The organism is Mycobacterium sp. NGS63 (genome assembly GCF_059812295.1).
Genome location: NZ_JCALCJ010000009.1, coordinates 221354 through 262371, shown reverse-complemented (window position 1 = coordinate 262371; position 41018 = coordinate 221354). Strand labels below are relative to the sequence as shown.

Genomic DNA, 41018 nt, shown 5'->3' with positions numbered 1-41018 from the left:
GGTGTCGCCCTCATACCTGGTGGAAGCCATGTTTTACCCCTGTTCGGATCTAGCCAATCTAATATTTAGCCGATATAACAAGCTTCCCCCACTGTACGCTTCCCGCGATTCGCGGCAACCTTGACGGATGGCGTACGAGGCGGCGGGTAAACGGGTGCTGATCACGGGGGCGTCGTCGGGCCTGGGGGCGGCCCTGGCCAGGCAGCTGGCGGGGCGGCACGCGGTGGTGGGGCTGGTCGCCCGCCGGCGGGAGCGCCTGGGTGAGGTTCTGGCCGACTGCCGGCGGGCCTCGCCGGAATCGGCGATGTGGGTGGCCGACCTCGGCGACACCGCGGCGCTGGACGAACTGGCGCGGCGGGCTTGGAACGAGCTCGGCGGCATCGACGTCCTGGTCAACAACGCCGCGATCCCGAAGCGCCGGCCCGTCACGGCCCTGCAACCCGACGAGGTCGAAAACGTCATGCGCGTCAACTTCTTCGCCCCGATGCGGCTGACGCTGGCCCTGTTGCCGCGGCTGCTGGCGCGCGGGACGGGTTTGATCGTCAACGTGTCGAGCGTGGGCGGGCGGCTCGGGATCATCCACGAGAGCGCCTACTGCGCAAGCAAGTTCGCGCTGTGCGGGTGGAGCGAGGCGATGGCCGTGGACCTGCACGGCAGCGGGGTCTCGGTGAAGCTGATCGAACCGGGGCCGGTCGACACCGAGATCTGGGACCAGCCCGGCAGCGAGGAGCCGCTCTACCAGGGCCCCAAGGTTTCTGCCGACGTGGTGGCCGAGGGGGTGATCGACGCGCTGGGCGGTGAGAAGTTCGAGCACTATGTCCCCGACATGAAGGCCGTGATCGATGCCAAGAACGCCGACCTGGACGCGTTCATCGCGGGTGCGGCGGGGATGGCGCGATGAAGGCGCTTGTGTACGGCGTGCCGCCGGAGCCCTTCGACGTTCCCGACGACGCCAACACGCTGACCCAGAACCTGGCCAAGACCCCGACCGCAATGCGGCAGGTGCCCGATCCGCCACTGCCGCACGAGGACTGGGTCATCACGCGCCCGCGGCTGACCGGCATCTGCGGGTCGGACTCTAAGCAGATCCTGATGGATTTCGGAGAGGCCGACGCCGACAACGCCATGTCCGCGTTCTGTTCGTTCCCGCAAGTCATGGGCCACGAGGTGGTCGCCGACGTGGTGGCGCTGGGGCCCAAGGCGCGCGGGCTCGAGGTGGGGCAGCGGGTGGTGCTCAACCCGTGGCTGTCCTGCGGGCCGCGCGGCATCGAACCGCCTTGTCCCGCTTGCGAAACCGGCGACTACAGCCTGTGCTGGAGCTTCACCGACGGCGACATCAAGCCCGGCATCCACACCGGGGTGTCGGCCGACGTGACGGGCGGCTACGCCGAACTGATGCCGGCGCACGACAGCATGCTCTTTCCGGTTCCGGACTCGGTGCCCGACGAGCTGGCGGTCTTCGCCGACCCGTTTTCGGTGTCCCTGCACGCGATCACTCGTCACCCGCCCCCGCGTCAGGGCCACGTGCTGGTGTACGGGTCCGGCTCGCTGGGGCTGTGCGCGGTCGCGATCATGCGGGCGCTGTATCCCGACGTGTCCGTCGCGGTGGTGGCGCGGTTCGCGGCGCAGGCCGAGCTGGCCCGCCGGTTCGGCGCCGCGCTGGTGTTGGATCATGAGCCGCGCCTGGCGGTCATCGAGGAACTGGTCGCGTGGGGCGGCGGCCGGCTGCGCCAGCCGCTTCTGGGCCTGCCGATGGCCTACCCCGGCGCGGTCGACGTCGTCTACGACACCATCGGCAAGCCGGAGACCTTCGAGGTCGGGGTGCGGGTGCTGCGCTCGCGCGGGACGCTGGTGAAGGCCGGCGTGCACGCTCCCGGCCGGTGGGAGTGGAGTCCGTTGTATTTCAAGGAGATCAGCTGGGTGGGGTCGAACGCCTTCGGGGTCGAGGAGGTCGAGGGCCGGCGCCAGCACGCCATCGCGCACTACCTCGACCTGGCCGCCGACGGCCGGGTCGACCTGCGCCCCATGCTGACCCACACCTTCGGTCTCGACCAGTGGCGCGAGGCGTTTCTGGCGATCGCCAACCAGGGCGACACCGGCGCCGTCAAGGTGGCGTTCGACCAGCGCTAGACCCCAACGGCGAGTGTGAATTTCACGACGGTTTCGCCGCGTGTCGCGTCGTGAAATTCACACTCGCGCAGGGCGCTGGTGTCGGGCGCTAAGACGGACGCGTGGCGCGATAGTACGTGAGCCGCCCCACCACGCGTTGGCGGTGCGTGGCCACTTGGGCGCAGTCGAAGCCGGCCGCACGCAGCAGGCGCGGGATCGCGTCGCCGAGGTTGCCCGCCGCGTGCGGGCTGCGCCTGACGAGTCGGGCCGCCACGCCGCCGTCGCCGGACACGTCCCCGCCGATATCGACCAGGTGCAGCCGGCCACCGGGGCGCAGAACCCGGAAGATCTCCTCCGCCGCAGCGGTTTTCGCGTCGTCGCCGATGTGGTGCAGCATCATCGACGACAGCACCCGGTCGAATTCGCCGTCGGGGTAGGGCAGCCGCTGGGCGTAACCGTGCTCGAACCGGACGCCGGTCAGCCGGCGGGCCTTTCGCCGCGCCCGGTCGAGCGCCCGCGGGTCCGGGTCGCACCCGACCGCCTCCAGCTGGGGATAGTCGCGCTTGGCCCGAATGATGAGATTGCCGGTGCCGCTGCCGATTTCCAAGATTCGACGACATTCGGCGAGTTCGGCCTGCGCGATGAGGGTCTGGTGAACCCGCTTCATGCCCAGCAGGCGCGACATCACGTCGTAGCAGGGCAGCAGCGCGTCGTGGCCGGCCGCGGGCAGGTAGTCATGTGGATGATGTTTGACCATGGGAACCATAGTGCGCCGTTGTACGGAGGCATAATTGGGTCATACACGGTTAAAGTTGGATAATTTTCAGCGCAACGACGGGAAAGGCATGACGCAGGCGGCCCGGATTGTCAGCCAACGCAATGGTGTGCCCGTCTACCAGTACCGGGCCGGCCCGGATGTTCCGCCGATATCGGTGCATCGGCACGACCCCGACTCCCCCGACGGCTTCGGCGAGCGGGGTCGCCACATTCATGACTTCCCGGCGCTGTTGTACGTTCCCACGGCCGGCGTGGTGTGCGTGGTGGCCGCGGGTGAGGTGCTCGACCCGGGACAGCTGGAGGATGTGAACGAGGCGATTGCCGTGTTTTTCGATCCCGCCGCGCTCGGCGAGGATGCGCGTTCCCCATGGCCGGCCTGGCGCGCGCACCCGCTGCTGTTTCCGTTCCTGCACGGGCGCTCGGGCGGTGTGCTGCGGCTCGATGTGCCCGAGGGCCGACGCTCGGCGTGGGAGACCGCGATCGGGGCGATCGAAACGGAACTGCTTGAGCGGCAGGACGGCTACCGGCAGGCGGCCCTGGCGCACCTGACCTTGTTGCTGATCGACCTCGCGCGGCTGGCCGGCCCGGCTGTGGCGGAACTGCGGCGCAGCGGCGAGCCGCTGCTGGCGCAGGTGTTCGAGGTCATCGACAGGCGCCACGCCGAGGCGTTGTCGCTGCGCGACGTCGCCAGTGAGCTGGGCATCACCCCCGGACACCTGACGACCGTGGTGCGGCGTCGCACGGGGCGCACCGTCGGCGAGTGGATCACCGAGCGGCGCATGGCCGCGGCCCGCGGGCTGCTGACCGAGACGGACCTGCCGGTCGCCGAGATAGCGAGACGGGTCGGGGTGCCCGATGCCGGGTACTTCAGCCGGCTGTTCAGCCGGGCGCACGGCACCTCGCCGCGCGCGTGGCGCGACCGCTCCAACCCTCGAGTGTGAATTTCACGACGCGTCAGCGGCGTGTCGCGTCGTGAAATGCACACTCGGGCAGGGCGTTAGAGGGAGTCGATGTCCAGCCACTGGTCGACGTCGAACCGGTCGGCCACGGCGCGGATCGTGGCACCGCCGTGGCCGGGGTAGTGCGCGGGTATCACCGCGGCCCTGGCCGCGGCGGCTTCGGTGAATATTCGGCGGCGGGTTACCGCGGCGGCGTCGGCGTCCACGTCGAAGGCGCAGGCGTCGGCGGGGCGGCGCAACTGCAGCGGGCTGTGCGTCAGGTCGCCGACGAAGACCGCCGGCCGGCCGGCGTCCAGCCATAGCACGCAGGAGCCCGGGGTGTGTCCGGGGGCGGGCCGCAGCCGCAGCGACGGGCTGAGCTGATAGTCGTCGGACCACTGGACGAGCTGGCCGGCCGCATCCACCGGCGCGACGCTGTCTTCGAACACCAGCGCTTCACCGGGGTGCTCGCCCGCGGGCCCGTCCGGTGCGAAGTGGCGGTAGTCGGCGGCCGGCACCAGGTATCGGGCGTTGGGAAACGTCGGCACCCAACTGCCGTTCTCGCGCGTGGTGTTCCAGCCGACGTGGTCGGCGTGGATGTGGGTGTTGACCACCACGTCCACCGCGGCCGGGTCGATGCCCGCCGAGCGCAGCGCCGCCAGGAACCCGGTGCTCAGGCGGTCCAGGGCCGGCAGGTGCGGGCGCGCGCGGTCGTTGCCGACGCCGGTGTCCACGACGACGGTCAGCCCGTCGACCTCGACGACCCAGCTCTGGATGGCGACGTGCCACTTCTCGGTGCCCGGGTCGAAGAAGTCCGGGACCAACAGGTCCGCGTTGTCGCTCCATCCTGACGGCGGGGTGTGGGCGAAGGCCTGGGCCGGCACGTCGAAGCGCGTTTCCAACACCCGCGTCACGCTGGCGCGGCCCAGTTGCGTCTTCACGAATTCGCGCGCAGGTAGCCGTACACGCCGGCGAAGTTGCGGTTCACGTCCTCGGGTATGGGTACGGGTCCGCCGAGGGCCCTTGCGCCCCAGACGATTTGGGCGGTCCGCTCGACCAGCGCGGTGATGTGCAGGACCTTGTCGGGCCGCGGACCCACGGCCACCAGCCCGTGGTTGGCGATCAACGCGGCACCGCGGCCCTCGAGCGCCTTGACCGCATTGGCGCCGACCTCGGGCGTGCCGGACGCGGCATAGTCGGTGCACCGCACGTCGCCCCCGCAGTACACGGCGAACTCGTCGATGCAGGCCGGAATCGCCTGGTGCGCAATGGCGAACATGGTCGCCCACACGGGGTGGGAGTGGATGACGCTGCCGATGTCGTCGAACGCCTGATAGCACGCCAGGTGCAGCTTGGCCTCCGTCGACGGCATCCGGCCCCCGGCGGCGTGCAGCACGGCGCCCTCGGGGTCGACCAGCACCAGGTCGTCGAGTTGCATGTCGCGATAGTCGACCGACGACGGCGTGATGACGATGTTGCCGTCGGGGCGCCGCGCCGAGATGTTGCCGGCCGTGCCCTCCACCAGGCCCCGCCGCAGCATGTCCTTGGCCGCATCCAGCACCGCGGTTTCAGCATTATCAACGGATTTCATGAGGCCAGCACCTCCGGGTTGACGATGTGGGCGGGCGCCTTTCCCGACAGCAGTGCCTCCAGGTCGTCGGCCACCATCTGCGCCTGCCGAGCCTCAGTGTCCCATGTGGCCCCGCCGATGTGGGGCGTCAGCACGACATTGGGCATGCCCACCAGCGGATGGTCGGTGGGCAGCCATTCGCCCACGAAGTGGTCCAGGCCGGCTGCGGCCACCTTGCCGCCGCGCAGCGCGTCGACGAGCGCGTCGGTGTCGTGCAGCTGGGCCCGGGCGGTGTTGAGGAAGACCACGCCGTCGCGCATGTCCGCGAACTGTTGCGCGCCGATCATGCCGACGGTGTCGTCGGTGACCGGCGCGTGCAGCGACACCACGTCGGCTTCGGCCAGCAGTTCGTCGAGGCCGTGTTGGGCTTCGTCGTGGTAGGGGTCGTAGGCGATGACCCGCATGCCCAACCCGGACAGCCGCCAGCGCAGGGCCCGGCCCACGGCGCCGAGGCCCACCAGCCCGGCCGTGCGCCCGGCGATCTCCCACCCGCGGAACCGCTGATACGGGATGATGCCGTCGCGGAAGATGTTGCCGCCGCGCACATCCGCGTCGGCGGCCAGCAGGTGGCGGGTGGCGGCCAGCAGCAGCGCCACCGCCATCTCGGCGACCGCGTCGGCGTTGCGGGCCGGGGTGTTCAGCACGGGGATGCCGGCCGCCGTGGCGCCGTCGATGTCGACGTTGTTCGGGTCGCCGCGGGTGGACGCGATCGCGCGCAGGCCGCGCTCGAACACGGGGCCGCTTACCGAGTCGCTTTCCACCACAACGACATCGGCGGCCTCGGCCGCGATCCGCTCGGCCAGTTGCTCGCCACTGTAGATCCGCAGCGGGGTCTGCTCGATCCAGGGGTCGTACACCACGTCGGCCAGTTGCCGCAGTTTGGCGAACCCCGGCCCCCGCAGCGGGGCGGTCACCAACGCGCGCGGTCTCGATGTCATGAGCCCCAATGCTGGCGTACGGTGACGCCCGTGTCACGTGATGACGTCACAATCGGCATCGACATCGGCAGCACGGCGGTCAAGGCCGTGGCCGCCGACGCCGACGGCCGCGTGACGGCGCGGGTACGCATCCCGCACCAGCTGCGGGTCCCGGTCCCCGATCGGCTGGAGCACGACGCCGACGAGGCGTGGCGTCGGGGTCCGGTAGCCGCGCTGCAGAGCCTGGCCCCCGGCCCGGACGTCAAGGCGGTGGCCGTCTCGGCGATGGTGCCCTCGCTGACCGCCGTCGACGCCGAGGGCCGGCCGCTGACGCCGGGCCTGCTGTACGGCGACGCCCGGGGGCGGGTGCCGGGTGAGGACACCCAGCCGCTCCCGGCGCTGGGCGAGGCCGCGGAATTCCTGCGCTGGACGGCCGCCGAGGCGCCCGGCGCCGCGGGCTACTGGCCCGCGCCCGCCGTCGCCAACCACGCCCTGGCCGGCCAGGCGGTGATGGACGTGGCCACCGCCGCCACCGCCTTCCCGTTGTTCGACGGGACCGGCTGGAGCCCGGCGGCGTGCGCCGATCGCGGCGCCACCGTCGAGCAGATGCCGCGGGTGGCCACGATCGGGACGGCCGCCGGCCAGATCCCAGGAACCGGGGCCGTGCTGGGGATCGGCGCCATCGACGCGCTGTGCGAACAGATCGTGGCCGGCGCCGACCGCGACGGCGACGTCCTGGTGCTGTGCGGCACCACGCTGATCGTGTGGACCACGATCCCCGAAGCCCGGCAGGTGCCCGGCCTGTGGACCATCCCGCACACCGCCGGAGGCAAGAGCCAGATCGGCGGCGCCAGCAACGCGGGCGGACTTTTCCTCGGCTGGGTGGATCGCGTTGTGGCGCAAGGTGATCCCACGGCCGTCGACCCGCACCGCGTGCCCGTATGGTCGCCGTACATCCGCGGGGAGCGCACGCCGTTCCACGACCCGGACCGCCGCGCCGTCCTGGACGCGCTGGACCTCACCCACGACGCCGCCTCGCTGCGGCGGGCGGCCTACGAGGCGTCGGCGTTCGTCGTCCGCCAGATCATCGAGCTGAGCGGGGCGCCGGTCGCGCGCATCGTGGCCGCCGGCGGCGGCACCCGGCTCGCGCCGTGGATGCGAGCCATCGCCGATGCCACCGGGCGACCGGTGGAGGTGTCCGCGGTGGCCGAGGGCGCGGCGCTGGGTGCGGCCTTCCTGGGGCGCATGGCGGCCGGCCTGGAAACGTCGATCGCCGACGCCGCCCGGTGGGCCGCGACCGAACGCGTCGTCGAGCCCGATCCCGCGTGGGCGGCGGCGACCGCCGAGCGCTACCAACGATTCCTGGAGCTGGGCAACCAAAGATCTGGCGCCATCCCTCCACCGGCGAACTAGGCTGGTGCCATGACTAACCGGGGGACAGACCACGACCGCAAAGCCGCCCGCCGGGAGATCGCGGACGCGCTCTTGAAGGCCCTCGAACGCCGGCATGAAATCGCCGATCTCGTGGTGGAGTCTGAGAACAACGCGGCCGCGGTGGAGGCGATCGTCCGGCTGCTCGACACGTCTCATGTGGCCGCCGAGGCCGTGATGAGCATGTCCTTCGCCCAACTCACCATCGACTCGCGCCGCAAGATCCTGGCCGAGCTCGAGGACCTCAACAAGCAGCTGAGCTTCACCCTCGGGGAGCGCCCGGCGAGCTTGGGGGAGACCCTCGAGCTGCGGCCCTTCTCGGCCACCGACGACCGGGACATCTTCGGCGTGCGCACCGCGGACGTGGGCGCCGCCGGCGACGGATCCGGCGGTCCGGCCGGCGAGCTTGACGACGAGATCCGCGCGGCGCTGGCGCGCCTCGACGACGAGGAAGCCGCGTGGTTCGTGGCCGTCGACTCGGGCCAAAAGGTCGGCATGGTCTTCGGCGAGCTGCACCACGGCGAGGTCAACGTGCGGATCTGGATTCACCCCGATCACCGCAAGAAGGGTTACGGCACCGCCGCGCTGCGCAAGAGCCGCACCGAGATGGCGTGGTGCTTCCCCGCGGTGCCGATGGTCGTGCGTGCGCCGGCCGCCAAGCCCGTCTAGCCCGATCGCGCCTTAGGTCCGCGTGGCGGTGAGGCTGACGATGTTGCGCAGCTGGGATTCGTCGTCGGTGGGGAACGTCCGGCCGTAGTCGGCGAAGAACTCCCGCCGTGGCCGGGTGGTCACCTGCCAGCCCAGGCCGGCCAGGTAGTCGACGACGTTGCTGCGCTCGCCGTCGAAGAACAGCCCCGACAGGTCGATGTCGCAGCCCAGGTTGGCCCAGCGCTGGTTGAACTGCTGCGCACGTTCGGACATAGTGCGGTTGGGATCGTCGCCGTGGTATTCGGTGGCCACCTTGCTTCCGGGGGCGCTCAGCTCGGTGATGTTGTCGAAGAGCCGGTCCTGCGCGTCGGGCGGAAGGTACATCAGCAGGCCCTCGGCGCTCCAGGCCGTCGGGCGGGAGGGGTCAAACCCGCTGCGGCGCAACGCCGCCGGCCAGTCGTCGCGCAGGTCGACGGCGACCGTTCGGCGCTCGGCGGTGGGCGCGGCGCCCAGATTGGCCATCGCGGCGGTCTTGAACTCGACGACCTTGGGCTGGTCGACCTCGTAGACCACGCTGCCCGGCGGCCACGCCAGCCGGTAGGCGCGCGCGTCGAGCCCGGCGGCCAAAATCACCGACTGGGTGACGCCGTCGCGGGCGGCGTTGAGGAAGAAATCGTCGAAGAACCGCGTGCGGACGGCGATCGAATCGGTCTCCAGCCGCAGGTCGCGCTCGCCCGTCTGGGACTCCGACGGCACGACCCGGCCGTCGATCAGGCGGGTGAAGAAGTCCAGGCCGACCGCCTGCACCAGCGGCGCGGCGAACGGGTCGTTCATGATCGCGTCGTTCTCCGCGCTGGCCAGCGCGCGGGCCGCGGCGACCATCGTGGCCGTGGCGCCCACGCTGGAGGCCAGATCCCAGGTGTCTTGCTCGGTGCGCGACATGGTGCTCCCACTTATTTAGCCAATGCAATGAGCCACCAGCACTCTACGCCTTACCGCCGCCCCAAGTGGGCCTTGACCGGGGCCGCCCGGCTCAGCTGTTAGTCTCGTACACGGTTTGACGCGCGGCGCCGTACGTCCTGGCCTGCGGGTGTTGGGCGCGAGACGCAGGACGCAGGAGGAAGAGTGCTTTCGGCTTTCATCTCATCGCTGCGGACAGTCGATCTGAGACGGAAGATCCTCTTCACGCTTGGCATCGTCGTCCTGTATCGGGTCGGCGCGGCTTTGCCGTCCCCGGGTGTGAACTACCCGAACGTGCAGCAGTGCATCAAGGAAGCCAGCGGCGGCGAGGCCGGGCAGATCTATTCGCTGATCAACCTGTTCTCGGGCGGGGCGCTGCTCAAGCTCACGGTGTTTGCAGTCGGCGTGATGCCCTACATCACCGCCAGCATCATCGTGCAGTTGCTGACCGTGGTCATCCCGCGGTTCGAGGAGTTGCGCAAAGAGGGCCAGTCCGGCCAGGCGAAGATGACGCAGTACACCCGCTATCTGGCCATCGCGCTGGCCGTGCTGCAGGCCACCAGCATCGTGGCGCTGGCGGCCAACGGCGGGCTGCTGCAGGGCTGCTCGCTGGACATCATCGCCGACCAATCCATCTTCACCCTGGTCGTCATCGTGCTGGTGATGACCGGCGGCGCGGCGCTGGTGATGTGGATGGGCGAGCTGATCACCGAGCGCGGCATCGGCAACGGCATGTCGCTGCTGATCTTCGTCGGCATCGCGGCGCGCATTCCGGCCGAAGGCAAAACCATCCTGGACAGCCGCGGCGGGGTGATCTTCGCCGCGGTGTGCGCCGCCGCGCTGGTCATCATCGTCGGCGTGGTCTTCGTCGAGCAGGGCCAGCGCCGCATCCCGGTGCAATACGCCAAGCGGATGGTGGGCCGGCGCATGTACGGCGGCACGTCGACGTACCTGCCGCTGAAGGTCAACCAGGCCGGCGTCATCCCGGTCATCTTCGCGTCGTCGCTGATCTACATCCCGCACCTGATCACCCAGCTGGTGCGCAGCGGCAGCGGCGGCGTGGGCAACAGCTGGTGGGACAAGTTCGTCGGCAGCTACCTGTCGGACCCCAGCGACCCGGTCTACATCGGCATCTATTTCGGCCTCATCATCTTCTTCACGTACTTCTACGTCTCGATCACGTTCAACCCCGACGAGCGTGCCGACGAGATGAAGAAATTCGGCGGCTTCATTCCGGGCATTCGCCCGGGCAAGCCCACCGCCGACTATCTGCGTTTCGTGCTGAGCCGGATCACGCTGCCCGGCTCGATCTATCTGGGCGCGATCTCGGTGCTGCCCAACCTGTTCCTGCAGATCGGCAATGGCGGGGCGGTGCAAAATTTGCCGTTCGGGGGTACCGCGGTTTTGATCATGATTGGCGTCGGTTTGGATACGGTCAAACAAATCGAGAGTCAGCTCATGCAGCGTAACTACGAAGGATTCCTCAAGTGAGAGTCGTTTTGCTTGGACCGCCGGGGGCGGGCAAAGGGACGCAGGCCCAAAAGCTCGCCGAGAAGCTTGGGATCCCGCAAATCTCCACCGGGGAGCTTTTCCGGGACAACATCGAAAACGGGACCAAGCTCGGGCTGGAGGCCAAGCGCTACCTGGACGCCGGTGACCTGGTGCCCTCCGAGCTGACCAACCAGCTCGTCGACGACCGGCTCAACGACGCCGATGCCGCCGACGGCTTCATCCTCGATGGCTACCCGCGCTCGCTGCAGCAGGCCAAGGCGCTGCACGAGATGCTCGAACGCCGCGGCACCGACATCGACGCCGTGGTCGAATTCCGGGTCACGCAGGACGAATTGCTGCAACGGCTCAAGGGTCGCGGCCGCGCCGACGACACCGACGACGTCATCCTCAACCGCATGAAGATCTACCGCGACGAGACCGCGCCGCTACTCGAGTACTACGGGGCTCAACTGAAAGACGGACTGAAGACCGTCGACGCGATCGGCACGGTCGACGAGGTGTTCGCCCGCGCGCTGCACGCGCTGGGCAAATAACCATGAGCGCGTTGGCGCGGCTGCGCAGTCGCAGGGTCGTGCCGCAGCGCAGCCCCGGTGAACTGGACGCGATGGCCGCTGCCGGCGCGGTGGTGGCCGCCGCCCTGAAGGCCGTCCGCGCCGCCGCCGTCGCGGGGGCGTCGACGTTGAGCCTGGACGAGATCGCCGAGTCGGTGATCCGACAGGCCGGGGCCATCCCGTCGTTCCTGGGCTACCACGGCTACCCGGCGTCGATCTGCGCTTCGGTCAACGACCGGGTCGTGCACGGCATCCCTTCCGCCGCGGAAATCCTGGCGCCGGGGGACCTGGTCTCCATCGACTGCGGCGCGGTGCTGGACGGCTGGCACGGCGACGCCGCGGTCACCTTCGGGATCGGGTCGCTGGACGCGGCCGACGAAGCGCTGTGCGAGGCGACGCGGGAGTCGCTGCAGGCCGGCATCGCGGCGATGGTCGCGGGCAACCGGCTGACCGACGTCGCGCACGCCATCGAAACGGGCACCCGCGGCGCCGAGGCCCGTCACGGGCGCGCGTTCGGCATCGTGGAGGGCTACGGCGGCCACGGCATCGGCCGGCAGATGCACATGGACCCGTTCCTGCCCAACGAGGGCGCCCCCGGGCGCGGCCCGCTGCTGGCCCCGGGCTCGGTGCTGGCCATCGAACCGATGCTGACGCTGGGAACCAGCAAGACGATGGTGCTCGACGACGAATGGACCGTCACCACCGCCGATGGGTCGCGCGCGGCGCATTGGGAGCACACCGTCGCGGTGACCGACACCGGCCCGCGCATCCTGACCGTGGGGTGAGTTCCTGAACTAAACACCGACTCGACTCGTGTCATGTGGCGGGAGGTGATCGGGTGGCTCGGGTTACCGGCACTTGGGGCGCGTCCAGGGCAGCCGAAGCCGCCCTGATGACGGCGCTCTACGACGAGCACGCCGCGGTGTTATGGCGTTATGCGATGCGGTTGACGGGCGACGCAAGCCAGGCCGAGGACGTCGTCCAGGAGACGCTGCTGCGCGCGTGGCAGCATCCGGAGGTCATCGGCGACACCGAGCGCTCGGCGCGGGCGTGGCTGTTCACGGTCGCCCGCAACATGATCATCGACGACCGGCGCAGCGCGAGGCACCGCAACGTGGTCGGTTCGCTGGACGAGTCGGGAGCGCCCGAGCAGTCGACGCCGGACGAGGTGAACGCGGCCCTGGACCGGCTGCTGATCGCCGAGGCCATGACGCAATTGTCGGCCGAACACCGCGCCGTGATCGAACGGTCCTACTACCGCGGCTGGACCACCGCGCAGATTGCTGCCGACCTTCAGATCGCCGAGGGAACAGTGAAGTCGCGACTACACTATGCGGTGCGGGCATTGCGACTCACTCTGCAGGAACTAGGAGTCACCCGATGACGGCGCGAGGGTACAGACAGGTGCCCACCCGCACGGTCATCGGCTCCGAATACTTGAGGGGTGACAGGAGATGGACGAGATGAGTACGCCGTTACGAGGCATCGGCCCGCCCGGTGACGACTACGCGATGTGGGATGCCGCATACGTGTTGGGATCGCTGTCGGCCTCCGATCGCCGCGAATTCGAGGCGCACATGGCCGAGTGCCTGGCATGCCGGGACGCCGTCGCCGGGCTGAGTGGTGTGCCGGCCCTGCTTTCACAGCTCGACCACGCCGAGGTGGCCGCGATGGACGAGCCGGACCGCGGTCCGGCCGCCACGCCGGAGATGTCGCCACAGTTGTTGCCGTCGCTGCTGGCAACGGTGCGCTGGCGCCGGCGCCGCACCCGGATGGTGACCTGGGCGGCCTCCTCGGCCGCGGCCGCGGTGCTGGGGGTCGGCGTGCTCGTCGGCGTCCAGGGCTACTCCGCCGCGCCCGCGCACCAGCCGGCCACCGCCTCGCAGCCGATGGCACAGGTCGGTACCACGCTGCTGACCTCGACGGTGCAGGTGAGCAGCCAGCACTGGGGGACGTCGATCAACCTCAAGTGCGTGTGCCTGGCGCCGCTGAACGCCCACCACGACACGCTGGCGATGGTCGTCGTCGGTCGCGACGGCAGCCAGACCCGGCTGGCGACGTGGGTGGCCGAACCCGGTCACACCGCCACGCCCGCGGCCAGCATCTCCACGCCGGTCGACCAGATCGCCGCCGTGCAAGTGGTTTCCGCTGACAGCGGCCAGGTGCTGCTGCAGCGTTCGCTGTAAAACCGAACCCGCGGTGAACTGAGGGTAGCCGCGGGTCGTGTTACTGGCATGCCCAGGAAGCAGCGGGTGGTCGACCACATCGTCGAGTGCCTCGCATCGGTCGGCATCGACCACATCTTCGGCGTCGACGGCGCCAACATCGAAGACCTCTTCGACGCCGCGCACTTCCGGTCGGACATCACCGCGGTGCTGGCCAAGCACGAATTCTCCGCGGCCACCATGGCCGACGGGTACAGTCGCAGCGGGGCGGGGCTGGGAGTGGTGGCCGCCACCTCGGGTGGCGGGGCGCTGAATCTCGTAGCGGCCCTTGGGGAATCGCTGGCGAGCCGGGTCCCGGTGCTGGCCCTCGTCGGGCAGACACCCACCACGCTGGACGGGCGGGGGAGCTTCCAGGACACCAGCGGCAACAACGGATCGCTCGACGCGCGCGCGTTGTTCGCCGCGGTGTCGGTGTCCTGCGAGCGGGTGCTGCACCCGGCCGACGCCGCACCGGCGCTGTCGCGGGCGATCGCCGCGGCACGCACCGGCGGGCCGGCGGTGTTGTTGCTGCCCAAGGACATTCAGCAGGGATACGTGGACTGCGCGCGCAACGGGCACGCCGCGGCCGACCCACGACCCATCGCGCAGGTTTTCAGCCCGCAGCCCGTCGCCGCGATTCTGCGCGGCGCGAACGGCCCGGTCACCATCATCGTCGGGGAGCAGGTGGCCCGCGACGACGCCCGCGCCGAACTCGAGGCGCTGCGCGCGGTGTTGCGGGCACGGGTGGCGACGGTGCCCGACGCCAAGGACGTCGCCGGCACACCGGGTCTCGGGTCGTCGTCGGCGCTCGGGGTAACGGGTGTGATGGGCCACCCGAATGTGGCCGAGGCGGTGGCCGCCAGCGCGGTCTGCCTGGTGGTCGGCACCCGGCTGGCGGTCACCGCGCGCGCCGGGCTGGACGACGCGCTGGCCGCGGTGCGCACGGTCTCGATCGGCGCGGCGCAGCCGTATGTGGCGTGCACCCACGTGCACACCGACGACCTGCGCGGCTCGCTGCGCATGCTGACCCAGGCGCTGTCCGGACCGGGCCGGGCGACCGGCGTTCGGGTGCCCAACCTGGTGCGGCGAACCGAACTGTCGCCGCCGCCGTGGGCGGGACCCGGTGTGCGCTATCGGGATGCCATGGCGGTACTGGACGGCTGCGTGCCCGACGGCGCGGACATCGTCGTCGACGCCGGCAACTCGGGCGCGGCGGCGATCCACTACCTGCCGGCGCGGCGGGGCGGCAGGTTCGCGGTCGCCCTGGGCATGGGCGGAATGGGCTACAGCTTCGGCGCGGGCATGGGGATGGCCTTCGGGCGCGCGAACAGCGGACGACCCGGCGGGCGCACCGTGGTGATCGCGGGCGACGGCGCATTCTTCATGCACGGCATGGAGATTCACACCGCGGTGCAGTACCGGCTGCCGGTGACGTTCGTGCTGTTCAACAACAACGCCCACGCCATGTGCGTGACGCGCGAACAGCTGTTCTACGACGACCTGTACAGCTACAACCGGTTTCGTCCCAGCCGGCTGGGCGCCGGAGTGGCGGCGATGTTCCCCGGGCTGACGTCGGTCGACGTTGCCGACCTCGACGGCCTGGCCGCGGCGATGCGGACGGCGCTGAGCGTCGACGGCCCGGCCGTCGTCAGCGTCGAATGCTCGGCCGACGAGATTCCGCCGTTCGCACCATTCCTCGGCGCCGTCGCAACCAATGGCGCCACCGCACACAAGATTTCGACCGCAAAGGAGAACCGGACCGATGTCGCTGCCAGCGCTTGAGGACGTCCCCGTCATCGACGGGGTGACCCGCATCGAAACCAGCCCCCGGGAGCAGGCCACCCCGATCATCATGGACATGATGCGCTCGGTGTACCCGCACGACCAGGTCTTCGGGCAGTACTGCACCGTCAACGAATACGTCGACTGTCCACCCGACGAGCTGTACGAGTACATGGCCGACACCCGCAGCCTCGAGGAGTGGACGTACAGCCTGCGCGGGTTCACCACCACCGACGAACCGGGGTTGTGGCTGGCCTACGACCGGCTCGGTGCGGAGACCAAGATCTACACCCGAACCGTCGCCAACGACGAGGCCCGCACCGTCGACTACCACTGCGCGTGGGACCAGGGCAAGCACTTGTGGATGATCTACCTGATGCGCGTCGTCGACGCGCAGGTGGTCCTCGACAAGCCCGGTTCCGTTGTGCTGTGGACCAATTGCCATCACCCGTTCTACGACCGCAACCCGTACCCGGAGACGGCGCCGACCGAGCGGCCGGTGTGGGTCGGCGACTTCTGGGACATGTTCGGCGCCGGTCATCTGCTGGAGATGAAGAACCTGAAGGCCATCGCCGAGTACCGGCACCGCAATGGGCTCCCGGTGACCCCGAAGTGGATGAGATGAGAGTGCCATGACCAAACCAACCGTCAGCCTGATCGACGTCGCCACCTATCTGCCGGGCGAGCCGATCGGTGCCGACTACTACGCGCAATTCGCCGAATCCGATGACCTGCGCGACAATCTCATGTTCCGCGCGCCGAGGTTTCGCCATCACGTCGCGGCGGGCGAGACCGCGGTCGACATGGTCGAGCGCGCCGCGCAGGGCCTCATCGAGCGGCACGGTGAGGACGTCGTCGCGGGCGCGGACGTGCTGATCACCCACACCCAGGCGCCCGACTTGCCGTTCTACGGCGCGGGCGGCGGGATCGCGCACCGGCTGGGCATGCGCCCGTCGTGGGTCCTCGACCTGCACAACGGGGGGTGCGCGGTGTTCGTGTTGGCGCTCAACGTGGCCCGCAAGCTGCTGTCGTCCGGCGAAGCGAACACCGCGCTGATCGCCGTCGCGCAAAACGCCGGCGGTCAGGTTTTCGACCAGCCCGGGGTGCGGCGCAAGGCGCAGGCCGCGGTGCCCGGCGACGGCGCCGCGGTGGGCCTGGTCAGGGTGGGCGACGAGTCGCCCATTCTGGATGTCGAGTGCCGCACCTACGGCGAATACCACGGCGAGATGACGCTGTCGCCCGACCCGCCCCGCAAGTGGTGGCAGCCCGGAACCGGCGAGCTATGCATCGGTTTCACCGAAAGCAAGATCACCAAGGTGCTGGCCCGCGGCAACCGGCAGGTGCCGGAGGTGGCGCTGGCGGTCTGCGACCGAATCGGCATGTCCGCCAAGGATATCGGCCTGCTGGTCACCAACCAGCCCAACCGGGCGTTCCTGCGCAACTGGCGCGACGCGCTGGAACTGCCCGCGTCCAGGCACCGCGACACCTTCGACGAATGCGGCAATCTGTTCGGCGCCGGGATCCCGATCAACCTCGACCGGGCGATCGCCGACGGCCAGGTGCAGGCCGGTGACGTGGTCATGATGGCGGGGTTCGCGCACGCCGGCGACTTCGCCGGCGCGGCGGCGGTGCGCTGGGGCGGTCGGGGCTGATGCCACCGGTTTCCCTCACCGCCGAGGTCGACGAAGCGTTCCCCACGGCGATCGATCCGCTTGCGTTGTCGCTCAACGAGAATCCGTTCCCGCCGCTGCCGGCGGTGCGGTCGGCGCTGATCCGCTCGATCGACGCGGTCAACCGGTATCCGGAATTTTTGCCCGAGCGGCTGCGCCGCGTGATCGCCGCCCGCGTCGGGATGCCCGCCGACCGGGTGGTGCTGGGCGCCGGGGCGACCGGTGTGGCGTTGCAGGCCCTGCACGCGCTGACCGCTCCGGGCGATGCGGTCGCGATGGCGTCGCCGACCTTCGACGGGTATCCGATCATCGCGAAGATGGCGCGGCTGAAGTCGTTGACGGTTCCGCTCGACCGGGACGGCCATAACGACCTCGACGGGCTGGCCGACGCCGCCGCGCACGCCCGAGTGGTGGTGGTGTGCCGCCCGCACAACCCGACCGGCACGCTGGAACCAGCGGCCGAGCTGGCGCGGTTTTTGGCGCGGGTGCCGCGGGACACCGTCGTGCTGCTCGACGAGGCCTACATCGAATTCGCCGCCCCCGAGCACCGCATCGACGTCCCGGCGCTGCTCGCGCGCTTTCCCAACGTGGTGGTGGTGCGGACGTTCTCCAAGGCGTACGGGCTGGCGGGCTTGCGGATCGGCTACGCGCTGGCGGCGCCGGACCTGGCCGCGACGCTGTGGTCTCAGCAGCTGCCGTTCGGCGTGGCGCTCACCGGCCTGCTTGCGGTGACGGCCTCCTACCGGGCCGAAGACCAACTGCTGCAACGGATCCAGTCGATCAACGCCGAACGCCACTATCTCCGGATGCGCCTGAGCGCGTTGGGGATCTACACCACCGACGCGCATGCGAATTTCATGTACCTGCCTTCGAGGGGTGGGCAGGGCCGGCCGTGGCATGAGGTGTTCGCCGGCAGCGGGCTGCTGGTGCGCCACTACGCGGACGGCGGCACCCGGATCACCGTCGGCAACCGCGCGTCGACGGTGGCGGTGCTGGCGACGATAGGCAAGGGGACGGCCCGGCCGCGGATGCGGTAAGAAGGGGCGTGGCCGCATCAAGCCCCAAACGCGATCCGATCGCCGCGGCGCGGGCCAACTGGGAGCGCGCCGGGTGGGGCGACGTGTCGCACGGCATGGTCGCCGTCACCTCGGTGATGCGCGCACACCAGATTCTGCTGGCCCGCGTCGAGAACGCGCTGCGCCCCTACGACCTGAGCTTCTCCCGCTTCGAGTTGCTGCGGCTGCTGGCGTTCAGCCGGACCGGGGCGCTGCCGATCACCAAGGCGTCCGACCGCCTGCAGGTGCACGTCACCAGCGTCACCCACGCCATCCGGCGGCTGGAGGCCGACGGGCTGGTGCAGCGGGTGCCGCACCCCACCGACGGGCGGACCACGCTGGTGCGCATCACCGACCTCGGCCGGTCCACGGTCGAGGACGCCACCGTCACGCTCAACGAGCAGGTGTTCGCCGACATCGGCATGGGCACAGCCGAATCCGAGGCGCTGGTGTCGTCGATCGAGACGCTGCGGCGCAACGCGGGCGACTTCTAGAGCGCCGCTGACCCTCCTTGCGGTGTACCACCTAGTCTGCCGGTGGTACACTCGGCCGCATGCCAACGATCCGCCCGCGCTACCAGGTGACCGAAACGCCGCAGGTGGCTGACGCGTTGGATCGGGCTGCCAAGCGATGGCCGGATGAGCCCCGCTCGAAGTTGCTTCTGCGGCTGGTCGAGGCGGGCGCCGGGGTCCTCGAGGACGACGAGCGCGTCGAGCACGAAGCCCACCGCGCCGCCGTGTTGGCGAGCAGCGGCCGCTACGCCGAGGCGTTCGGACCCGGCTACCTGGCCCAGCTGCGGGCGGACTGGCCCGCGTGATCGTTCTGGACACGAGCGTCCTGATCGCGCATCTGAACCCCACCGGCCCGCACCATGAAGCGGCTACCGCAATCCTCTTGGCCGGCAAGCCCGCTCAGATGTTGGTCCACTCGCTGACGCTGGCGGAGGTCCTTGTCGGGGGGGTGCGCATCGGACAGGGAGCGTCGATGCGCGACGACCTGCGCGCCGCCGGCATTGCGGTCGCCCCGCACGACGATGGCGAGCCGCTGCGCCTCGCCGAGCTGCGCGCCAGTAGCGGACTGAAACTTCCTGATTGCTGCGTACTTGATGTCGCGATCCGCCAGCACGCCGGTCTGGCAACCTTCGACAATGCCCTGGCCGACGAGGCCCGAAGGCGCGGCGTCCCGGTCGAAAGATGAGGCCTTCGTCCGCTATGTCCCCACCGATCTCGACGCGGAGTTGGCGACCGAGCAGCTGGCGGCCGTCCGTGCATATGTGGGACCCGAATTCCGCGGACCCGGCAGGCCCTTCGGCCCCGAACAGCCGTGCGCGCCCGAGCGGGCGCCGGCCGATCAACTGGCCGCGTTTCTCGGGCGCAAGGTGAAGTGATACAACGTATCTCAGGCTAAGCCGCTGCGCAGCGGCTGGCGTAGCTGGCAGCTGCAAGCCGCTAGTTGTTGGGGCGCCCGTCGACCCCGGTCGCGAGTTTTCGAGTGTGAGCTCAGGGCTTTCGCCGTGTACCCAGGGCGCAGGTTCGACCGGAATTTCAGCCCTGCGTTCACACCCGACGCCCTGGGTTCACAATCGGCGTCAAGGACGGCAGTGATCGGCGAATACCCTTGTGCGGCAACGGGTCAGCGCAGCGCTTCGATGACCGCGCTGAAGTCCCGGTCGGCGTGTTCGACAGCGAAGTCCGCGTAGATCTGCGCGGCGTGGGTGCCCAGCGGGGCCACCGAACCGGTGGAGGCCACCGCGTCCATCGCCAGGCCCAGGTCCTTGTTCATCAACGCGGTCGCGAAGCCGGGCTGGAAGCCGTTGTTGGCCGGCGACGTCGGCACCGGGCCCGGCACCGGGCAGTTGGTGTGCACGGCCCAGCAATTGCCCGTCGCGCCGGTGATGACGTCGAACAGGGACTGCGCCGACAGCCCCAGCTTCTCGGCCAGCACGAACGCCTCGCCGATCACGATCTGCTGCACCGCCAGCACCATGTTGTTGCACACCTTGGCGGCCTGGCCCGCGCCCGCCGCGCCACAGTGAATGATCTTGCCCGCCATGGGTTCCAGCACCGGCCGGGCGCGCTCCAGGCTTTCCGAGTCACCGCCGACCATGAACGCCAGCGTCCCGGCGACGGCGCCCTTCACCCCGCCGGACACCGGCGCGTCCAGCTGCGGCATGCCGTGCGATTCCGCCAGCGCGTGCACCTCGCGGGCGTCGTCGACCGAGATCGTGGAGCTGTCGATGAACAGCGCGCCCGCCCGGGCGGCGGGCAGCACGTCGGCGTAGCAGCGCTTGACCAAAGCGCCGTTGGGCAGCATGGTGACCACGACATCGGCATCACACACCGCGGCCGCGGCGTTGTCGAACAGTGTGGCGCCCTGCTCGGCCGCGGCGGCCGCCGCGGCGGGGGCGGGATCGAACCCGCGCACGGCGTGGCCGGCGGCGACGAGGTTGGCCGACATCGGCGCGCCCATGTGGCCAAGCCCCAAAAAGGCGATCGTGAGATGCTCCGTCATGGCTCTCTTTCTCGGGCGTTGGTCAAGAAGCGCGGAACCGCGCGGCCTCGGCCCGGCCGATGACCACCCGCATGATTTCGTTGGCGCCTTCCAGGATCCGGTGGACCCGCAGATCGCGGACGATCTTTTCCAGGCCATACTCGCGTAGGTAGCCGTAGCCGCCGTGCAGCTGCAGCGCCTTGTCGGCGACCTCGAAGCAGGTGTCGGTGACATAGCGCTTGGCCATCGCGCACAGCTCGACCTTGTCGGGGTCGTCGGCGTCCAGCGCACTTGCGGCGCGCCACAACATCATTCGCGAGGTCTGCAGCCCGGTGGCCATGTCGGCCAGGGCGAACCGGATGGTCGGCTCGTCGAGCAGGGCGGAGCCGAACGCCTGGCGCTCGCGCACGTAGGCCCCGGCCTTGTCGAAGGCGGCCTGCGCGCCGCCCAGCGAGCAGGCCGCGATGTTGAGGCGCCCGCCGTTCAGCCCGTTCATCGCGATGCCGAACCCGGCGCCCTCGCCGTCGGAGCCGCCCAGCATGGCCTCGGCGGGCACCCGCACCCCCTCCAGGATCACCTGGGCGGTGGGCTGGGCGTGCCAGCCCATCTTCTCCTCGAGCGCGCCGAAACTCAGTCCGTCGGTGCCCTTTTCGACGACGAACGCCGAGATGCCGCGGGGACCCTCACCGCCCGTCCTGGCCATCACCACGTACACGTCCGAGGCTCCCGCCCCGGAGATGAACTGCTTGACGCCGTCGAGCACGTAGTCGCCGCCCCGCTTGACGGCGCGGGTGCTCAGCGCGCCGGCGTCGGAACCGGCGCCCGGCTCGGTCAGGCAGTAGCTGGCGATGACGTCCATCGCGGCCAGCCGCGGCACCCAGGCCTTGCGCTGTTCCTCGGTGCCGAAGCTGTCGATCATCCACGCGCACATGTTGTGGATGGACAGGAAGGCGGCGGTGACCGGATCGGCGACGGCGAGCTGTTCGAAGATGCGCACGCCGTCGAGGCGGCGCAGCCCGCTGCCGCCCACGTCGTCGCGGCAGTAGATCGCCGCCATGCCGAGCCCGGCGGCCTCGCGCAGCACATCGGTCGGGAAATGCTTGGTGGCGTCCCAGTCCAGCGCGTGCGGGGCCATCCGCTTCTCGGCGAAGGCGGCCGCCGTCTCGGTGATCACCCGTTCTTCGTCGTTGAGGGTAAACATGCCGCTAATTCATTGTGGGGATGACGAATTCGGCGCCGTCCTTGATGCCCGACGGCCAGCGCGACGTGACGGTCTTGACCTTGGTGTAGAACTGGATCGACGCCGGGCCGTGCTGGTTGAGGTCGCCGAAGCCGGAGCGTTTCCAGCCGCCGAAGGTGTGGTAGGCCACCGGGACCGGGATCGGCACGTTGACACCGACCATGCCCACCTGCACGCGCGAGACGAAATCGCGGGCGGTGTCGCCGTCGCGGGTGAAGACCGCCACGCCGTTGCCGTACTCGTGCTCGGACGGCAGCCGCAGGGCCTCCTCGTAGTCGTGGGCGCGCACGATGCAGAGCACGGGTCCGAAGATCTCGTCGGTGTAGATCGACATCTCGGGGGTGACGTGGTCGAACAGGGTGGGGCCGATGAAGAAGCCACCCTCGAGGTTCGCGTCACCGAATGCCAGGTCGTCGCTGGTGCGTTCGCGCCCGTCGATGACCAGTTCGGCGCCCGCGTCCACCCCCTGGCCGATGTAGTCGCGCACCCGCGCCACGGCGGCCTCGGTGACCAGCGGACCGTAGTCGGCCTTGGGGTCCAGGCTGTGGCCCACGCGCAGGTTGTTGATCCGCTCGATCAGCCTGGCGCGCAACCGGTCCGCGGTCTGCTCGCCGACCGGCACGGCGACGCTGATCGCCATGCAACGCTCGCCGGCGCTGCCGTAGCCCGCGCCGATCAGCGCGTCGACGGCCTGGTCGAGGTCGGCGTCGGGCATCACGATCATGTGGTTCTTGGCGCCGCCGAAGCATTGCGACCGCTTGTCGGTGGCCGCGGCCGTGGCGTAGATGTAGTGCGCGATGTCGGAGCTGCCGACGAAGCCGACCGCCTGGATGTCGGGGTGGTGCAGGATGGCGTCGACGGCCTCCTTGTCGCCGTGCACCACCTGGAACACGCCGGGCGGCAGGCCGGCCTCGAGGAACAGCTCGGCCAGTCGCACGGGAACCGACGGGTCGCGCTCGCTGGGCTTGAGCAGGAAGGCGTTGCCGCACGCGAGCGCCGGTCCGGCCTTCCACAGGGGGATCATCGCCGGGAAGTTGAACGGGGTGATGCCGGCGACCACGCCCAGGGGCTGGCGCAAGGAGTAGACGTCGATGCCCGGGCCGGCGCCCTCGCTGTAGTCGCCCTTGAGCAGGTGCGGGATGCCGACGCAGAACTCGATCACCTCGATGCCGCGCTGGATGTCGCCGCGCGCGTCGGCCAGGGTCTTGCCGTGCTCGAGGGACAGCAGCTCGGCGAGCTCGTCGGTGTGCTGGTTGACCAGGTCGATGAACCGCATCATCACGCGGGCGCGGCGCTGCGGATTGGTTGCCGCCCAGCCCTTTTGGGCCTCGGCGGCCGAGGCGACCGCCGCGTCGATGTCGGCCTTGCCCGCCATGTGCACTTTCGCCTGCACCTCGCCGGTGCTGGGGTTGAAGACGTCGGCGGTGCGGGTGGCCTGGCCGGCGGTGCGCTTCCCGTCGATGAAGTGCGGGATCTGAGTGGTCATGGTGTCCTCGGAGTCGGTTGCGCGCGATTACTTGCATATCCTAGTAACCTGGCCTGGGTGTCGCAAGGTGGGGGTTCTTCCGCCAGAGTGCAACTAGTGACGGCGTTACTCGGCCGATGTGTTGCCAGTCGCACTTTCGCGGCGTTGGGTGAGGGCATGCGCACCATCGACGCCGACTACCTGGTGGTCGGCGCGGGCGCGATGGGCATGGCGTTCGTCGACACCCTGGTGACCGAGACGGACGCGCGCGTGGTGCTGGTGGACCGCCACCACCAGCCGGGCGGGCACTGGACCGCGGCCTACCCGTTCGTGCGGCTGCACCAGCCCTCGGCGTTCTACGGGGTCAACTCGCTGCCGCTGGGCACCGGCGCCATCGACGAAACCGGCTGGAACAAAGGCCTTTACGAACTGGCGACCGCCGGCGAGGTGTGCGCGTACTACGACCACGTCCTGCGCCAGCGGTTCCTGCCCAGCGGGCGGGTCTCCTACTTCCCGATGAGCGAATACCGCGGCGACGGTCGCTTCACCACGCTGGCCGGGACCGACTACACCGTGGACGTGACGCGCCGCATCGTCGACGCCACCTACATGCGCGTCGTGGTTCCCGCGATGCGCCCGCCGCCCTACGCGGTGGCGCCCGGCATCGCGTGCGTCCCGCCCAACGACCTGCCCGGCGCCGGTGCCCACGAGCGCTACGTCGTCGTCGGGGCCGGCAAGACCGGCATCGACGCCTGCCTGTGGCTGCTGGGCCACGGCATCGCGCCGGACCGGCTGACCTGGATCATGCCCCGCGACGCGTGGTTGCTGGATCGCGCGACGATCCAGCCCGGGACGCTGTTCGCCGATCGGATCAAGGGCGCGTTCGCCGCGCAACTGCAGGCGGTGCGGGACGCGGCGTCGGTCGACGACCTGTTCTCGCGCCTCGAGGACGCCGGCGCCCTGTTGCGGATCGACCCGGCCGTCCGGCCCACCATGTACCGCTGCGCGACCGTCACCTGCGCCGAACTCGAGCAGCTGCGGCGCATCGCCGACGTCGTGCGCATGGGCCACCTGCTGCGCATCGACGCCGACGCGATGGTCCTCGACGGCGGCACCGTCGGCGCTCGCGGCCCGGCGCTGTACGTCGACTGCACCGCCGACGGCGCCGAAAAGCGCCCCGCCACGCCCATTTTCGAGCCGGGCCGGATCACCCTGCAGAGCGTGCGCGGGTGCCAGCAGATCTTCAGCGCGGCGCTGATCGCCCACGTCGAGTCCGCCTACCCGGACGACGCGGTGAAAAACAAAATCTGCGTGCCGCTGCCGCATCCCGACACCGACGTCGACTGGCTGCGCATCGCGCGGGCCGACTACGGCAACCAGCTGCGCTGGCTCGACGACCCGGACCTGACCGCCTGGCTCTCCGGCGCGCGGCTGGACCTCTTCGGTCACCTGATGGGCCACCTGCTGGCGCCGGCGGCGGCGGCGAAGCCCCGGGTGGCCGACCGGATCCTGCGCATCGCCCGCTCGGCGCTGTCGGCGACGGCCGCGAAGCTCGACCAGCTGATGGTCGAGGAAGCCTCGTGTAACCCCGGCCGATATTGATCGGTGAAGGAGGCACGTGGCGGCACACAACGAACCGATCGGCCCGCGGCCGCTGCGCGCGGTCCCCGCGGACGGCTACCCCGACTGGGAGGCGGTGTACTCCGACAACGCGTCCTGGGTGTATCGCACGCTGTTCGCCCGGGTGGGCAACCGGGCCGACGCCGAGGACCTGACCGCCGAGGTCTTCCTGGCCGCGCTGCGGCCGCTGCGCCTGACCGCCAGCGTCGGAGAGGTGCGCGCCTACCTGCGGGCCACGGCCCGGACCGTGCTGGCCGCGCACTGGCGCGAGGCCATGGGCCGGGAGATAACCTCGATCGACGACATCGAACAACCGCCCGAGAGCGAGGAAGCGATCAGCACCGCGCCCCAGCGCGTCGCCCAGGTGCTCGACAACCTGCCCGACCGGTACCGCCGGATCCTGGAAATGCGGTTCCTGCAGGGCAATTCGATCAAGGAGTCCGCCGCCGAACTTGGTATCAGCGTCGCCAACGCCAAGGTGCTGCAGCACCGCGCCCTGCGGCTGGCGGCACAGGTCAACGAGAAAGGCCTGCCATGAACGCGCGCGGCTTGCGGCGCTACGTCGACGACCTGCTGCGCGGGCGGCGGCCCAAGCCGTTCGCGCCCGACGACTTCGAGGCCGCGCAAATCCGCACCGCGATCGAATTGCGCGCCGCCCGCCCCGGCGCCGACGATGCGCCGCGGGAGGAATTCCTCACCGACCTGCACCGCCGCCTGGCCGAGCAGATGGGCGGGGTGCCCGAGCAAGCCGAGACCACCCACAGCACCACGCGCCGCCACGTCATCGTGGGCACGTCGGCCGCCGCGGCCGCCGCGGCCGCCGCGGTGTCCATCGACCGGGCCGTGGTCGGGGGGCGCAGGGAGCCGCTCGCCCCCGAGGTCGCCTCCGGGCAGCTCACGCCCAACGACGGAAGCTGGCAGCGCGTCGCGTCCAGCTCCGACGTGCCCGACGGCGTCATGCGGCCGTTCGATCTCGGCACGGTCGCCGGGTTCGTCCGTCGCGTCGACGGCAAGCCGCAGGCCATCTCCGGCGTCTGCACCCATCAGGGCTGCCGGCTGTGGTTCGACGCGCCGCAGGACACGCTGCGCTGCCCGTGCCACACGACGTCGTTCTCGCCCAGCGGGCAGGTGCTCACCCACCAGCTGCCGATCGCGCCGAAGCCGCTGCCCACGCTCATGGTGCGCGAGGTCGACGGCGCCATCGAGGTGTTCGCCCCCGTCAAGGCGGTGTAACCCGCCGCCCTATCCCTTGGCATGAAGCTACGAAGATTTCCGGTCGCGGCGCTTGCCCTCGGCGCGGTGCTGGCCGGCTGCTCGTCTCCGCGGCCCGCCGCGGACAGCGGCACCGGCATGCCGATGGCGACCATGTCGGTCACCGCGCCACCGGCCGCGGTGAGCGGAACCCAGGTCGACATCGACGGGTTTGCCTTTGCGCCAACCACATTGAGCGTCCGCGCGGGGACCACCGTCACCTGGACCAACCGCGACGAAGAGCCGCACACGGTGGCCGCGAGCGACGGGTCGTTCCACTCGCCCGGGATGGGGACGGGAGCCAGCTTCTCGCACACCTTTCCCACGGTGGGAAGGTTCGACTACGTCTGCTCGATCCACCCGATGATGCACGGCACCGTGGTGGTGACCCCGTGACGGCCGACCCGGCCGGCATGACCCGACGCCAGCTGTTGCGGCATTCGGCGTGGTTCGGCGCGGCGGTCGGGTTCGCCGTGGTCGGCGGCGAGGTCATCTCCCACGTCGCCGGCACGGCGGCGGCCGAGCGCTCCCACGCCCGCCCCACCCTGCGGTTCGCCCAAGTCAGCGACAGCCACCTGGGCTTCACCGGCCGGCCCAACCCGGACGTCACCGCCACGTTCGGCCACGCGATCGACCAGATCAACGGCCTTGGCTACACACCGGATTTCGTCATTCACACCGGCGACCTCACCCACCTGTCCAGCTCTGAGCAGTTCGACCAGGCCAAGCAGATGCTGAGCGGGCTGAAGACCCCCCACGTGTTCACGGTGCCCGGCGAACACGATTCGGTCGACGACGCGGGACAGAAGTACCGCAACGCGTTCGGCGCGGGATCCCAGGGGGACGGGTGGTACAGCTTCGACATCGCCGGCGTGCATGTGATCGCCCTGGTGAACACGTTGAACCTGAAGAAACTCGGCCATCTTGGCGCCGACCAGCTGGACTTCGTCCGCAAGGACGTCGCGGGGTTGCCGAGCGACACGCCCATCATCGTGTTCAGCCACATCCCGCTGTTCGCGATGTACCCGGACTGGGGCTGGGGCACCGACGACGCCGCCCAGGTGTTGAGTCAGCTGAGTCGCTTCTCGTCGGTCACCTGCCTCAACGGGCATGTGCACCAACTGTTTTCCAAGACCGAGGGCAACGTGACGTTCTACAGCGGCACGACCACGGCCTACCCGCTGCCGCATCCCGGCGACGGGCCGGCGCCCAAGCCCGTCACGCTGCCGCCGGGCAAGCTGCGCGACGCGCTGGGGATTCGGGAGGTCAACTACACCAAGGGCCGGACCGCCCTGGCGCTGAAAGAAACCGCGCTGCAATGAAGATCGCGCTTCGGCTCGCGCTCGCGGCGTCGCTGGCCGCCGCCGCCACCAGCCACGCCTACCTCTATGTGCATGGCTATCACCACATTCCGATGATCGGTGCGGCGTTTCTGGTGCAGGCGAGCGTGTCGTTCGCGCTGGCGCTGCTGATCGTCGCGGACGGCCCGGGGTGGCTGTGGTGGGCCGCCGCTGCGGTGGCGGGCGGTTCCCTTGCCGCGTTCGTCCTGTCGAGGACCGTTGGGCTGCTCGGGTTTTCCGAGCGGGGCTGGGAACCGTCGCCGCACGCCGCGATCAGCGTGGCCGCGGAGGCGCTGACCGTGCTGTTGTGGGCGGGCTACGTCAGGAAGTGGCGCGCAGCCCCGCGATGAAGCGCTGGGTGTCCTCCCAGGTGGGCAGGAGCCCGGCGGCGCGCACCTCGTCGAAGCTGGGCGCCGCGGCGTCGCGGTCGGACAGGCTGAGTGCGGCGCCGTCGACCAACGGCCAGTCGATCCCCAGCGCCGGGTCCGTCGGGCAGATGGTGTGCTCGCGTTGCGGGTTGTACTCCGCGGAGCACAGATACATCACCGTCGAATTGTCTTGTAGCGCAAGGAAGGCGTGTCCCAGGCCTTCGGAGATGTACATCGTCCGGCGGTCCTTGTCGTCGAGCAGCACCGAGTCCCACTGACCGAACGTCGGTGAGCCGACGCGGATGTCGACGACCACGTCGAACACCGAGCCCGACACGCACGTCACGTACTTGGCCTGGCTCGGCGGCAGCTGGGCGAAGTGCAGGCCGCGCAGCACGCCGGCCGACGACACCGAGCAGTTGGCCTGCCGAACGTCCAACCGGTGGCCGGCGAAATCGGTGAACCCGCGGTCGGTGAGCCATTCGAAGAACATGCCGCGGGAATCGCCGTGGATGGCCGGCGTGATCTCCCAGGCGCCGGGGACTTTCAGCTCGCGAGTCTTCACGTCAGCGCCCGCGTTCCTCGTAGCGCGCCTCCGCCTCGTCCTTGAGCGGTCGCCACCACGACTCGTTGGCCCGGTACCAGTCGATGGTGGCCCGCAGACCCTCTTCGAAGTCGGTGTGCTTTGGCGCCCAGCACAATTCGTTGCACAGCAACGACGGGTCGATCGCGTAGCGCAGGTCGTGGCCGACCCGGTCGGGCACGTGGTCGAAGTCGTCGGGATCGCGGCCCATCATCTTCAGCAGCGTGCGCAGCACGGTCAGGTTGTCGCGCTCGCCCTCGGCGCTGATCAGGTAGGTCTGGCCGATCCGGCCCTCTTCCAGGATCCGCCGCACCGCGCTGTTGTGGTCCTCGACATGGATCCAGTCGCGCACGTTGGCGCCACGGCCGTACAACTTGGGTCGCCGGCCGGTGAGCACGTTGGTGATCTGGCGGGGGATGAACTTCTCGATGTGCTGATACGGCCCGTAGTTGTTGGAGCAGTTGGAGATCGTCGCGCGCACCCCGTAGGAGCGCACCCAGGCCCGGACCAGCAGGTCGGCGGCGGCCTTGGTCCCCGAGTACGGGCTCGACGGGTTGTAGGGCGTGGTCTCGGTGAACCGCGTCGGGTCGTCGAGCTCCAGGTCGCCGTAGACCTCGTCGGTCGAGATATGGTGCAGCCGCACCCCGTGGCGTCGCACCGCTTCCAGGATGGCGTACGTCCCGATCACGTTGGTTTGCAGGGACGGCTCCGGATCATCCAGCGAGTTGTCCACGTGGCTTTCGGCGGCGAAGTGCACCACGGCGTCGGACTCGGCGACCAGCCCGTCGACCAGCGCGGCGTCGGTGATGGTGCCCTCGACCACCTTGATGGCGTCTTCGACGTCGGCCAGCGACTCGCGCCGTCCGGCGTAGGTGAAGGCGTCGAGCACGGTCACGGAATCCTCGGGGTGTTCCCGCACCGTGCTGTGCACGAAATTCGCGCCGATGAAGCCGGCTCCGCCGGTGACCAGCAATCGCATGGTGACACACACTAACGGAGCGAGTCGGTCAGCTTGGGGGAGTTACCCCTAATGCCTCCGCCAGTTCCTGAAGCGCCGACACCAGTGCCGCTTCGTTCGAGGTGCCCAGCACCTGGATCGCCACGTGGTCGGCGCCGGCCTCGCAATGTTCATGGAGCCGGCGCGCGACGGCCTCGGCGGTGCCATGGGCCACCACCGCGTCGATCAGCTTGTCGCTGCCGGGTTGGTGCACGTCGCGCTGGGTGAACCCGAGCCGCAGCCAGTTGTTCACGTAGTTGCTCAGGCCCAGGTAAAACTCGGCGGTCCGGCGGCCGATGGCGCGGGCCTCGTCGGCGTCGGTGCTCAGCACCACCTTGTGTTCCGGCGCCAAAAACACCGAGTTGCCCACCTGCTGGCGCGCCCTGGCCGTGTGCTCCGGGGTGGTCAGGTAGGGGTGGGCGCCGGCGCTGCGTTCGGCCGCCAGTCGCAACACCCGCGGCCCGAGCGCCGCGAGCACCCGTCGGCTGGTCGGCACCATCGCCGCGTCGAGCGCGTCGAGGTAGGCGACCAGGGCGTCGTAGGGCTTGACGTAGTTCTCGGTGTGTTCGGGGTGGCCGACCCCGACGCCGAGCAGAAACCGGCCCGGGTGTGCGCCTTCGATGCGGGCAAAGGCGTCGGCGACCGCCGGCGCCGGCGCGGACCAGATGTTGACGATTCCGGTCGCCAGGTGCAGCGAGCTCGTCGCCGCCAGGGCCGGCTCCACCCAGGCCAGGTCCGCGTCCGGCGATCCGCCGATCCAGGCGGCGCCGTACCCGAGCGATTCGACCCGCGCGGCCAGCCCGGGCGTGATGGAACGGGTGGGCAGCCACACGCCGAACCGGCCCAGGTCGGGCTTCAGTGCCACTGCCTCGGTCATCCGGTCCCCCTCCGGGTTGGCTAGCTCAGTCCGAGCGGCCCCGCCAATTCGGCCAGCGCCGAGACCAGGTTTTCATCCTTGGTGAGAACCTGCACGGGCACGTGGTCGGCGCCCGCGTCGAGGTGCTGTTTGAGCCGGGCGGCGATCTGGTCCGGCGTGCCATACGCCACCAGCGCGTCGACCAGGCGGTCGCTGCCGGGGCGGGTGACTTCCTCATCGGAGTAGCCGAGCCGCTTCCAGTTGTTGCGGTAGTTGGCCAGGTTGAAATAGATGTCGAGCGCGCGGCGGCCGACCGCGCGGGCCTTGTCCGCGTCGGTGGTCAGCACCACCTTGTGCTCGGGGGCCAGGAACGCCGACGGGCCGATCAGCTCGCGGGCCTGGGCGGTGTGCTCCGGGGTGGTCAGGTAGGGGTGCGCGCCGGCGCTGCGGTCGGCCGACAGCTTGAGCACGCGCGGGCCCAGGGCCGCCACCACGCGGCGGTCGGCCGGCACGCCGTACTCGTCGAGCTGGTTGAGGTAGGCCACCAGCGCGTCGTAGGGCTTGCGGTACTCGGTGTGCGCCTCGGGATGGCCGACGCCGATGCCGAGCAGGAAGCGGCCGGGGTAGGCGCGGTCGATGCGGTGGAACGACTCGGCGACCGGCTTGGCCGCCGCCGTCCAGATGTTGACGATGCCGGTGGCCACCTGCAGGGTGGTCGTCGCCTCGAGGATCGGCTCGACCCACGCCAGCTCGGCGGGCGGGGAGCCGCCCACCCAGACCGCCCCGTAGCCCAGGGCTTCGATTTCTTTGGCTTGCTGAGGCGTGACCCCGCGTCCGAACGATCCGAACCGGCCGAGAGAGGGGCGAGTGGCATGAGCGTCGGTCATGGTTGCTCCAACCCGCGAGCCGGCCCGCCGTATTCCTGCGCGGGACGCGCTGTTTGCCCGGAAATAAGTGGGCGAAAAGAATTGGGCCGGCAAATTGGTCGCTGAATTGGCGAATTTTCACGGTTAGTGGCGCGATATGGTTTGTCCAGTCGCTGTGGGAGGGCTTGTTGCGGGATACGTCGTTCGGAAACTACGAGCTGATCGAGTTGCTGGGCCGCGGCGGCATGGGTGAGGTGTGGCGCGCCCGCGACAGCGTCATCGACAGAATCGTCGCGATCAAGATTTTGCCCACCGATATCTCCCGGAACGACGTCTTCCAGCAGCGGTTCCGTCGCGAAGCCCATGCGGCCGCGCGACTGCGGAGCCCGCATGTCGTGCCGATTCACACCTACGGGGAAATCGACGGACGCCTATTCGTGGATATGGCGCTGATCGAGGGCCGAGACCTGCAGTCCATCCTGCGCGACGGCCCGCTGCCGCCGGCGCGGGCGGTGCACATCGTCGAGCAGATCGCCAAGGCGCTGCAAGCCGCGCACAAGGAAGGGCTGCTGCACCGCGATGTCAAGCCCTCCAACATCCTCGTCGATGACGACGACTACGCCTACCTGATCGACTTCGGCATCGCGCTGGCGGCCGGGGAGCGCAACCTGACCACCGTCGGCGACGTGATCGGGACGTTTCACTACATGGCCCCCGAACGGTTCAGAATCCAGGAGCCCGACGCGCCCCCGATCGACGCCCGCTCGGATATCTACGCGTTGGCCTGTGTGCTGTACGAATGCCTGACCGCCGAGCACGCCTTCCCCGGCGACAGCCTGGAGCAACAGATCGGCAACCACCTCGCCAGTCCGCCGCCGCGCCCGTCGAGCACCCACCCGGGGGTGCCGCACAGCCTGGACCCGGTGATCGCCAAGGGCATGGCCAAGCTGCCCGGCGACCGCTACGACACCGCCGTCGAGCTGGCGCGGGCCGCCCGCAGCGCCATCACCGCGCCCGTGCCGCTGCCCCCGCGGCCACCCGATAGGCCGCGCCCGGCGCCGTTCCCGGCCCCCGCGCAGAACCACGGTCCCGCCTACGCTCCCGCGCCGCAGGAACCCGGCGGCCCGGCCACGGTCCGGCACGCGCCGGCCCACCCCGGCGCGTACCCCCACCCCGAACCGCCGGCCGAGCCCTTCGCCGATCGGCCGCCCGCGGGCCTGCCGCCACCGCAGTGGTGGCGCCGGAAACCCGTCGTCATCTCGCTCGCGGCCCTGGCCACCGTCGCCGTGGTCGTTGCCGCGCTGGCCGTCTTCGGCGTTTTCGGGTCACATTCCGACTCCCGGCAGACGACGCTGCCCTTCACCGGCCTGCGCGAGCCGCAGGGGCTCTCGGTCGGCAACGGCGGCACGGTGTACGTCGCCGACACCATGCACAACCGGATATTGGCGTTGTCCGCGGGCTCGACCGACCCGGTCGTGCTGCCTTTTGAGGGCCTCAGCTATCCGAGCGGCGTGACGGCGGACAACAGCGGCAACGTCTACGTCAACGATTCCGGCAACAAACGGGTGCTGATCCTGCGCGCCGGGTCCAGCCAGCAGACGCAGCTGCCGTTCACCGACCTCGACCACCCGACCGGCCTGTCGGTGGGCAGCGCCCGGACCGTCTACGTCACCGACACCGCCAAGAACCGGGTGGTCGCCCTGAACCAGGGCTCGACCAAGCAGTACGAGATCCCCTTCACCGGTCTCAAGGCCCCGACCGGTCTGGTGGTGTCCAGCAACGGGACCATCTACGTCGCCGACGGCGGTAACAACCGGGTGTTGATGCTGGCCCCCGGCTCGAACACGCAGACCGTCGTGCCCTTCGCCGGGCTGTCGGATCCCGGCGGCGTGACCCTGGACAGCGAGGGCTCCGTCTATGTCACCGACAGTGCCGGCAACCGCGCGCTCAAGCTGCCGGCGGGCTCGACCCAGCAGGTCGTGCTGCCCTTCGCCGGCCTCGACTACCCGTGGGGCCTGGCCGTCGACAGCAACGGCGCGGTGTACGTCGCGGGCCACAACAACAAGATCCTGGCCCTGCGGCAAAACTAGGCGAGGGGCCATGGCGGGTGCGCCGCGCGTTTTTGCGCCGACTGCGGCGATGCGGGTAAGGTGGGACGACGGTGCGGCGTCCCGTGCCGACTCTTGGCGTGCCCAGTCTGAAATTTCTCGGAATTTTCACCACCGGCTCACGTTTTGTAGTCGGGACGGCTGCTGCGCCGCCCGGCCGCACTGACGCGAACGACACGAAACGAACGACGAGGATTTCTGACAAGTATGGCCAAGAAGGACGGTGCCATCGAGGTCGAGGGCCGCGTGGTCGAGCCCCTGCCCAATGCGATGTTCCGCATTGAGCTGGAGAACGGTCACAAGGTGCTCGCCCACATCAGCGGCAAGATGCGCCAGCACTACATCCGCATCCTGCCCGAGGACCGCGTGGTGGTGGAGTTGTCTCCCTACGACCTGTCCCGGGGCCGCATCGTGTACCGGTACAAGTAACCACCCAAAAGACGAGAACAGGATCGAACAGCCGTGAAGGTCAACCCCAGCGTGAAGCCGATTTGCGACAAGTGCAGGGTGATCCGTCGGCATGGGCGGGTCATGGTGATCTGCTCGGATCCGCGCCACAAGCAGAGGCAAGGTTAGTCAGGGCTTCCGCTCTCACAACTGAATGCAGACCTCCCAGCACCACTGAGCGGATACGCCGCTCACCCACGCCCGGACGGAGGCCGGGCCCCGATCAAAATCGGGAACGGGCTGGGAAAAGACCTCCGCATGAGATAAGAGGACACGCCACCTATGGCTCGACTAGTAGGCGTCGATCTGCCGCGCGACAAGCGGATGGAGATCGCGCTGACCTATATCTTCGGCATCGGCCGCACCCGCTCGAACGAGATTCTGGCGGCCACCGGCATCGACAAGGACCTGCGCACGCGGGATCTCAGCGACGACCAGCTGACCCACCTGCGTGACTACATCGAAGCCAACCTGAAGGTGGAGGGTGACCTGCGCCGCGAGGTGCAGGCCGACATCCGCCGCAAGATCGAGATCGGCTGCTACCAGGGTCTGCGGCACCGCCGCGGCCTGCCGGTGCGCGGCCAGCGCACCAAGACCAACGCGCGGACCCGCAAGGGCCCCAAGCGCACCATCGCAGGCAAGAAGAAGGCCAGGTAACCGCCATGCCACCAGCCAAGAAGACAGCCGCCGGCGCCAAGAAGGGCCAGAAGACGCGCCGCCGGGAAAAGAAGAACGTCCCGCACGGCGCGGCGCACATCAAGAGCACCTTCAACAACACGATCGTGACGATCACCGACCCGCAGGGCAACGTCATCGCCTGGGCGTCGTCGGGTCACGTGGGGTTCAAGGGCTCGCGCAAGTCGACCCCGTTCGCCGCGCAGCTGGCCGCCGAGAACGCCGCGCGCAAGGCCCAGGAGCACGGGGTCCGCAAGGTCGACGTGTTCGTCAAGGGCCCGGGCTCGGGCCGGGAGACCGCGATCCGGTCGCTGCAGGCCGCGGGCCTGGAGGTCGGCGCGATCTCCGATGTCACCCCCCAGCCGCACAACGGCGTCCGCCCGCCCAAGCGTCGGCGCGTCTAGAAGCGTCAGGAGATCTAGAACCCCATGGCTCGTTACACCGGACCCGTCACTCGCAAATCGCGCCGGCTGCGCACCGACCTCGTCGGTGGGGACCAGGCGTTCGAGAAGCGCCCCTACCCGCCCGGCCAGCACGGCCGCGCGCGGATCAAGGAGAGCGAGTACCTGCTGCAGCTGCAGGAGAAGCAGAAGGCCCGCTTCACCTACGGCGTGATGGAAAAGCAGTTCCGCCGCTACTACGAAGAGGCCGTGCGGCAGCCCGGCAAGACCGGTGAGGAACTGCTGCGCATCCTCGAGAGCCGGCTGGACAACGTCGTCTACCGCGCCGGGCTGGCGCGCACCCGACGGATGGCCCGCCAGCTCGTCACCCACGGCCACTTCACGGTCAACGGCGTGCGCGTCGACGTCCCCAGCTACCGGGTGTCGCAGTACGACATCATCGACGTGCGGGACAAGTCGCTGAACTCCGTGCCGTTCCAGATCGCGCGGGAGACCGCGGGCGACCGCCCGATCCCGAGCTGGCTGCAGGTGGTCGGGGAGCGCCAGCGCATCCTGATCCACCAGCTGCCCGAGCGCGCGCAGATCGACGTGCCGCTCACCGAGCAGCTGATCGTCGAGTACTACTCGAAGTAACTCAAGACCTCCTGCCGGCATCCGCTTGGCAGGAACCTAAGCGGCATCAAATAGCGGGTGCCGAGAAGGAGAACGAGAAACACCATGCTGATCTCACAGCGACCCACACTGTCGGAGGAAGTCGTCACCGACACCCGGTCCCAGTTCGTCATCGAGCCGCTGGAGCCGGGATTCGGTTACACCCTGGGCAATTCGCTCCGCCGCACGCTGCTGTCGTCGATTCCCGGCGCGGCCGTCACCAGCATCCGCATCGATGGTGTGCTGCACGAGTTCACCACCGTGCCCGGCGTGAAGGAAGACGTCACCGACATCATCCTGAACCTCAAGGGCCTGGTCGTGTCCTCGGAGGAGGACGAGCCGGTCACCATGTACCTGCGCAAGCAGGGCCCGGGCGAGGTCACCGCGGGTGACATCGTGCCGCCCGCCGGCGTGACCGTGCACAACCCCGCCATGCACATCGCGACGCTGAACGACAAGGGCAAGCTCGAGGTGGAGCTCGTCGTCGAGCGCGGCCGCGGCTACGTCCCGGCGGTGCAGAACCGGGCCTCGGGCGCCGAAATCGGCCGCATCCCGGTCGATTCCATCTACTCACCGGTGCTCAAGGTGACCTACAAGGTCGACGCCACCCGTGTCGAGCAGCGCACCGACTTCGACAAGCTGATCCTGGACGTGGAGACCAAGAGCTCGATCAGCCCTCGCGACGCGCTGGCCTCGGCCGGCAAGACGCTGGTCGAATTGTTCGGCCTCGCACGCGAACTCAACGTCGAGGCCGAGGGCATCGAGATCGGGCCGTCGCCGGCGGAGGCCGACCACATCGCGTCGTTCGCGTTGCCGATCGACGACCTCGACCTGACCGTGCGGTCCTACAACTGCCTCAAGCGCGAGGGCGTGCACACCGTCGGCGAGCTGGTCAGCCGCACCGAGTCCGACCTGCTCGACATCCGCAACTTCGGCCAGAAGTCCATCGACGAGGTGAAGGTCAAGCTGCACCAGCTGGGCCTGTCGCTCAAGGACAGCCCGCCGAGCTTCGACCCGTCGGAGGTTGCGGGTTACGACGTCGCCACCGGCACCTGGTCCACCGAGGCCGCCTACGACGACCAGGACTACGCGGAAACCGAACAGCTGTAGAGAAATTCCGTCCCGGTCCTACCTGATACGGGGACCGGCCCCGAATAGGAGATAGTCGCAATGCCCAAGCCCACCAAGGGCCCCCGCCTCGGCGGGTCGTCTTCGCACCAGAAGGCCCTGCTGGCCAACCTGGCCACGTCGCTGTTCGAGCACGGCCGGATCAAGACGACCGAGCCCAAGGCTCGGGCGTTGCGGCCGTACGCGGAAAAGCTGATCACGCACGCCAAGAAGGGCACGCTGCACAACCGTCGCGAGGTCCTCAAGAAGATCCGCGACAAGGACGTGGTGCACGCCTTGTTCGAGGAGATCGGGCCTTTCTTCGCCGACCGCAACGGCGGCTACACCCGCATCATCAAGGTCGAGGCGCGCAAGGGCGACAACGCCCCGATGGCCGTGATCGAGCTGGTGCGGGAGAAGACCGTGACCTCGGAGGCCGATCGGGCGCGCCGGGTCAAGGCGTCCAAGAAGGCTGACGCCCCTGTCGCGGCGGCGGCGGCGCCTCAGGCCGCGGTCGAGCCCGAGGCGGCTGAGGGCCCGACGGCCGACGAGGTCGTCGAGCCCGCCGAGGCCGAGGCCGGCGAGGCTGAGGCCGGCGAGGCCACGGAAGCCCAGGCCAAAGCCGAGGAGAAGGCCGAGAAGGCCATCGCCGCGCGCGCCGAGGCCGAGGCCGAGGCGAACGACGAGGCTGACGAGAGTTAGCGACCCGGATTCTCAGGTCCGCCTGCGGCTGCACATCGCCTACGACGGAACCGATTTCGCGGGCTGGGCAGCCCAGGCCGGGCAGCGGACCGTCGCCGGCGTCCTCGACGAGGCGCTGACGACGGTCTTCCGCGTTCCGGTGCGGCTGCGCGCGGCGGGACGCACCGACACCGGGGTTCATGCCACCGGGCAGGTCGCCCACGTCGACGTGCCCGCCGACGCGCTGCCCAACGCATACTCGCGCTCGGCCCGCGCCGGTGAGCCCGAATTCCTGGCGCTGCTGCGCCGTCTCGGCCGGTTTTTGCCCGCGGACGTGCGGGTGCTCGACATCGGCCGCGCGCCAGCGGGTTTCGACGCCCGATTCTCGGCGCTGCGACGTCACTACGCCTACCGGCTGTCGACGGCGCCCTACGGTGTCGAGCCGCAGCAGGCCCGCTACGTCACCGCGTGGCCCCGGGCCCTGGACATCGACGCGATGGCCATCGCGTCGCGAGACCTGGTGGGGCTGCACGACTTCGCGGCGTTCTGCCGGCACCGCGACAACGCCACCACCATCCGCGACCTGCAGCGGTTTGACTGGTCGCGCGAGGGTGACCTGATCACCGCGCACGTCACCGCCGACGCGTTCTGTTGGTCGATGGTGCGCTCGTTGGTCGGAGCACTGCTGGCCGTCGGCGAACATCGGCGCCCGGCCTCGTGGTGTCGCCAATTGCTATCCGCCACCGACCGATCGAGCGACTTCGCCGCCGCGCCCCCGCACGGGCTGACGCTGATCGGGGTCGACTACCCGCCCGACGACCAGCTGGCCGCGCGGACGTTGATCACGCGGGACCTGCGCACGCGCGGCTAGTGGCGATCGCGAGCGCGGCGTAGCCGCGCGATGCGGGTTGCCGCCACCGGAACTAGACGCGGCCCGCGACGAATCCCGCGGCCTGATTGGTCAGCCCGGGCACGTAGCCCAGGTGCGCGCTCCACTTATTGCCGTTCGAGCAGATCGGGTCGCCCGTGTTGCACAGGTCGATGGTCTTGCCGTCGAAATCCGGTGTCAGCGCGCTCATCAGGCCGCCCGCGCGCGCCGACGGGTTGCCGAACAGCGCGACGGCCGCGACGTGGTCGGCGGCCGCGGCGGGCAACGGCTGACGGAAGCCGAGGCCGGGAAGCGGTGCGGCGGTGACGATGTCGATGACGGCGGCGCCCTGCGAATACCCGCCGAGCACCACCTTGGTGTTCGGGCAGTTGTTCGCCATCTGCTGGACGTGGCTGCTGGCGTCGTTGGCGCCGTTGGTGGCGGCCAGGAAGTCCTTGCTGGCCGGGTAGTTAACCCCGTACGCGCCAACGCTTTTGCGGGTGTGCTGGCGCAGCGAGCCGATGAAGGCCTGGCCCACCCGGCCGACGCCGGGCGGTTCGTCGGTCCCGCGGGCGAACACCACCTCGACGTCGGGGCAGGACGCCGAGGCCAGCGGCATCAGCTTAGGCACGACGAAATACGCGGCCGCCGCAACGCATGCGGCGGCCAGCCCTAGCCGGATGAGCCTCACACGACGAGGCTACGGAGCTATGGTCAAGCGCCGGTAACGATTTAGACCAGGGGCGCTTGCAGGTTCGGCGCGGGCTCGTTCGGCGCGTTCGGCGCGGGGACCGACGGGCCGGAACCGGGCATCGACGGCCCGGGCCCAGGCGCCTGCGGACCGTAGCCGGGCATCTGCGGCCCGTAGCCCGGAACCTGCGGGGTGGACGCGGCCCGCAGCCTGGACGCGACGAAGGACGCCGCTTGTGTGGTGTACGCGGGGACGTAGCCCTCGGTGTGGCCGCTCCACTCGTTGCCCTGGCCGGCGTGGCAGATCGGGTCTTGCGGGTTGCACAGGTCGATCGCCTTGGACCCGAGCAGCGCGCTCTGGGTCGGCAGCGTCCCGCCGGCGCGGTCGGCGATGTCACCGAAGGTGGCAACCGCAACGATGTTGCTGGCGTATTGCGGCGGCAGCGAGTTGCCCCAGTTGATGCCGCCGATGGGAACGCCGGCCACGATGTCCATCACCGAGGCCCCCTGCGAGTAGCCGCCCAGCACGATCTTGGTGTTCGGGCACTTCTCCACGCTCTTCTTGACCCGGTCGATGGTGTCGTTCGCACCGTCGCCGCCGTGCAGCTGCAGCTTGCTGGCCGCGTAGTTCACCCCGTACGGCAGGATGTTCAGGCCGGTCTGCTGACGCAGCGAGTCGACGAACGCGTCGCCGACACGGCCGAGGCCGGGCGGCTCGTTGGTGCCGCGCGCGAAGATGACCTCGACGTCGGGGCAGTCGTCGGCGGAGGCGACCGCCGCAGTTGGGGTGAGCAGCAGGCCGGTCGCGGTGAGCAGTGCGGACGCGCCCAGGCCGGCCCAACGGCCTATGTGACAAAACACGCCGAAATTTTACCCGCATCCGGCCGAGGCGAAACTCGGGCGAGCTGTGGATGGACGGCCGCAGTGCGCCTGACGTGCGGCTTAACGTGACCCCGGGAGACGGATTCCACAATTTTTCGACTGTTTCGGGGTGACTTTGGACCGCATAAACCTCAGCGGCTACCGATTTCTGCTGCGCCGCCTCGAGTGCGCGTTGCTGGGCAGGGACGTCGACGAGGCGAATGAGTTGCGCCGGGCGCGCACGGCGCCGCTGGCGGTCGGGTGTGCGCTCACGGCGGTCGCCCTGGCGGGGTGCGCGTTGCTGGGCGTGCTGCGGCCGCATCCGGACCTCGGCCAGGCGCGCATCGTGCTGGCCCAACCATCCGGGGCGCTGTACGTGCGGGTGGGCGACACCTGGCATCCGGTGCTGAACCTGGCCTCGGCGCGATTGATCACGGCCACGGCCGCCAACCCGCAGCCCGTGCGCGACGCCGATCTGGTCCGCACCAAACGCGGTCCGCTGCTTGGTATCCCGGGTGCGCCGCAGCTGCTCGGCGAGCCGCTGTCGGCGCACGAGTCGGCCTGGACGATCTGCGACACCGGGGAGACCGGCGCGACGACGGCCGTCATCGGGCCGACCGACGGATCTTCGGTGCAGCAATTGGCTTCCGGCCACGCCCTGCTGGTGGCGCCGCCGTCGGGCTCGCCGGCCTATTTGCTCTACGGAGGGCGAAGGGCGGTGGTGGACCTCGCCGACACCGCGGTGGTTCGGTCGCTGCGGCTGGACGGCCGCGCGCCCAGGCCGGTGTCGCAGTCGCTGCTGAACGCGGTGCCCGAGGCCGCGCCGATACGCGTTCCCCGGATTCGCGGCGCGGGGGACGCGGCGGCCGGGCTGCCGGGATTTCCCGTCGGCAGCGTGCTGCGCGTCGCGCGCGGCGACGGCGACGACTACTACGTCGTCCTGGCCACCGGGGTCCAGCGCATCGGGCAGGTGGCCGCCGATCTGCTGCGGTTCAGCGACTCGCGCGGCACCACCAACCCCGTCGCCGTGGCGGCCGACGCTATCCGCGCCGCGGGCGTCGTCAACACGTTGCCGGTGGCCGGTTTTCCCGACCGGGCGCCGGCGCTGGACGACGACGACATCGTGTGCGTCACGTCGAAGCCCGCGCCGGCCGGGAATTTCGACACCGCGTTCCTGACCGGCGCTCGCCTGCCGGTGCCGTCCGGTCGGGCTCCGGTCACCCTGTCCCAGTCCGATGGCCGCGGCGCCGCGCTGGACGCGGTCTACCT

47 protein-coding genes and 1 pseudogene (1 of these 48 cut by a window edge) are annotated in these 41018 nt (G+C 69.7%); 34 read left to right on the top strand and 14 right to left on the bottom strand.

Going from position 1 to position 41018, the window contains the following annotated elements; genetic code table 11:
* The first annotated feature begins 127 nt into the window (after nt 1–127).
* Together AC5Y4Z_RS22460 and AC5Y4Z_RS22455 are read left to right on the top strand one after the other, a co-directional pair.
* Nucleotides 128–901: an SDR family NAD(P)-dependent oxidoreductase gene (locus tag AC5Y4Z_RS22460; RefSeq protein WP_499967083.1), complete on the top strand. Its 774-nt coding sequence runs from the start codon at nt 128–130 to the stop codon at nt 899–901.
* A complete protein-coding gene (locus tag AC5Y4Z_RS22455) occupies nt 898–2130 on the top strand; it encodes a zinc-dependent alcohol dehydrogenase (protein WP_499967081.1) in 1233 nt (410 codons plus the stop codon). Before AC5Y4Z_RS22460 ends, AC5Y4Z_RS22455 begins: the two co-directional genes overlap by 4 nt.
* An 88-nt stretch (nt 2131–2218) precedes the next feature.
* On the opposite strand, the gene AC5Y4Z_RS22450 is transcribed toward AC5Y4Z_RS22455, so the two are convergent.
* Nucleotides 2219–2866, bottom strand: coding sequence for a class I SAM-dependent methyltransferase (locus tag AC5Y4Z_RS22450; RefSeq protein ID WP_499967079.1), 648 nt, complete (start codon nt 2864–2866; stop codon nt 2219–2221).
* An 88-nt stretch (nt 2867–2954) separates the two neighbouring features.
* Here AC5Y4Z_RS22450 and AC5Y4Z_RS22445 point away from each other — a divergent pair, with 88 nt between their 5' ends.
* Nucleotides 2955–3827, top strand: a complete 873-nt coding sequence (locus AC5Y4Z_RS22445) for a helix-turn-helix transcriptional regulator (protein ID WP_499967078.1) — start codon at nt 2955–2957, stop codon at nt 3825–3827.
* A 56-nt stretch (nt 3828–3883) separates the two neighbouring features.
* Here the strand turns inward: AC5Y4Z_RS22445 and AC5Y4Z_RS22440 are convergent, their stop codons facing one another.
* Genes AC5Y4Z_RS22440 through AC5Y4Z_RS22430 form a run of 3 tightly spaced genes read right to left on the bottom strand, consistent with a single transcriptional unit; the run spans nt 3884 to nt 6392 of the window.
* Complete coding sequence (locus tag AC5Y4Z_RS22440; RefSeq protein WP_499967077.1) at nt 3884–4765, bottom strand: MBL fold metallo-hydrolase; 882 nt, start codon at nt 4763–4765, stop codon at nt 3884–3886.
* Complete coding sequence (locus AC5Y4Z_RS22435; protein WP_499967076.1) at nt 4762–5415, bottom strand: L-fuculose-phosphate aldolase; 654 nt, start codon at nt 5413–5415, stop codon at nt 4762–4764. Before AC5Y4Z_RS22435 ends, AC5Y4Z_RS22440 begins: the two co-directional genes overlap by 4 nt.
* Complete coding sequence (locus AC5Y4Z_RS22430; protein WP_499967074.1) at nt 5412–6392, bottom strand: NAD(P)-dependent oxidoreductase; 981 nt, start codon at nt 6390–6392, stop codon at nt 5412–5414. The genes AC5Y4Z_RS22435 and AC5Y4Z_RS22430 overlap by 4 nt, the downstream gene beginning before the upstream one ends.
* Nucleotides 6393–6422: 30 nt before the next feature.
* Between AC5Y4Z_RS22430 and AC5Y4Z_RS22425 the strand changes: the two genes are divergently transcribed.
* Nucleotides 6423–7784 (top strand): xylulokinase, encoded by a 1362-nt coding sequence (locus AC5Y4Z_RS22425; RefSeq protein ID WP_499967072.1) that lies wholly within the window; start codon nt 6423–6425, stop codon nt 7782–7784.
* Between the two features lie 9 nt (nt 7785–7793).
* Entirely contained in the window at nt 7794–8471 is a 678-nt protein-coding gene (locus AC5Y4Z_RS22420; protein ID WP_499967071.1) for a GNAT family N-acetyltransferase, read from the top strand.
* Between the two features lie 12 nt (nt 8472–8483).
* On the opposite strand, the gene AC5Y4Z_RS22415 is transcribed toward AC5Y4Z_RS22420, so the two are convergent.
* A complete protein-coding gene (locus AC5Y4Z_RS22415; RefSeq protein WP_499967070.1) occupies nt 8484–9392 on the bottom strand; it encodes a class I SAM-dependent methyltransferase in 909 nt (302 codons plus the stop codon).
* A 183-nt stretch (nt 9393–9575) separates the two neighbouring features.
* Between AC5Y4Z_RS22415 and secY the strand changes: the two genes are divergently transcribed.
* The 13 genes and pseudogenes from secY to AC5Y4Z_RS22350 form a co-directional block, all read left to right on the top strand.
* On the top strand, nt 9576–10901 hold the full coding sequence (secY, locus tag AC5Y4Z_RS22410; protein ID WP_499967068.1) for a preprotein translocase subunit SecY: 1326 nt from the start codon (nt 9576–9578) through the stop codon (nt 10899–10901).
* Nucleotides 10898–11455, top strand: coding sequence for an adenylate kinase (locus AC5Y4Z_RS22405; RefSeq protein ID WP_499967067.1), 558 nt, complete (start codon nt 10898–10900; stop codon nt 11453–11455). The genes secY and AC5Y4Z_RS22405 overlap by 4 nt, the downstream gene beginning before the upstream one ends.
* A 2-nt stretch (nt 11456–11457) precedes the next feature.
* The gene (gene map, locus AC5Y4Z_RS22400; protein WP_499967066.1) at nt 11458–12258 is read left to right on the top strand and encodes a type I methionyl aminopeptidase; all 801 of its coding nucleotides are present in this window, start codon (nt 11458–11460) and stop codon (nt 12256–12258) included.
* A 53-nt stretch (nt 12259–12311) separates the two neighbouring features.
* Nucleotides 12312–12857, top strand: a complete 546-nt coding sequence (locus tag AC5Y4Z_RS22395; RefSeq protein WP_499967064.1) for a sigma-70 family RNA polymerase sigma factor — start codon at nt 12312–12314, stop codon at nt 12855–12857.
* A 70-nt stretch (nt 12858–12927) separates the two neighbouring features.
* Complete coding sequence (locus AC5Y4Z_RS22390; protein ID WP_499967063.1) at nt 12928–13659, top strand: anti-sigma factor family protein; 732 nt, start codon at nt 12928–12930, stop codon at nt 13657–13659.
* A gap of 48 nt (nt 13660–13707) precedes the next feature.
* Nucleotides 13708–15459: a thiamine pyrophosphate-binding protein gene (locus AC5Y4Z_RS22385; protein ID WP_499967061.1), complete on the top strand. Its 1752-nt coding sequence runs from the start codon at nt 13708–13710 to the stop codon at nt 15457–15459.
* Nucleotides 15440–16084, top strand: coding sequence for a DUF8713 domain-containing protein (locus tag AC5Y4Z_RS22380; RefSeq protein ID WP_499967060.1), 645 nt, complete (start codon nt 15440–15442; stop codon nt 16082–16084). Before AC5Y4Z_RS22385 ends, AC5Y4Z_RS22380 begins: the two co-directional genes overlap by 20 nt.
* A gap of 7 nt (nt 16085–16091) precedes the next feature.
* The gene (locus AC5Y4Z_RS22375) at nt 16092–17111 is read left to right on the top strand and encodes a 3-oxoacyl-ACP synthase III family protein (RefSeq protein WP_499967059.1); all 1020 of its coding nucleotides are present in this window, start codon (nt 16092–16094) and stop codon (nt 17109–17111) included.
* Complete coding sequence (locus tag AC5Y4Z_RS22370; RefSeq protein ID WP_499967058.1) at nt 17111–18166, top strand: pyridoxal phosphate-dependent aminotransferase; 1056 nt, start codon at nt 17111–17113, stop codon at nt 18164–18166. Before AC5Y4Z_RS22375 ends, AC5Y4Z_RS22370 begins: the two co-directional genes overlap by 1 nt.
* An 8-nt stretch (nt 18167–18174) precedes the next feature.
* Complete coding sequence (locus AC5Y4Z_RS22365) at nt 18175–18678, top strand: MarR family winged helix-turn-helix transcriptional regulator (protein ID WP_499967056.1); 504 nt, start codon at nt 18175–18177, stop codon at nt 18676–18678.
* A gap of 59 nt (nt 18679–18737) precedes the next feature.
* Complete coding sequence (locus AC5Y4Z_RS22360; protein WP_499967054.1) at nt 18738–19001, top strand: hypothetical protein; 264 nt, start codon at nt 18738–18740, stop codon at nt 18999–19001.
* The gene (locus AC5Y4Z_RS22355; RefSeq protein WP_499967052.1) at nt 18998–19381 is read left to right on the top strand and encodes a type II toxin-antitoxin system VapC family toxin; all 384 of its coding nucleotides are present in this window, start codon (nt 18998–19000) and stop codon (nt 19379–19381) included. The genes AC5Y4Z_RS22360 and AC5Y4Z_RS22355 overlap by 4 nt, the downstream gene beginning before the upstream one ends.
* A 22-nt stretch (nt 19382–19403) precedes the next feature.
* Nucleotides 19404–19571: pseudogene (locus AC5Y4Z_RS22350) on the top strand (TIGR03086 family metal-binding protein); the annotation flags it as partial.
* 245 nt (nt 19572–19816) lie between these two features.
* Here the strand turns inward: AC5Y4Z_RS22350 and mmsB are convergent.
* Genes mmsB through AC5Y4Z_RS22335 form a run of 3 tightly spaced genes read right to left on the bottom strand, consistent with a single transcriptional unit; the run spans nt 19817 to nt 23400 of the window.
* Nucleotides 19817–20695 (bottom strand): 3-hydroxyisobutyrate dehydrogenase, encoded by an 879-nt coding sequence (mmsB, locus tag AC5Y4Z_RS22345; protein ID WP_499967051.1) that lies wholly within the window; start codon nt 20693–20695, stop codon nt 19817–19819.
* 22 nt (nt 20696–20717) lie between these two features.
* Entirely contained in the window at nt 20718–21875 is a 1158-nt protein-coding gene (locus AC5Y4Z_RS22340) for an isobutyryl-CoA dehydrogenase (RefSeq protein WP_499967049.1), read from the bottom strand.
* A gap of 4 nt (nt 21876–21879) precedes the next feature.
* Nucleotides 21880–23400 carry a CoA-acylating methylmalonate-semialdehyde dehydrogenase gene (locus AC5Y4Z_RS22335; protein WP_499967047.1) on the bottom strand — a complete coding sequence of 507 codons (1521 nt, stop codon included), beginning with the start codon at nt 23398–23400 and terminating at the stop codon, nt 21880–21882.
* A gap of 156 nt (nt 23401–23556) precedes the next feature.
* Between AC5Y4Z_RS22335 and AC5Y4Z_RS22330 the strand changes: the two genes are divergently transcribed.
* Genes AC5Y4Z_RS22330 through AC5Y4Z_RS22305 form a run of 6 tightly spaced genes read left to right on the top strand, consistent with a single transcriptional unit; the run spans nt 23557 to nt 27940 of the window.
* Entirely contained in the window at nt 23557–24981 is a 1425-nt protein-coding gene (locus AC5Y4Z_RS22330) for an NAD(P)-binding protein (protein ID WP_499967045.1), read from the top strand.
* Between the two features lie 16 nt (nt 24982–24997).
* Nucleotides 24998–25537, top strand: coding sequence for an RNA polymerase sigma factor (locus tag AC5Y4Z_RS22325; RefSeq protein ID WP_499967044.1), 540 nt, complete (start codon nt 24998–25000; stop codon nt 25535–25537).
* Entirely contained in the window at nt 25534–26232 is a 699-nt protein-coding gene (locus AC5Y4Z_RS22320; protein ID WP_499967042.1) for a Rieske (2Fe-2S) protein, read from the top strand. The genes AC5Y4Z_RS22325 and AC5Y4Z_RS22320 overlap by 4 nt, the downstream gene beginning before the upstream one ends.
* A 21-nt stretch (nt 26233–26253) precedes the next feature.
* Nucleotides 26254–26646, top strand: a complete 393-nt coding sequence (locus tag AC5Y4Z_RS22315; protein ID WP_499967040.1) for a cupredoxin domain-containing protein — start codon at nt 26254–26256, stop codon at nt 26644–26646.
* Nucleotides 26647–26663: 17 nt separating this feature from the next.
* The gene (locus AC5Y4Z_RS22310) at nt 26664–27572 is read left to right on the top strand and encodes a metallophosphoesterase family protein (protein ID WP_499967120.1); all 909 of its coding nucleotides are present in this window, start codon (nt 26664–26666) and stop codon (nt 27570–27572) included.
* The gene (locus AC5Y4Z_RS22305) at nt 27569–27940 is read left to right on the top strand and encodes a hypothetical protein (protein WP_499967039.1); all 372 of its coding nucleotides are present in this window, start codon (nt 27569–27571) and stop codon (nt 27938–27940) included. The genes AC5Y4Z_RS22310 and AC5Y4Z_RS22305 overlap by 4 nt, the downstream gene beginning before the upstream one ends.
* On the opposite strand, the gene rfbC is transcribed toward AC5Y4Z_RS22305, so the two are convergent.
* The 4 genes from rfbC to AC5Y4Z_RS22285 are packed head-to-tail and all read right to left on the bottom strand — an operon-like array spanning nt 27912 to nt 31281.
* Entirely contained in the window at nt 27912–28523 is a 612-nt protein-coding gene (gene rfbC, locus AC5Y4Z_RS22300; RefSeq protein ID WP_499967038.1) for a dTDP-4-dehydrorhamnose 3,5-epimerase, read from the bottom strand. The two genes, AC5Y4Z_RS22305 and rfbC, sit on opposite strands and share 29 nt — an antisense overlap.
* Nucleotide 28524: 1 nt before the next feature.
* A complete protein-coding gene (rfbB, locus tag AC5Y4Z_RS22295) occupies nt 28525–29520 on the bottom strand; it encodes a dTDP-glucose 4,6-dehydratase (protein WP_499967037.1) in 996 nt (331 codons plus the stop codon).
* 28 nt (nt 29521–29548) lie between these two features.
* Nucleotides 29549–30415 carry an LLM class F420-dependent oxidoreductase gene (locus AC5Y4Z_RS22290; RefSeq protein WP_499967035.1) on the bottom strand — a complete coding sequence of 289 codons (867 nt, stop codon included), beginning with the start codon at nt 30413–30415 and terminating at the stop codon, nt 29549–29551.
* Nucleotides 30416–30435: 20 nt separating this feature from the next.
* Nucleotides 30436–31281: an LLM class F420-dependent oxidoreductase gene (locus AC5Y4Z_RS22285; protein WP_499967034.1), complete on the bottom strand. Its 846-nt coding sequence runs from the start codon at nt 31279–31281 to the stop codon at nt 30436–30438.
* Nucleotides 31282–31448: 167 nt separating this feature from the next.
* Here AC5Y4Z_RS22285 and AC5Y4Z_RS22280 point away from each other — a divergent pair, with 167 nt between their 5' ends.
* The 9 genes from AC5Y4Z_RS22280 (at nt 31449) to truA (ending at nt 38201) form a co-directional block, all read left to right on the top strand.
* Complete coding sequence (locus AC5Y4Z_RS22280; RefSeq protein ID WP_499967032.1) at nt 31449–33350, top strand: serine/threonine-protein kinase PknD; 1902 nt, start codon at nt 31449–31451, stop codon at nt 33348–33350.
* Nucleotides 33351–33575: 225 nt separating this feature from the next.
* Nucleotides 33576–33797 (top strand): translation initiation factor IF-1, encoded by a 222-nt coding sequence (gene infA, locus AC5Y4Z_RS22275; protein ID WP_003418601.1) that lies wholly within the window; start codon nt 33576–33578, stop codon nt 33795–33797.
* A 33-nt stretch (nt 33798–33830) separates the two neighbouring features.
* On the top strand, nt 33831–33944 hold the full coding sequence (rpmJ, locus tag AC5Y4Z_RS22270; RefSeq protein WP_003879483.1) for a 50S ribosomal protein L36: 114 nt from the start codon (nt 33831–33833) through the stop codon (nt 33942–33944).
* Between the two features lie 153 nt (nt 33945–34097).
* Nucleotides 34098–34472, top strand: coding sequence for a 30S ribosomal protein S13 (gene rpsM / locus AC5Y4Z_RS22265; RefSeq protein ID WP_085233506.1), 375 nt, complete (start codon nt 34098–34100; stop codon nt 34470–34472).
* Between the two features lie 5 nt (nt 34473–34477).
* Nucleotides 34478–34894, top strand: coding sequence for a 30S ribosomal protein S11 (gene rpsK, locus AC5Y4Z_RS22260; RefSeq protein WP_499967031.1), 417 nt, complete (start codon nt 34478–34480; stop codon nt 34892–34894).
* Between the two features lie 24 nt (nt 34895–34918).
* Complete coding sequence (rpsD, locus tag AC5Y4Z_RS22255) at nt 34919–35524, top strand: 30S ribosomal protein S4 (RefSeq protein WP_499967029.1); 606 nt, start codon at nt 34919–34921, stop codon at nt 35522–35524.
* Between the two features lie 84 nt (nt 35525–35608).
* Nucleotides 35609–36652, top strand: a complete 1044-nt coding sequence (locus AC5Y4Z_RS22250; RefSeq protein WP_499967028.1) for a DNA-directed RNA polymerase subunit alpha — start codon at nt 35609–35611, stop codon at nt 36650–36652.
* A 60-nt stretch (nt 36653–36712) separates the two neighbouring features.
* Nucleotides 36713–37351 carry a 50S ribosomal protein L17 gene (gene rplQ, locus AC5Y4Z_RS22245; protein WP_499967027.1) on the top strand — a complete coding sequence of 213 codons (639 nt, stop codon included), beginning with the start codon at nt 36713–36715 and terminating at the stop codon, nt 37349–37351.
* On the top strand, nt 37338–38201 hold the full coding sequence (truA, locus tag AC5Y4Z_RS22240; protein WP_499967119.1) for a tRNA pseudouridine(38-40) synthase TruA: 864 nt from the start codon (nt 37338–37340) through the stop codon (nt 38199–38201). Before rplQ ends, truA begins: the two co-directional genes overlap by 14 nt.
* 52 nt (nt 38202–38253) lie before the next feature.
* Here the strand turns inward: truA and AC5Y4Z_RS22235 are convergent, their stop codons facing one another.
* Together AC5Y4Z_RS22235 and AC5Y4Z_RS22230 are read right to left on the bottom strand one after the other, a co-directional pair.
* Nucleotides 38254–38817 carry a cutinase family protein gene (locus tag AC5Y4Z_RS22235; RefSeq protein ID WP_499967118.1) on the bottom strand — a complete coding sequence of 188 codons (564 nt, stop codon included), beginning with the start codon at nt 38815–38817 and terminating at the stop codon, nt 38254–38256.
* Between the two features lie 113 nt (nt 38818–38930).
* Entirely contained in the window at nt 38931–39749 is an 819-nt protein-coding gene (locus AC5Y4Z_RS22230) for a cutinase family protein (RefSeq protein ID WP_499967026.1), read from the bottom strand.
* A 130-nt stretch (nt 39750–39879) separates the two neighbouring features.
* On the opposite strand from AC5Y4Z_RS22230, the gene eccB reads away from it, so the two are divergent.
* Nucleotides 39880–41018: the 5' portion of a type VII secretion protein EccB gene (gene eccB, locus AC5Y4Z_RS22225; protein ID WP_499967025.1), read on the top strand. It continues 232 nt past the right edge of the window; 1139 of the gene's 1371 nt are visible here — the first part of the coding sequence; its start codon is at nt 39880–39882; the stop codon falls past the right edge of the window.

What these genes read in the sequence shown, in the direction of transcription:
- AC5Y4Z_RS22460 (WP_499967083.1), top strand. Translation starts at nt 128, where the DNA reads ATGGCGTACGAGGCGGCGGGTAAACGGGTGCTGATCACGGGGGCGTCG.
- AC5Y4Z_RS22455 (WP_499967081.1), top strand. Translation starts at nt 898, where the DNA reads ATGAAGGCGCTTGTGTACGGCGTGCCGCCGGAGCCCTTCGACGTTCCC.
- AC5Y4Z_RS22450 (WP_499967079.1), bottom strand. Translation starts at nt 2,866, where the DNA reads ATGGTCAAACATCATCCACATGACTACCTGCCCGCGGCCGGCCACGAC.
- AC5Y4Z_RS22445 (WP_499967078.1), top strand. Translation starts at nt 2,955, where the DNA reads ATGACGCAGGCGGCCCGGATTGTCAGCCAACGCAATGGTGTGCCCGTC.
- AC5Y4Z_RS22435 (WP_499967076.1), bottom strand. Translation starts at nt 5,415, where the DNA reads ATGAAATCCGTTGATAATGCTGAAACCGCGGTGCTGGATGCGGCCAAG.
- AC5Y4Z_RS22430 (WP_499967074.1), bottom strand. Translation starts at nt 6,392, where the DNA reads ATGACATCGAGACCGCGCGCGTTGGTGACCGCCCCGCTGCGGGGGCCG.
- AC5Y4Z_RS22420 (WP_499967071.1), top strand. Translation starts at nt 7,794, where the DNA reads ATGACTAACCGGGGGACAGACCACGACCGCAAAGCCGCCCGCCGGGAG.
- AC5Y4Z_RS22415 (WP_499967070.1), bottom strand. Translation starts at nt 9,392, where the DNA reads ATGTCGCGCACCGAGCAAGACACCTGGGATCTGGCCTCCAGCGTGGGC.
- map (WP_499967066.1), top strand. Translation starts at nt 11,458, where the DNA reads ATGAGCGCGTTGGCGCGGCTGCGCAGTCGCAGGGTCGTGCCGCAGCGC.
- AC5Y4Z_RS22390 (WP_499967063.1), top strand. Translation starts at nt 12,928, where the DNA reads ATGGACGAGATGAGTACGCCGTTACGAGGCATCGGCCCGCCCGGTGAC.
- AC5Y4Z_RS22385 (WP_499967061.1), top strand. Translation starts at nt 13,708, where the DNA reads ATGCCCAGGAAGCAGCGGGTGGTCGACCACATCGTCGAGTGCCTCGCA.
- AC5Y4Z_RS22380 (WP_499967060.1), top strand. Translation starts at nt 15,440, where the DNA reads ATGTCGCTGCCAGCGCTTGAGGACGTCCCCGTCATCGACGGGGTGACC.
- AC5Y4Z_RS22375 (WP_499967059.1), top strand. Translation starts at nt 16,092, where the DNA reads ATGACCAAACCAACCGTCAGCCTGATCGACGTCGCCACCTATCTGCCG.
- AC5Y4Z_RS22370 (WP_499967058.1), top strand. Translation starts at nt 17,111, where the DNA reads ATGCCACCGGTTTCCCTCACCGCCGAGGTCGACGAAGCGTTCCCCACG.
- AC5Y4Z_RS22360 (WP_499967054.1), top strand. Translation starts at nt 18,738, where the DNA reads ATGCCAACGATCCGCCCGCGCTACCAGGTGACCGAAACGCCGCAGGTG.
- mmsB (WP_499967051.1), bottom strand. Translation starts at nt 20,695, where the DNA reads ATGACGGAGCATCTCACGATCGCCTTTTTGGGGCTTGGCCACATGGGC.
- AC5Y4Z_RS22340 (WP_499967049.1), bottom strand. Translation starts at nt 21,875, where the DNA reads ATGTTTACCCTCAACGACGAAGAACGGGTGATCACCGAGACGGCGGCC.
- AC5Y4Z_RS22335 (WP_499967047.1), bottom strand. Translation starts at nt 23,400, where the DNA reads ATGACCACTCAGATCCCGCACTTCATCGACGGGAAGCGCACCGCCGGC.
- AC5Y4Z_RS22330 (WP_499967045.1), top strand. Translation starts at nt 23,557, where the DNA reads ATGCGCACCATCGACGCCGACTACCTGGTGGTCGGCGCGGGCGCGATG.
- AC5Y4Z_RS22320 (WP_499967042.1), top strand. Translation starts at nt 25,534, where the DNA reads ATGAACGCGCGCGGCTTGCGGCGCTACGTCGACGACCTGCTGCGCGGG.
- AC5Y4Z_RS22315 (WP_499967040.1), top strand. Translation starts at nt 26,254, where the DNA reads ATGAAGCTACGAAGATTTCCGGTCGCGGCGCTTGCCCTCGGCGCGGTG.
- AC5Y4Z_RS22310 (WP_499967120.1), top strand. Translation starts at nt 26,664, where the DNA reads ATGACCCGACGCCAGCTGTTGCGGCATTCGGCGTGGTTCGGCGCGGCG.
- AC5Y4Z_RS22305 (WP_499967039.1), top strand. Translation starts at nt 27,569, where the DNA reads ATGAAGATCGCGCTTCGGCTCGCGCTCGCGGCGTCGCTGGCCGCCGCC.
- rfbB (WP_499967037.1), bottom strand. Translation starts at nt 29,520, where the DNA reads ATGCGATTGCTGGTCACCGGCGGAGCCGGCTTCATCGGCGCGAATTTC.
- AC5Y4Z_RS22290 (WP_499967035.1), bottom strand. Translation starts at nt 30,415, where the DNA reads ATGACCGAGGCAGTGGCACTGAAGCCCGACCTGGGCCGGTTCGGCGTG.
- AC5Y4Z_RS22285 (WP_499967034.1), bottom strand. Translation starts at nt 31,281, where the DNA reads ATGACCGACGCTCATGCCACTCGCCCCTCTCTCGGCCGGTTCGGATCG.
- infA (WP_003418601.1), top strand. Translation starts at nt 33,576, where the DNA reads ATGGCCAAGAAGGACGGTGCCATCGAGGTCGAGGGCCGCGTGGTCGAG.
- rpsM (WP_085233506.1), top strand. Translation starts at nt 34,098, where the DNA reads ATGGCTCGACTAGTAGGCGTCGATCTGCCGCGCGACAAGCGGATGGAG.
- rpsK (WP_499967031.1), top strand. Translation starts at nt 34,478, where the DNA reads ATGCCACCAGCCAAGAAGACAGCCGCCGGCGCCAAGAAGGGCCAGAAG.
- rpsD (WP_499967029.1), top strand. Translation starts at nt 34,919, where the DNA reads ATGGCTCGTTACACCGGACCCGTCACTCGCAAATCGCGCCGGCTGCGC.
- AC5Y4Z_RS22250 (WP_499967028.1), top strand. Translation starts at nt 35,609, where the DNA reads ATGCTGATCTCACAGCGACCCACACTGTCGGAGGAAGTCGTCACCGAC.
- rplQ (WP_499967027.1), top strand. Translation starts at nt 36,713, where the DNA reads ATGCCCAAGCCCACCAAGGGCCCCCGCCTCGGCGGGTCGTCTTCGCAC.
- AC5Y4Z_RS22235 (WP_499967118.1), bottom strand. Translation starts at nt 38,817, where the DNA reads ATGCCGCTGGCCTCGGCGTCCTGCCCCGACGTCGAGGTGGTGTTCGCC.